Here is a 45,287-nt window from a genome sequence, read left to right as displayed (position 1 = left end):
CCTCCGGGTCGCCGCGGGTCGCCGGGCTGATCCGGGACGGGTGTCGGAACAGGCGTGCCCCGCGGGGCACCCGCCAGCGGCACGGTGGCACCGGCGACGACAGCGGTCGGCCCCGACGAGGGACCCGTGGAAGCCGCCACCGCGACCACCGTGACCGCGGTCATCACCCCGGCCGCGACCGGCCGCCAGCGCCCGCGCCCGCGCGCCGCGTCGCCGGACCGGACACCCTCGCTGCCGCTGCCGCTGCCGCCGGCCCGGCGGATCTCGCCGGCGGCGCCGGCACCGACCACCTCGCGGGCCTGGCGAACCGGGGACCGGGATCGTGATCCGGCGCGGCGGCGTCCGCGTACCGGCATGCCGGGTCGGTCGTCGAGACTGGCCCGCAACCTGTCCAGTCGGGCGAGCCCGGCGGCATCCCGCTCCGTGGCGATTCTTGCGCCCGAGCCACTTCCGCTGCTTCCGCCGGCGGTGCGGGCCGGCGTGGGTGCCGGGCGAGGGCTCGTGAGGGCGTCCCTCAGCACGGTGCGGACCTGGCCCCGCGGCATGGCGTTGAGCACCGCGACGGTGGCGGGGTCGTCCATCCCACCGCTGTTCGGCCAGCCAGGCGGGGGAAGGCAGCCGGTGCCGGCAAGCGCGACGACGCGGGCCCAGGCCGCGACCGCCGGGTCCGGCGGGCCGTCGTCGCCACCGGGTCGGGCGGTCGTGCCGAGGCCCAGGTTGACCAGCCGTGGGCCGGTGAGGGAGAGCACGATGTCGTCGGGGGTCGGGACGCACAGGTCCCGGGCCGGGCCGCCGGCCCGACGGGCGGCGCGTAGTCCGTCGAGCAGCGCCGATGCGAGGACGTGCAGTTCGGCGGGGGAGAGCGGCCCGCGTTCGGCGACCTCCCGGGCCAGTGTGGGTCCGTCGACGAACTCGGTGACCAGGTAGGGCAGCCCCGCGAACCGCGACGGTGCCGCTGGCTCGGCGCCGCCGTCGGCGCTTGCGCTGGCCGGGAGATGGACATCGGGGTCGGGGGCGACGACTCCGGAGTCCAGGACCGCGCAGCGGTGCGGGCCGGCGGCGGCCCGGGCGCTGTTGGCAGCGGCGGCGAAGCGTTCACACAGGTGCGCGTGCAGCCGCCGCGCCGCGTCCGGGCCCTGCCCGGTGGCTGTGGGCGGTGGCTCCGAGTCCCGTTCGCTGACAGTGGGAGGTGGTTCCGGAACGCGCAGCGCTACCTGGGCGCCGCCGACGGCGCGGCTCAGGAAGACCAGCCCGCCCGGGCCCTGGGCTATCCGGCCGAGGACGGCGTAGGGGCCGATCGTGGACGGGTCGCCGTCCAGCAGAGGCCGCACCCGCCTGGGCAGGGCTGTGGCCGGCCTGGACGCGGCCGCAGTCATTCCGGACGCGGCCGTGGTCATACGGACTCCCGCCTGGTGGCGGCGTGCTGACCGACGGTGCTCACCCGGTCGAAGGTAGCCGCTCGGGCCGTTTCCGTGAAGACCGGTCCGCGTTCTTCGCTGCTCTTCGCCCCGGTTCGCCCGCCTCGACCCGCGAGCCGCGGGTGGAGGCGAGGGCTTCAGGTTGTGGGGGAATCGGGCCGGTACGTCCGCTCGATGCCGTCGAGTAGCCAGGTCAGCGCCTGCTCGAACCGTTCCGAGGCGAAGGGGGCGTCCCCGGCGAGCATCCGGGCCAGGTGTGGGAACTCCCCGCTGTGGAGCAGCTCCCGCAGGGTGGGCTCGGCGTCGATGCGGCGCCGCAGCCCGCACAACGGGCGCGGGACGTCGGCCTCGATGGCCCGCGCCGCGAGCTCCCGCATCGCGCAGCCGACGACCAGGTCGTCGACCGCGTGCACGATCGTTCGCTGGGCCGCCGGGTCGGTGGTGAGCCCGGACGCGACGGCGAGGGACTGCTCGATGTGCCGCAGCTTGTTCGGCCCGAGAGCGGGGCGCAGGCCGAGCGCCAGCGCCCAGGGATGGCGCAGCAGGCTCTGGCGGGTGAGGCGGGCGATCCGGGTGAGGCCGGTGCGCCAGTCCGGGCCGGTGTCGGCGAGGAGGTGCTCGGCGGTCAGCGCATCGAGCATCAGCTCCAGCAGTGCTTCCTTGTCCTGGACGTGGGTGTAGAGGGTCATCGTGCCGACGCCGAGCATGGCGGCGACGCGCCGCATCGAGACCGCGTCGAGTCCTTCGGCGTCGGCGATCTCCAGGGCCACGGCCACTATCCGCTCACGGGACAGCCCGGCCCGGCTGGCGGCCGGTCGGTCACCGGCTCCGCGGGGCCTGGCCGGGTCGACGGATGTGGTGTTCATCGCACGTTGCTCCCCGGATACGGTTTGGATTCCGTACAGCGTACGACGTAGGGTCGGTCGGACGTCCGTACGGTGTACGGGGACCTGGTCGCGGGCCGGCGCGGCCGCCAGATCGACGACCGGTGCGGCTGTGGGAGGGCGCGATGGCGAAGAGCAGGGGCAAGCCGAGAGCGAGATCCGCGGGATCCAGGGGTGCCGGGGCGCAGGCGCGCAGGCGGACCGGCACGGCGACGCCGGCCGCGGCGAGCGAGGCGGTGACGCCCGAAGCCCCGGCGGATGCCGCCGCGGGCGCTGGCGACCTCGGACCCACCGGCGGCGACGGCGCCGCGGCTGAGGCTGCTGCCGGTGGGGCTGCCGCTGGTGAGGTCGTCGCTGGTGAGGCTGCCTCTGGCGAGAGTGCCGACGGCGAGAGTGCCGACGGCGAGGCTGTCGATGCGGCGGCCGCGGGCGCCGGGGTGGCGCGCGAAGGCGCTGACAGCGAAGCGGCTGACCGCGAACAGGCTGACGTGGTGGCCGGGGCCGGCGAGGCGCCTGCCGAAAAGGCCGAGGTGGCGGCCGGGACGGTGGCTACCGACGAACCGGCGGCTGAGAAGGCCGAGGTGACGGCCGAAGCGGTGGCCGCTGGCGCGGGCGTGGCCGAGGAGAAGGCTGAGGGGCAGAGCCCGCCAGCCGAGCCCGAGCCTGAGGCCAAGCCCGAAGTCGAGGCTGAGTCCGAGATCGCGGCCGAGGCTGCGGTTGTGGCCGAGCCGGCGGAGGCGGTCGAGGTCAAGTCCGAGGCTGCGACCGGGACCGAGGCCGGGGCCGAGACCGAGACCGGATCTGGGACCGAGGCCGGATCCGACGTCGAGGTGCAGGCCGCGGTCGCGGATGGGAGCGCGGTGGAGCCGGAGGCCGGTGCGGAGCCGGTCGAGATCGTCGTTCCTGAGCAGGCGACCGCTGCCACGGTCGCGGTGGTCGCGGTGGCCGCGGTGGCGGCGACCCCGGCCGCCCCGCCGGTCGCGGTGACGTCGGCGGATGCGGTGACGTCCGAGGGCCTGGACTCGCCGGAGGGCACGGCGTCTCCGGAGGGCACGGTCGCGCCGGCCGGAGCCGCGGAGAAGGAGGCGCTCGCGCCGGGCCAGGTCGCCGGGGAGAAGACGGCCGCCCCGGCAGGCCGGGGGCGGCGGGTGCCGGCCTGGGCGGTGCTGGCCGTGTGCTGCTTCGCCCAGTTCATGGTCGTCCTGGACGTCTCGATCGTGAACGTCGCGCTGCCGTCCATGCAGACCGAGCTGGATCTGAGCTCGTCTGGTCTGCAGTGGGTGGTCAACGCCTACACGCTGGCCTTCGCCGGGCTGCTGCTGTTCGGCGGGCGGGCGGCGGACCTGTTCGGGCGGCGCCGGGTGTTCATCTCCGGGCTGGTGCTGTTCACCGCGGCCAGCCTCGCCGGCGGCCTCGCCGAGAACCAGGTCATGCTGATCGTCGCTCGTGCGGTGCAGGGGCTTGGCGGTGCGGTGCTCGCGCCCGCGACGCTGAGCATCCTGATGACCTCGTTCCCGGATCCGCGGGAGCGCGCCCGGGCGCTCGGCATGTGGGGCGCGACCGCCGCCGGCGGCGGCGCGATGGGTGCGCTGGCCGGGGGCGTGCTGACCGAGATCGCCGACTGGCGGTGGGTGCTGTTCGTCAACGTGCCGATCGGGCTGGTGCTGCTTGTCGGAGCGCGGGCGGCGCTGGTCGAGTCCCGTGGTCAGGCTCGCGGAGTGCGCGACCTGGACATCCCCGGCACCGTGACCGTCACGGCCGGGCTCACGGCGCTGGTCTACGGCATCGTGCGGACGGAGTCCAGCAGCTGGGGCTCGCCGGTGACCGTCGGCTGGCTGGTTGCCGCGGCCGTGCTCCTCACGGCGTTCCTGATCATCGAGTCACGTACCGAGAACCCGCTGGTGCCACTGGGCATCTTCCGGCGCAGGGCGCTGCGGTACGCGAACACGATCGGCGTCGTGATGGGCTCGATCATGTTCGGACTGTTCTTCTTCCTGACCCTGTACCTGCAGCAGGTGAAGGGGCAGGGGCCCCTCGAGGCCGGCCTGGCGCTGGTTCCCATGCCGATCATGATCATTGTCGGGTCGCAGGTCAGTTCCCGGACGGTCGGCCGGTTCGGCCCCCGTCCGCTGATCATCGGCGCGTCCGTGATCGTGGCGTCGAGTGTCTGCTGGCTCAGTGCGCTGAGCGCGCACGGCTCGTACTGGAGCGAGGTGTTCGGACCGCTCACCCTGCTGGGATTCGGGATGGGCATCAACATGGTCGCGGTGACGACAGCCGCCACCGCGGGGGTGCCGCCGCAGCTCGCCGGGCTCGCGTCCGGGCTGCTCAACACCGCGCGGCAGATCGGCGCCGCCGTCGGCCTGGCCGTCCTGGCGATCGTCGCGGACACGCACACCGACAGCGAGCTGGCCGCGGGAGCCGACCGGGCCGACGCGCTGACGTCGGGGTATTCGCTGGGATTCCTGGTGTGCGCGGCGCTCATGTTCGGGGCCGCCGCGCTGGCGGTGTTCATGCCGCGCAAGGAGTCACCGGTCGTCCCGGCTGGTGCCGCCCAGGCCCGCCCGGAACCGGAGCGCGTGGAGGCCCTCGCCGAAGCCTGACCCGCCCATCTGCGCGTCCGCCGGTCCGCCGGTCCGCTGGTCCGCCGGTCCGCTGGTCCGCCGGTCCGCCGGTCAGCCGGTCCGCGGTCCGCGGTCCGCGCAGACGAACGCCGAGTTCCGCGCCCAGGCCCTCCGGACCCTCCAGGCGCCCGTCCCGGGCTCCGGGTACACCGGGCCCGGAGAATCGAACAGCCAGCGTTGGGGCCCGTCACCACTGGTGACGGGCCCCAACGCTTCTCTGCGGCATCGGATCGAACACAGAGTAGTTTCTCAAACTCCCAAAGTAGCCAAACATCGAGAACGGACCCCGCCTCGCCTGGCTGACCCGCGGCGACGGCGAAGCGTGGCGGGTGAGTGAGTCCATGGACTCACTCACCCGCCACACATTTCCTTGGACCTGTCTGGGGTGGTTTGGCAGGTGGGGCAGGGGTGGTAGGGGGTGGTCCAGCCGCGGGAGTGGAGGGCCTTGGCGATGGTTGCCGCCACTCTGCACGGGTCGTTCAGGACAATGAATCCGGGGAATCGGAGGACGAGGAGGCCCTGGGTCTGGAGGCTGTTGTCCCGATCCATGTCGTCCCACCACTGGCGGGCCTCGGTATGGCTGAGCCGTCCGTCCAGCTCGACCGCGACACCGTAGGATTCATAAAAGGCATCGAGACGAGCTGAACGATTCCCGCGGTCGTGGTGTGCCTGGCGCCGCGGGACCGGCAGGCCGTGCGCCCTCCCAAGCTCTTCGTGACGAATCTCCAGCAACGACTCCGCGCCCTGCTCCGCGAGCACCAGAGCCTCACGGACAAGTCGGCGATGACGCAGCCGGGGCCTACGCTCCAGGGCACGCCCCAACCGCGCCGGTGTCGTCCGCCCCCGCTGCATCGCCTTCGCCACAAGCGCCTGGACGTCGTCAGGCCGCGTCGCCAGCTCGACCAGGTCGAGGACGGTACGGTCAAACGAGGTGCGGGTCGGCGCCCGGGAACGAAACACATCCCCGCGGCGAAGCTCGCGTGTTCGGTGCACGGCCACGCCCGGTGTGGCCCTGGGATGACCGGCGCCGACCACAAGCACATGCACAATCGGGGTCGGCGCCTCGACGAGGCCCCAGGCATGTGCGGCGGTCTGCCGACACAACACCGCGCCGGAACCGGCGAACAGCACCGCCGCCCACAGCCGTGCCGCCCAGCTCAACGGACCGCTGTGCGCGGAGTACACCCGCGGGTGCACACGCCGCCAACGCCCCGACCGGACCTTCCACCGAAGCCGATAATAATCAAACCCATTTTCCGCGGCCTGCTCCACCGTGAAAACACCAGCCTGAGCCCGAAGCAGCGCCACCCACCCGCGTCCCGTGTCATCCATCGCCCCACATTGCCACTCCACTCCGCCTGTGGATGAAACCCATCCACAGGCACCCCACGAGATAAAATCCGCAGCTTCACGACCGCATTGCTCCAAACCCCATTCAGGGGAAATCCAAGGCGCCGGCAGCAAGTGTGGCGGGTGAGTGAGTCTATGGACTCACTCACCCGCCACGGTTCTGCGACGGCGTCGCGGGTCAGCCGCGGGCGGGCGGTCTGGCGTGGGGGTGGTGGCGGCTGGGCCCGGCTGGTGTGCCTTGTGGCCGGTGGCGGCTGAGACCGGCCGGTCTGCCTTGTGGCCGGTGGCTGTCCCCGCCTCGGGGTCCGCCTCGCGCCGGCACCCCGAGCCCTGGGAGGAGTCGGAGGCCGACCCGTCACCAAGATCTGTATACGGAGATGGATACAAGTCGGGATACATGTTCATCGCCGTGTTACGTGACAGGACGTGAGCTGAAACGACCGCGCTCGACCCTGACCTGCATGCAGCACACCGGGGGATGGTCTTCGGACGCCCGACCGCCGACGGGGCGCGGATCCGCCCGCCCGGCAGCGGATTCGCCCCTGGACCTGATCCTCCTGGCGGCCCTCGCACGGGCCCCGCGCCGGCCGGCCGGAGGGGATCTCCCATCCCTTCGCGCGAAAGACACGTCATGACACCCACAGCACCGCTCACCGTGAGTGCGCGTCCCTACGAGTACACGTTCGACCCGGCGACGACCGCGCTCGTCCTCATCGACATGCAGCGCGACTTCCTGGAGCCGGGTGGCTTCGGCGAGAGCCTGGGCAATGACGTCTCCCAGCTGCGGAGCACGATCGAGCCGCTCGCGGCCGTGCTCGCCGCGGCCCGGGCCGTCGGTCTCACCGTGATCCACACCCGGGAGGGGCACCTGCCGGACCTCTCCGACCTCCCGCCGGCCAAGCTCAACCGGGGCGGCGCCACTCTGAAGATCGGTGACGGGGGCCCCAAGGGACGCATCCTGATCCGCGGCGAGTACGGCCAGGACATCATCGACGAGCTCGCGCCGGCCGAGGGCGAGCCCGTCATCGACAAGCCCGGCAAGGGTGCGTTCTACGCCACCGAGTTCGGTGACGTCCTGAAAGCGCGTGGGATCACCAGCCTCGTCGTCACCGGGGTGACCACCGAGGTCTGCGTGCACACGACCGTGCGCGAGGCCAACGACCGCGGCTACGAGTGCCTCGTCCTCTCCGACTGCGTCGGCTCCTACTTTCCCGAGTTCCAGCGGGTCGCCCTGGAGATGATCGCCGCGCAGGGCGGGATCTTCGGCTGGGTCGCCTCCTCCGAGCAGTTCCTCGACGCCCTCGCGGTTCTGGGCGCCTCCGCCGTCGCCTCGTCCGCCGTCGCCGCGTCCTGAATCCCAGGGAGACCGTACCCGTCATGATCAAAATCGGAAGCCCGCCGGCCGAGCGGTCGGTCAACCTGCCCTACTGGACGAAGGGCGACACCAACGCGTTCTTCGGCCTGGGCATCAACGTCCTGGTCAACGTCATCGTCCTGACGTCGCTGTGCCTGTTCGTGGTGAACATCCCCAAGGGGGACGTGTTCGGCGCGATCCTGCCCGCGCTGGGCATCGCGATGCTGCTCGGCAACTTCTTCTACGCCTGGCTCGGCCGCCGGCTGGCCCTCAAGGAGGGCCGTGGCGACGTCACGGCCATGCCGTACGGGCCGAGCGTTCCGCACATGTTCATCGTCGTCTTCGTGATCATGTTGCCGATCTACCTGCAGACGAAGGACCCGGTGGCCGCCTGGCAGGCGGGCCTCGCCTGGGCGTTCATCATCGGGATCATCGTCATGATCGGCGCCTTCGTCGGCCCGACGATCCGCCGCTACGCCCCGCGCGCGGCCATGCTCGGCACGCTCGCCGGCATCTCCATCGCGTTCATCTCGATGCGGCCGGCCGCGCAGATGTGGGACGCCGCCTGGATCGCGCTGCCGGTCTTCGGCCTGCTGCTCATCGGGCTGCTCACCGACCTGAAGCTGCCGTGGAACCTGCCGATCGGCGCGGTCGCGCTGCTGCTGGGGACGGCGATCGGCTGGATCGGCGGCTTCATGGACGCCCCCGCGGTCGGCGACGCGGCGAAGGACATCGCTGTCTCGCTGCCGACGTTCCACTTCGACAAGCTGATCGACGGCCTGTCCGACATCTCGCCGCTGCTCGCCACGGCCATCCCGCTCGGGGTCTACAACTTCACCGAGGGCATGACCAACGTGGAGAGTGCCGCGTCCGCCGGGGACAGCTACAACCTGCGGCCGATCCTGCTCGCCGACGGCCTCGGCGCGGTCGTCGGCGCGGCGCTGGGCTCCCCGTTCCCGCCCGCGGTCTACATCGGCCATCCCGGCTGGAAGGCGGCCGGTGGCCGGACGGGGTACTCGCTGGCGACCGGCGCCGTCATCGCGCTGCTGTGCTTCCTGGGGATGTTCAGCCTGCTCAACGCGGTGCTCCCGCTGCCGGCGATCGTGCCGATCCTGCTCTACATCGGGCTGCTGATCGGTGCGCAGGCATTCCAGGTGTCACCGAAGGCGCACGGCGCCGCGGTGGTGGCGGCGATCATCCCGAACATCGCGTCCTGGGCGGCGGGGCTCATCGACAACACGGTGACCACCGCGGTCGGCGTGGCGTCCAACCTCAACCCGTCGGTCCAGCTCACCGTCACCGACGACGATCTCGAGGCGAACAGCGTGCTGCTGCACGGGCTGCACGTCCTCGGCGACGGGGCCGTCCTCGCCGGTCTGGTCCTGGGCACGATCGTGGCGTTCATCATCGACAAGCGGTTCGTCCACGCGACGATCGCGTCCGTGGCCGGCGCGGTGCTGGCGTTCGTCGGCCTGATCCACGGCGAGAAGGTGGAGTGGAACGCCAGCGGCCAGGTCGCGCTGGGCTATCTGTTCCTCGCGGTGGTCTGCGCGATCTGGGCCCTGACGAAGCCCGCGCCGCGGGTGCCCGACGCCGAGGAGATCGAGCTGGAACGGGTGCACGGCGTGCCCCCGCAGCGCTCCCGCGGCGACGCCGCGCCGGCAGCCGTGCCGGAACCCGCGCCGGCAGCCGTGCCGGCAGCCGTGCCGGAACCCGCGCCGACGGCGGTGCCGGCGGCCGTGAACGGCGGGCGACCGGGCGCGGACGAGCCGTCCTCGGCTGAGCCCGCCACGGCTCAGCCCGCGACCGGGAAGCCGGCGGCAGCGACGTCCTGACTGCCGGGCGCCCCCGGCCGCCTGGCCCGGCCGGCCAGCGTGGCCGGGGGTGTCAGCAGCCGGGGGTGTCAGCAGCCGGATCGCCCGGCGGGCGTGCTGAGGAGCTACTCGGTCGGCTCGCCGCGCACGAACTTCAGCGAGACCTCCATGATCCCGTGGTCCTCGGTTGAGATACCCGGGATGCTCGGGTTCGGGATGCCGTAGTCGGCGAAGGTCACCGGGATCTGGCCGACGATCTGGATCTGGTCGCCGGCGCGGCGGGCCTGCAGGTTCATGGTCACCTCGCGGGCGGTGCCGTGCATGGTCAGCGTTCCGGTGGCCGGGTAGGTGCGCGTCTCGTCGGCGGCCGGCACCGAACCCAGGTCGATCGGCTCGGTGAGCGTGAACTGGGACGTCGGATAGGTGTCGACGTCCATGATCCGGCCGCGGAACTGGTTGTCGCGACGATCCTCGTCGCTGCGCACCGACGCCATCTGCACCTCGAACTGCGCCTCGGTGACGCCGTCGTCGGCGATGGTCATCGACCCGGACACCTCCGAGGTGCGGCCCGCGGCGGTCGTCTTCTGGCCGAAGAGGACCTCCTCGACCCGGTAGCCGGCCTCGGACCCGTCGGTGATCCGCCACACGCCGTCGACCGAATCGCCGGCCGTGGAACCGGCGGACGAGGTGCTGGGCCCGGGGTCGTCGAGTGCGAACTCCTCCGGGGCGTCCTCCTTGATCACGTTGATGTAGAACGCGGTGCCGCCCACGACCAGGACCGCCACGGCCACGACGGCGCCGACCAGGATCAGCGGCCAGCGCCGCTTTTTACGAGGCGTGCTGTCTGCCACCAGGTACCTACCTTCTTGAAGGTTCAATCATCCTGGGGGCAATGTTGCACAGGCAACCTGAGCTAAACCTGATGGCACGGCGACGGGCGCGTGTCGGCCCACGCCGCCCGATCACCGTCGGGGCGTGCTCGGCCCAGCTTCGGCATCGGGTCTGTCGGCCGTTCGGGGCCGGGATTTCTTCGTTGCGCCAGGCGATTCCTCCGGGCACGGTTCACGCGGTTCGCGGCCGGCGGCCCGGTCCGGCGGCGCGGTCGAGAGCCGGGCGAGCATCGCCTCGGTGCCGCCGGTCGCGCCGGCCAGGTGCACGGTGGTGCCACGCTCGGCGAACTTCTGCAGGACGTCGTCCAACGCGGCCACCCCGGCGGAGTCCAGGATCTGGGCGTCGGCGAGGTCGATGACGACCCGGGGCGGGTCGTGGGCGTAGTCGAAGGCGTTCACCAGGTCGTTGCTGGAGCCGAAGAAGACCGGGCCGCCCACGGCGTAGAGGCGCTCGCCCCCCTCCGGGTCGAGCACGCTGGTGACCTCGGTGAGGTGCGCGACCCGGCGGGTGAACAGCAGCGCGGAGAGCACGACACCCACCAGCACCCCGTACGCCAGGTTGTGGGTGGGCACGACCACCGCGACGGTCGCGACCATCACCAGGGTCTCCGAGCGCGGCATCCGCCGCAGCGTGGACGGCGCCACGCTGCGCCACTCGAAGGTCATCACCGAGACCAGGATCATGACCGCCACCAGGGCGGACATCGGGATCACGCCGACGATCCCCCGCAGCGGGACCACGAGAAGGAGCAGGAAGGCGCCGGCGGCGAAGGTGGACAGGCGCGTCCGGCCGCCGGAGGAGACGTTGACCATCGTCTGGCCGATCATGGCGCAGCCGGCCATGCCGCCGAGGAAGCCGTTGACGACGTTGGCGAGGCCCAGTCCCCACGCCTCCCGGTTGGCGTCGTGCGTGGTGTCGGTCATCCGGTCGACGATCTGCGCGGTGAGCAGGGTCTCCAGCAGGCCGACCGCGGTGAGCGTGACAACGTACGGCGCGATGATCCGCAGCGTCTCCCAGGTCATCGGGACGGACGGGAGCCCCGGGACGGGCAGCGAGCCGGGCAGGGCGCCCTCGTCGCCGACGGTCGGCACCGACAGGTCGAACGCGACGGTCGTCAGGGTCAGCAGGCCGACCGCGACCAGCGGCGGCGGCACGGCCCGGGTGAGCCGCGGGACGATGAGCAGGATGGCCAGGCCGGCCCCGACCAGCAGGTAGACCGGCAGCGACTCGCCGATGACGTGCGGCATCTGCGCCATGAAGATCAGGATGGCCAGTGCGTTGACGAAACCGATCATCACCGTGCGCGGCACGAAGCGCATCAGCCGCGCGACCCCGAGCCGGCCGAGCGCGAACATCGTCACGCCGACGCCGACCGTGGTCGCGAGCAGGTAGTCCAGGCCGTGGTCGCGGACCAGCGGTGCCGCGACGAGCGCCATCGAGCCCGCCGCCGCCGAGATCATCGCCGGGCGGCCGCCGGTGAAGGCGATGACGACGGAGATCGTGAACGACGCGAACAGGCCGACCTTGGGATCCACCCCGGCGACGACCGAGAACGAGATGGTCTCCGGGATGAGCGCCAGCGCGGTGACCAGGCCGGCCAGCAGCTCGACGCGGACCACGCGCAGCCCCGGCCACCGGACGCCCCACCGGACGCCGGCCAGCGCCGCCCAGCGGGCACCGGCCAGCCGTGGCCGGGCCCGGGGAAGGCGGGCACGGCGAACGGCGGGCTGGGGCAAGGGCTGGCCCCGGGACATCTCAGGCACGCGGAACTCTCACAGGCGCGAGGCGGTGACGTCGCGGCGTCGAGACGTCACCTCGGTGAACCGGTCGGCACGCCGGGGCGTCCCGCCAGGGCGGGCACACGCCACCGGAGTCGGGACACCCTCGCCTCTCCCGCCCGGACGGGTGGCATGCCATCCCGGCCCGGCGGCGGGGACGTCCCCCAACTCTTCCGGTAGGTCAGATATGACGATACAAAGCCCTCGAAACCGGATCTACGGGCCCTCCGGGTCAGGCCCGCGGCGCGCCCAACTGCTCGAGGTACCGCTGCATCTGGTCGATCTCCCAGGCCTGGTTGACCACCATCGCCCGGGCCAGCGCCCGCACCCGGTCGTCGTCGGCGTGCATCGAGGCGTACTGCGCCATGGCCACGCCGCCGCGGTGGTGGTGGATCATCAGGGTCAGGAACTGGACGTCCAGGTCGCGCCCGCTCGCCGCCGCGAGCGCGCCGAGCTCGGACTCGGTCGCCATGCCCGGCATCCGCACGGTCTCCCCGGTCCTACCGGTCATGCCGCCGCCGGGCATGGTTCCGTCGGTCATCGCGCCGGTCCCCGCGGTGCCGTGGTCGCCGTGGCCGCCGGCGCTGTCATCGGCCATCCAGGCCATGGGCGCGTTGGCGGACGTCGAGGTACGGCCCCAGCCGGACAGCCACGCGTCCATGACGCCGATCTCCCGCTGCTGGCTGAGCGCGATGTCCTGGGCCATGTTGCGGACGTCCGCATTGCCTCCGTGGTTGAACTCGACCATCGCCATCTGGACGGCCTGGGAGTGGTGCTCGGACATGTCCCGGGCGAAGCCCACGTCGACCGAGTTGTCGGCGGGCGGACGGTCCAGCAGCACGCGCAGGCCGGCGCCGCCGGCGAGCAGCCCGAGGACGGCGAACAGGACGAGCGGCGTCCACCAGAGCCGGACCCAGGCCGGCGCGCGGTCGGCCCGTGCCCCCGCCGGCCCGCTTCCGGCCGCGCCGACGAGGACGTCCTCGTCGCTTCCGGGGCTCGTCCGCTCGGCCTCCGCTGCGTCGGGCAACCCGGCGGCCTCGGTCACGGTGGGGGTCATACCGGAAGGCTTGGTCGCGGTGGAGGCCGCGGTGGAGGCCCTGGGCGCCGCCGCGTCGGTCTCGGCGCGTGTGCCGTCTGCGGTTCTGCTGTCACGTGGCATGGCGCTCACGCCCCGGTCTTCGTCGGCTCGGCTCATCACCGTCCAGTGTGGCCCACGGACGGCGCCCGGTCAGGGGCGAACCGCCCGCGCGGCCAGGTCACCCGGCCCCCGGTGAGTATCCGGCCGGCAGGGGGCCGGCCGTCCCGGGACGCTTCCCGGGGCGCTCAGACCTGCAGGTGTGAGTTGAAGACGAAGGTCCGCTTGCCGACCTGGACGCGGGTCCCGGGGACGAGCGGGGCGGGCTGGTGCGGGTTCAGCGGGGTCCACACCGTCGCCTCCGGCGGGGCGATGTAGGTGCCGTTCGCCGACCCGCGGTCGGTGATGACCGCGTCCCACCCGGTCAGGGTGATCACCGCGTGGACCCGGGACACGGCGCTCTCGCCGTCCTCGACGGGCAGCGGGCGCGCGTTGCCGGCGCGGACGGCCTCGTCGCGGTCCGGCTGACGCCCGATCACCAGGTCCATGTCGACGTTGACGGTCTGGCCGTCGTCGAACACCAGGACGCCCACCGCCGGCCGGGGGCCGAGCACCGTCCGGTTCGTCTGCTGGGCCAGCGAGAGGCCGCACTCGGCGCAGTAGGGCGCCTGCGGGTGGTTGAAGTGGCCGTGGGCGCACAGGACGCCCTCGACCTGGGGCTGCGACGGGTTCGGCAGGATCGTCTGCGCCTCGTCGTCCTCGATGAGGTCGGAGACGGTGAAGGTCTGCCCCGGCAGCTGCGTCATGGCGTCGTGGTCGTCGTCGAGGTCGTCGCCGAGATCGTCGTGCAGGCCGGGGGGGCCGCCCGGGGTGTGGCCCATCGAGCCCATCGAGCTGTGCCCGCCCCCGTGCTGGTGCCCGGACGAGTGCCCGGAGGGCGCCGGCTCCCGACCGGCGAGCTCCGTGGGCGGGTCCTCCTCGAGCTCGTCGAAGTCGGCGGCCTGCGTCGGCTCGGCGGCCGCGCGCATCCGGTGCGCCTCCTCCTCCTTGCTCAGCAGCGGGGTGAGCGCCGGCGGAGCTGTGGAGAGCGGGTCGGGCATGCGGGCGCCCGAGGTGGGGATCGGCGCCGCCCCCGTCATCGGCTCGCGCGGCGACTCGAAGCCGGCCAGCAGCGCGTCGGTCGAGGCCTTCGGGGCGGGCAGCGCCGGGGAGTCGTCGGCCACCAGGCTCACCGCGGTGCCCGGCACCGCGCCGATCCGCAGGTCCAGCGGGAAGCCCAGGTCGTCGATGCCGCCGGTGGGGGCGCCGTCGCCGATCGTGCCGGTCGGCCCGACCTCCAGCCGGGTGATCTCGGCGGGCAGCAGGCGGTCGACCCAGGTAGCCGAATCCACCCCGGACAGCGAGACGGGGGACGGGCCGGTCGCGACGACGTCCATCGCGCCGTGGACGAGCGCGGCGACGCGGTCGTTGACCGTCGTGAGGAGGCTGAAGTCGGGGACGCGGTCCGGATCGGCGTCGGCCAGCAGTCCGGCGACGCGGCGGACGAGGCGGCGGCCCATCGTCGCCGCCGTGCCGGCCTCGCCGGCCACCTCGGCGCACAGGGCAAGCAGCCGCTTGGTGGTCTCGGTGGTCTCGGGCCGGCCCACGTGGGCGACGACCAGCACCCCGGGCAGTCTGACGACCACGCCCGTGTGCCCGCCGTGCCCCGTGCCGACCACGACCCGGAAACGGTCTAGTCCCGCCATTGCCTCGCCCTTCGCCGCCCACCCGCGCCGTGCAAACGGTACCGATCTTCAGACTAGCGGCACCCGCGCACGGCGTACCGCACTTATCCTGCCGCGAGAGCGGTGGTTGGAACCTCCGGTGTCGCTGTGCGGACCCCACCGGCGGGGCAGCGGCGCGGCGGCCGCGGCGAACGTGGTAAAGGCCCCGGGAAGGCGGCGGCACCGCCGTCAGAGTAGTCGGCCACCGTGGAAACGCCACCGCAGGAACGGGACGCGCATCGGGCCGTTCGCGCAGAGCCACACCGCCAGCCAGACGAGCCCGAAATGGACGAGGAAGGCCTTTCCTTCGACGCCGTCCGCACCCGGAACGGCGCCCGCCCGCGCTGCCAGCCACACCAGCAGGCCCTCGTTCACCGCGGTGAGCAGGCCGAACATCGTCGGCCAGTCCTTTTCCCAGCGGAACTGCTGCAGCCCGTGGTAGACGAGCTCCCAGCCCAGCCCGAGAAGGGCGACCGCGCACAGCACGCCGAAACTCGCCCGCCACGCGGCCCCGGCAGATGCCTCGGTGGGCAGCAGCGGGGCGATCAGCGCCGTCAGAACGACCCCGACGGTGGCGAGTAGGAACAGGCGGGTCTGAAGCCGTCCGGCCAGGGTCGGCACCATGAGGCGATTTTCTCCGATCGTGTGCGGCGTCAGACCGGTTGGTTGCGCATCCAACGCACCCACTGCGACACCGAACGTGCCACCCCTATCCGGGGCACGAATCCCTCCGCGGCCAGGTCGTCACAGATTTCCTGGGCGGCGATCTGCAGACCGAGGAAGGTGTCGACGCCCGGGAAGTAGCCGCCGAGGGTCGCCGCGCCCGAGGCGTAGAGCCGCCCCGGCCCGTTGCGGGTCCCGCGGACCTCGAAGGTCCGCTCCACGTCCAGCCGGCCGAGCGGGTTGTGCCCGGCTCCGGAGTGGTCGAGCAGGTCTGCCAGCACCCGGTGCTCGCGGATGTCCGCCACCAGGCCGGTGGCGTCGATGACGTACGCCGCCGGCACCTCCAGCATCCCGTCGGCGGTGCGGACCCGGGTGACCACCGTCCCGTCCGTTCCGGGGGTGAGCCGCTCCACCTCGCCCACCCGGGTCACATACCAGCCCTCGTGCCGGCCGCGGGCGAGCTGAGCCTGCCACCGGCGCCGGCGGGGGGTGTTCGTCCCGCCGATCGTGTCGTAGAGCGCCTTACGCTCGTCGCCCTCCAGCATGCGCATGCGTGCCTTCAGCTGGCCGCCCCAGACCGACTTCGGGTAGTTGAACCCCTGGTAGGCCCAGCCGTCGCCGCCCCGGCGGCGCATGAACACGCTGGGGCCGTGCGAGCCGCGCACATACGTGCGGAACAGGTGCACGATGTGCGTCCTCGCCCCGTGCCGGTCGCGGTCGGTGATCAGCCGGTCGAGGATGCGGGAGGCCACGATGCCCGCCCCGCGCACCACGACGGTCGCCGGGTGCCGGATCAGCTCGTCGTAGACGTGCTCGTGCGGCTCGTAGGCGTTGACGACCCGCCGCACGTCCCCGTACCGGGAGCGGTACTCCTGCAGGTCCGGGAGGAACTTCAGCCCCGGGTAGCCGACGCCCAGGTGGACGTACCGGCTGCGGTAGGCGATCCGCTTCGTCGCGGACCGTCCGGCCGGGGGGGTGAGGACGGTCAGGTACCCCCCGCCCGCGCGGCGGCGGACCATCCGCACCTGCCCGGAGACCAACATCTCGGGGTACGAGATCCGGGCGGCCTCCCGGGCCATGCCGTCGAAGACCATCCTGATGCGGGGGGTGAAGTAGTCCGACAGCAGTGGCTCGGTCGCGACCCGCCACAGCGGTTCGACGAACCCGCGCAGGCCTCGGGCCGCGAACGCCTCCCGTACCGCGTAGGACGGGAAGGCCCAGATGTTGTCCGGGGTCGAGCTCGAGTCCGAGCGGATGCGCTCGTGGTCGGGGATCTGCGAGACCCGGGTCAGGTACCGGTAGGTCTGCCAGGGGGTGTCGATGTTGGACAGCACCCGGATCGCCGAGGTCGGCGCGCCCGCGATGCGCAGGTAGTCGACCAGGACGAACGAGCCGATCCCACCGCCCACCGTGACCAGGGGTGCGTCGTGGACGGGGATGCCGGCGTCGGCGAGCATGCGGTCCGTCCAGACCGACGTCTCGATCAGCCGTCGGGTGAGGTCGCCATGGGTCTCGCCCCCGCCCACCCGGGCTGGTGCGGGTGGTGCTGTGACGGGTGGCGCCTGCGGGGCCGCGGAGTTGCCGAGCACGGTGGTGGGGCCGTGGAGCGGGTCGTCCGGGCCGCCGGGCGGGTGTGGGCCGACCAACGCCTCCACCTCCTCGCCGGGCGCGCTCACCCGGGCCTGCCGCCGCGCGCCGGTGCGACCGGCGGCGCCGCGACCGGACTACCGGGACCGGACCGCCGCCAGGGCTGGACCGCCAGAACCGGGCCACCAGGGACCGGATTGCCAGGATAGGTGGCCCGGTGACCCTTCCGGGCGGGGTGTCCGAGGCAAGACACCGCCCGGTCGGCTCAGCCCAGGGCGCGGTCCAGGTGGATCGCCGCGCTGATCAGGGCCAGGTGGGTGAAGGCCTGTGGGAAGTTGCCCAGGGCCTCGCCGGAGGGGCCGATCTCCTCGGCGTAGAGCCCCACGTGGTTGGCGTAGGTGAGCATCTTCTCGAAGACCAGCCGGGCCTCGGTCGTGCGGCCGGCACGGGTCAGCGCCTCCACGTACCAGAACGAGCACAGGTTGAACGTGCCCTCGTCCCCGGTCAGGCCGTCGCTGCCGTCCGCGGCGTACCTGCGCACCAGGCTGTCGCTCACCAGCTCCGAGCCGACCCGGTCCAGCGTCGACAGGAAGCGGGGGTCGGTCGGGCCGGAGAACTTCACGAGCGGCATGCACAGCAGCGAGGCGTCCAGCCGCGGCGAGCCCGGGAACTCCATGTAGGCCCCCTTCCGGGGATCCCAGGCCTCGTTCTGGACGAACCGGTAGGCCCGCCCGGCGTGGTCCTTCCAGTCGTTGGTGGGCCCGGGCAGACCGCGCTGCCGGGAGATCCGGCAGGCACGCTCGAACGCCACCCAGGTCATGACCGCCGAGTAGGTGAAGCGCTGCCGTCCGCCCCGGGTCTCCCAGATGCCCTCGTCGGGCTGTTCCCAGTGCCTGGCCAGCCAGTCGAGCTGACGGCCGAGCGCCTCCCACAGCCCGAAGGAGATCGGGACCTGCTTGTTGTACAGGTACACCGAGTCCATCAGCTCGCCGTAGATGTCGATCTGGAGCTGGCCGGCGGCGCCGTTGCCGATGCGCACCGGCCTCGAGCCCCGGTAGCCCTCGAGATGGTCGAGGACGATCTCGTCCAGGTCGGCGTTGCCGTCGACGCTGTACAGCACGCCCAGGCCGAGCTCGGGCGGCGCCTCCTTGCAGCGCTGCTCGAGCCAGTCCATGAACGCGGCGGCCTCCTCGGTGAACCCGAGGGCCATCAGCGCGTAGGTGGTGAACGCCGCGTCGCGGATCCAGGTGTAGCGGTAGTCCCAGTTGCGCACCCCGCCCAGCTCCTCCGGCAGGGAGGTGGTCGGCGCCGCGATGAGTGCTCCGGTCGGGCGGTAGACCAGCAGCTTGAGCACCAGCGCCGAGCGCAGCACCATTTCCCGCCAACGGCCGTGGTACCGGCCCCGGCGCACCCACGTCTGCCAGTACTCCAGCGTCCGGGTGAACAGGTTGTCGGCCTCGCCGGGCTGCAGCGGGCGGATGCGGGAGTCCCACTCGAGGACGATGTCGGCCGTCTCGCCCATCGTCAGCTCGAAGTCGCAGGCGACCGCGGTGCCCTCGATCCGCAGCGGCAGCGCCGTGCGCAGCACGAGGGTGCCGGTGGCCGACTCGAAGACCGCGCCGGCGCCGGGCACCAGCGTCACCGTGTGGGAGGCCCGCCCGTAGTCGAACCGGGGGTCGCAGCGCAGCCGGAACCCGGCGGTGCCGCGCACGGCGCGGGCCTGGCGGACGACCACGTGCGGCGTCTCGGTCAGGTCGTTGTCGACCGGGACCATGAAGTCGACGACCTCGCCCACCGAGTGCGGCGTGAGGAAGCGGGTCATCAGGACGTTCGAGTCGGGCAGGTAGAGCTGCTTGGCCTTCGACTGCGAGCAGTGGATGCGGAAGGAGCCGCCGCGGTCGGCGTCGAGCAGGCTCGCGAAGACCGACGGGCCGTCGAAGCGCTGCGGGCAGTACCAGTCGATCGTGCCGTCCGTGGCGACCAGGGCCACGGTGCGCAGGTCGCCGATGACCGCGTGCTCCTCGATCGGCGGGTAGTCGGATGCGGGCATGCGGACCTCCGCGGGTGGGGATGTCCGGGCGCGGCCGGAGGACGGGCCTTGCGGGAAGCCCCCGGGCGGGCGGTGCGTCGCCTCGGGGAGTGGTCACTGCAGCCCACTTCGGCGTGGTCAGCCGAAGGTATCCCAGCGGGCAGGCCATCCCGCCCGTCCCGCCAGGCCGGCGGCCACCGCCGAAAGTGCCCCCCACTACCCGATCGGGGTAGGCCGGGAGTAGCCCGGCGCGGGGGGCTCCGGGCAGGTGGCCCGGGGCGGAAGTCCCTGTTCTGACGGTGAAGTCGCCGCTGCGGCGACCGTCGCGGGACGGGGGTGCGGCGGAGGGCCCGGCGGGCTGTGGAGGGTCTCGGGTGCCCGGTGCCTGGGCGGGCGCCCTACGATCGCGCCATGACCGAGCAGCTGCCGACCATCGCGGACGGTCGAGCCAGCCTTGTCATGTTCGCCCGTGGCGACCGGGTTTTCCCGGTGGACGATCTTGGCGGCGGGGTGTGGTCTCGTCGTGGCACGGTGCTGTCCGTGCATCCGGCGTCACACGAGGAGGCGCAGCCGGTCGGGGGCGGCGTCCGGGTCGATGCGGTGCCCTCGGCCGCGCCGTCGACCGCCCGGGCGACGGTGCTGTGGGACGACGGCTCCGCGGAGGTCCTCGCCGAGGACAAGCTCTGCCTGGTCTACGACCAGGAGGCCCCGGTGGGCATCCGGGTGGTCACGATGGAGATGAGCCAGCCCTTCGACGTCGTCGACCACGGGGGCCACGTCGTCCTGGTGCTGCGGGAGGGGCTGCTGGCCGCGGCGGACGTCGGCGCGCTGCGTGCCCGGCTTGGCCGGGTGCGCGCGGCGCTGGCCCCGGGCCACGGCGACGCCGCGTCGGCGGCGGAGATCCGCCGCCGCGACCTGAGCCTGCTGAACGCGCTGATAGCCGAGCTCACCGGCCCGCCGCCGGACGACGTCCCGCACCTGGACTCCGCGCGCCTGGATCCCGCGGGCCCGGACGCCGCGCGCCGCGATGCCGCCGCCCGTCTGGACGCCGCCCGCCGGGACATCGCGCGCCTCGACGCGGCCCGGCTGGACGCCGCCCGTGCCGATGCCGGGGGCGCGCGCGGCGCTGGGCGTACCGACATGGCCGGGGGGCGTTCCGAGGTCGCTGTCGGGCGGGCCGATGTGGCTGTGGGGCGGCCCGAGGCTCCCGCGGGCGTTCCCGGCGGCGCGGCCGGGCTGCCCGCCGGTGGACGTCCGCCGACGGCGCGGCGCCCCGACGTGCTCGTGGCGGGCTCCGGGCCGGGGCATCCCGTGGCGGTGGGGAACCAGGACGTGACGGTCGGGAGCCCTGGTGGGGACCGGCCGGTCGCCGAGGTGGGACGCCAGGCGGACCCGGCTCGGCGCGAGGCGCCGCGGCCCGATGTCTTCGTCGGACGCGTCGATCCGGCACGGTCCGACGTCGGCCGGTCTGGCCCTGGGCGTTCGGACCTCGACCGCTCGGATCCTGACCGCTCGGACCTCGGCCGATCGGAGGCGGCGCGCCTGGAGATGGCGAGGGCCGAAACGCTGCGGGCAGAGATACTGCGAGCCGAAATACAGCGGGCCGAAGCGATGCGGGCTGAAGCGGCCCGCGGTGAAGCGGCCCGCGGCGACGCCGTGCGGGCTGATCGGGTACGTCCCGACGTGGTGGTGGGAACCCCCGGCCGGCGCCGCCCAAGGTTTCGCCGGGACGCTGCCCGGTGGGGACTCAGGAGGTCGAGTACGGCCCCGGACGCACACCTGGGCCGTAGGCGTTGCTGCCGTTCATGCCGGCCCGCGGCTGTTCGGTCATGGCCTGGCTGACCTTGGACGCGATCGCCTCGGTGAGACGGATCGCCTGGGTGAGCGAGAGGTTCAGAACGATCTCGCTGTCATCGGTCATCGCGAAGCGCACCGACACATCCGCCATGCTCTTTCCTCTCAGTCCTGGTCCCCCGGACACCCGTGGCCGGTGACCGATCGTGTCGAGGAGACCTGTCAGGGCCTCCCCGTCTCCGCGGCCAAGGGACGTGGTGACCGATCCACGATCCCCGATCGGGTTGTCGGGGCGTGCGTGACCCCCCTCGTTCGGCGGTGGTGTGCTGCTGCTAGCTACCGTCGGTGTGGACTTTCGGTGACTGGCCATGTCGAAATGTCTCCCCCGTACCGGCCTTACTCTGCCAAGACCTTCTCTCAGTGATGGTGCCACTTCATGATGTGGCCGCCGGTAGGGGGACTTTCCGGCAAAGGTGACATGAGACACGGCTGTGGTCTGTTTGTCGTGGCTGGCGCCCGCCGTCACGCCGATCGGCGGGCCCCGGGCGGCTCTCTCCGGGCGCTCCCGCCCTGGGTGGAGGCCCTGTCCGGGGCTGATTCCGTCAGATCCACCCGGGAAACCACATACGTATTCGCCAAGATGAATAAGGAATCACCTCGGCGGCCAGGATCGGGTAGAAGTAGGCGAACAACAGGACCACGATCACCGTGTACACGCCGACGGACAGCGCGCCGGCGAGCCGCCTGGTCTCGGACGCGTCGCGCGGCCCGAGGGCCAGCCCTGCCATCGCCGTCAGCCCCAGCACCAGGAACGGCAGCGAGGGCAGCGCGTAGAAGAAGAACATCGTCCGGCTGGGGAACAGCAGCCAGGGCAGGAACGCCGAGCCGAAGCCGACGAGCACCAGTGCCGCCCGCCAGTCACGGGCGCGCACCCACAGCGCCAGCGAGCCGACCAGCGCCGCCGTCCCGCCCCACCACACGGCGGGGTTGCCCAGCGCGATGACCTCCCGCGAGCAGCCGTTGACCGCCGTGCAGCCCTCGGCGCCATACGCGGGGGAGCTGTAGAAGTAGGCGATCGGCCGGCCGAGTACCAGCCAGCTCATCGGGGTCGACCGGAACGGGTGCGAGTCGGACAGGCCCTCGTGGAAGTGCAGCACCTCCATCTGGTAGTCCCACCAGCCGTGCCAGGCGGCGAGGAAACCGTGCCCGTGCCGGTCGCGGTACCAGCCGCCGTCGGTGACGAACCAGCCCGTCCAGGTCGCCAGGAAGGTCACGACGGGCACCGCGACGCAGCCCGTCAGCCATCCGGGCAGGTCCCGGCGCAGTGCGCCCAGCACGGGGGAGTGGGCGCCGGCAGTGCGGCGGGCACCGACGTCCCAGGCCAGCGCGAGCGCGGCGAAGCCGACGATCGTGTACAGCGCGCTCCACTTGACCCCCATGGACGCGCCGAGGGCCACGCCCATCGCGAGCCGCCACGGGCGCAGGCCGAGCCGGGGGCCGAACCGCGTGTCGGCCGGCGTCGGGCCGGCGCCGGCCGCGGCCTGGTCGAGGCGGTCGGCGAGCCGGCGCCGGCCGTCGTCACGGTCGTGCACCAGGCAGGCCAGGGCGATGACGATGCCCGTCATCAGGAAGATGTCGAGGATGCCGATCCGGCTCTGCACGAACTCCAGCCCGTCCATGGAGAGCAGAAGGCCGGCGAAGCAGCCGAGCACCGTCGAACGGAACATCCGGCGGGCCGCGCGGGCGAGCACGAGCACCGCCAGCGTGCCCGCGAGCGCGGACGAGAAGCGCCAGCCCAGCTCGGGGCTGCCGTGCGGGGTGCCCGCGCAGTCGACGTAGCCGAACAGCCACTGCGACGCGGCCATGAGCCACTTGCCGAACGGCGGGTGGACGACGTAGGCGGGCCCGTCACAGGTCTTCGAGTTGATCTCGTACCCGGCGGTCATGAGGCCCCAGGCGTCCTTGACGTAATAGACCTCGTCGAAGTACAGCCCGCGGGGCTCGGTGATCCGCCAGAACCGCAGGATCCCGGCGGTCACCGCGACGAACAGGGGCGCCAGCCATCCGACGGCGCGGTCGCCGGGCATCGGCGGGCACAGCCGCTCGCGCGGCGTACGGCCGGTTCTGGCGGCAGTGGCCGGTTCCGGGCGGCTGGGCTCCGATGCGCCAGTCTCGGAACGGGGTAGGTGCGCCGTCGTCGCCGTCACACCGATCAGGGTAGGTCCTGCCCCCTGGCAGACTGGTCGGGTGTCCGGGACCCTCGTGCTGTGCGGTGCCCCGATCGGTGACGTGCGCGACGCGAGCCCGCGGCTGGGCGAGGTGCTCGCGACCGCCGACGTGATCGCCGCCGAGGACACCCGCCGGGTGCGCCGGCTCGCGCACGCGCTCGGGATCACGATCACGGGGCGGGTCGTCTCCTGTTACGACGCCGTCGAGGGCGCCCGGGCGGAGATGCTCACCGAGCAGTTGCTCGCCGGCCGCACCGTCGCGCTCGTCACGGACGCGGGCATGCCCGCGGTCTCCGACCCCGGCTACCGGGTCGTCGCGGCGGCGGCCGCGGCCGGGGTGGCGATCACCGTGGTCCCCGGGCCGTCGGCGGTCACGGCGGCGCTGGCCGTCAGCGGGCTGCCCTCGGACCGCTGGACCTTCGAGGGGTTTCTGCCCCGCAAGGCGGGCGAACGCCGGTCACGGCTGCGCGGGCTCGCCGCGGAGAGCCGGACGATGGTCTTCCTGGAGTCGCCGCACCGGCTGGGCGCGTCGCTGCGTGACCTGGCGGAGGCCTTCGGCGGGCCGCGCCGGGCGACGCTGTGCCGGGAGCTCACGAAGACCTGGGAGGAGATCGTCCGCACCGACCTGGCCGGCCTGGTCGACTGGGCCGGCGACGGGCGCACCGTCCGGGGCGAGTTCACCCTGGTGATCGCCGGCGACGCGAGCGCCGGGACGGCCAGGCCCGCCCGGGAGGCCGGAGCGAGCGCACCAGTTGGCGCGCTCTGGGCAGAGACGGGGCCGCACAAGGCCGGTGCCGCGGCCGGGCCGGGGGCTGGTCCCGCGGCGCCCACTCAGGCCGGGCCGGAGGTGCTCGCCGCGGCGGTGGCCCGCCTGACGGCGGGCGGCATGCCGGCGCGGGACGCGCGTAAGGCGGTGGCCGCCGAGTACTCCCTGTCACCCCGGGAGGTGTACGCGGCGGTGATCGCCGCCCGCGACCTGGAACGGACAGAGACCCCGGGAACAGACGAGGGGTGAGCCGCCCCGGCCCGCCCGGGTGACCGGGGGCGCCAGGGCGCCGGTGCGGAACTCGCACTTCGGGGCGGTGATTCCTGGCGATGTCGTGCCGTGCAGTGCCGCTCGCACAGACCATCGCACGGACCATGAGGGCCTGGAGCCACGTCGTGCCGCGGCGGTTTGCGAGGCCACGGCAGGTCCTTTCTCATATGTGGTCTCGGTGTGGAATTCCTTCCGCTTGGCCGTACCGGGGTGCCGGCGGTCTCGTACGGTTACCGCGCCCCCCAGACGTTCAGCAACCGTTCCGGCATCCGCCCGACAGCGCCTGCCCGACAGCACTTGCCCGACAGCGCCTGCCCGACCACGTCCATCCGATGGCGTCCATCAGACCGGACGTCACGCTCTCCCCACGAGTATCCATTGGCGAGGCGGAGTGGTCGGGGTAGGATAAGCCACCCTGCCAGGCATGGATTATCGGCTGTGTGTCAAATTCCGAGGCCCTGGCTGTTGGCGACCCTGGCTGTCGACGGGCGGTGGCTGTCGACCGGCCGCCGATGCTTGCTTTATGTCAAGAAAGACCGGCGGAATCAGAGGAATCAGTTTGAAAGCATCCTGATGAATGCATCCCGCCTGCGCCCGCTGAACCGGGCTGCCCCGGTGGGAGTGCTCTCAACGGGGGGGTGCACATTCTGTCAACGGGTTCCAAGCCGCTGGCCGCCAGCAGGCGGCAGCTCCCGTGAACCCGGCCATCCATCTTCTGGAGCTGGCTGCAGATGCATCAGAGCATCATCGAGGACGAGGCAAGGCCGGACGGCCCCGCACAGAATTCGCGTGGCGCGGGCCGCCGGGTGGGGCGGCGTGACCGGCGCAGGCGTGACCGCGTGGTTCGAACCGCCAGACGCAAGATCCTGCTATCCGCCCTCTGTCTCCTTGTCGTGGTCGGCGGGACGACCGGCGTGATCCTGCACTCCGCGCTCGGGGGCGACGACGCGGGTGGGAAGCCCATCCAGCTGGCCGACACCGAGCCGCGATACCAGACCGGTGTGAACTTCCTCCCGAACCCTGGCTTCGAGAACACGGTGGCGGGCTGGTCGGCCGGGCCGTCCGAGAGCGCTCGCCTGTCCCCGACGGTGCCCGGCCGCAGTGGGTCCGGCGCGGCGGTCGTCACGGCCAGGGCCCGGGTACCCGCCATCACCCTGACCGACACTCCGGACGCCGTGACCTGGACCGGCGGCAGGCTGACCTATCTCGGCGCCGTCTGGGTGCGCACGACCGCCCCGGGCACCCGCGTCCAGCTGAAGCTGACCGAGCTCGACGGTGCCCGCACGGCCGCGCGCGCCCTGACCAACGTCACCCTGAACGATGCCACCTGGCGAAAGGTCGAGGTCTCCCTGCGGGCGACCGCCACGGGCCACCGGCTGGACTTCGCGGTCGTCGCCGACCGGCTTCCCGCCGGCCAGTTCCTCTACGCGGACGATGCGTCCCTTCTCATCGGGAGGCCGTCATCGCCGGCCCCGACGGGGCCGGCGGCGACCACAGGCGGCCAGCCGAGCGCGTCCCCGCCGGTGAGCGGCAGCCCGCGGCCTGGCACGAGCGCGACTCCCAGCGCGCCGACGAGTGAGCAACCGCGCCCGAGCACGGCACCGCCCGCACCGGGTGGGTCGGGTATCACGCCGATCCCGGCCGGCATGCCCAACGCGAGCACCACTGGCGTCCGGGCGGGGACGTCGCTGACCCTCCTCTCCGGTGACCAGCGCATCACCCGCGCGGGAACGGTGATCGAGAACAGGGATGTGCGCGGGTGCATCCGAGTGGAGGCCGACAACGTCGTCATCCGGAACTCCCGGGTCTCCTGCCGGTCGTCGGGTTCCGCGGTGATCAAGAACCTCGGCCAGAACCTGCTGGTCGAGGACGTCACCATCGACGGGCAGGGCGCCTCGAACTCCGGTATGTCGACCGCCGACTTCACCGCCCGCCGGGTGAACATCTCGAACACGATCGACGGCTTTTTCATTAACGACAACATCCTCATCGAGAACTCGTACGTTCATCACCTCGCCCAGACCCCGTCCAGCCACAACGACGCGGTACAGACCACCGGCGGCAGCAACATCGTGCTGCGCCACAACACCCTGATTCCCATCAACGAGACGACCGGCGAGTCGAGTAACGCCGGCTACATGTTCGGGCAGAACATCGGGCCGATCTCGCGGGTTGTCTTCGACGGAAACTTCATCAACGGCGGCGGCTTCACCCTCAACGGTGCCGGTGACGTGACCTTCGTGAACAACCGGTTCGGCCGCAACTGCCTGTACGGGATCAAGTCGTTCAAGGGCAGCCAGGTGAAGTTCGACCAGTCCAACATCTGGGCCGACACCGGCCGTCCGGTGAACGACGACCCCAAATGCTGAGGTGATCAGGGGGCCGTCGGGCGCTCCGAGCCCGACGGCCCCCTGATCCACCACTCGTACGGATCCGTGGGTCCCGGTCGCGACCAGGACCCACGGACAGCTGCGTCTGGCCGCCGCTTGGCGCGGAGACTCGCCTCAGCGAATCTCAGAGAACGAGGAGCGTTCGGTCGCCTTCGACCAGGGCCGCGACCAGTGACTTCACGTCCGCGAACTCGTGGTGCGGGAAGACGTGGGACAGGTATCGGGTGGGGCTGTCCCGATGGATCTGCACGTGGTTCAGCTGCCGCCCGTCGACGGTGACGACGAGATCATTGGAGCTCTCGGCGATCCGTACTGCTCGCCCGCCGATCCTGAGGTCCTTGATCTGGCCCGACCGGAAGGACCGGAGGGAATCCGCGGTGGCGGCCTCCACCTCGGTCGGCCGTGTGGCGACGAACCCGGTGGCAGCCAGCACACCCGCGACTCCGGCGCTGCTCAGTATCCGCCGGCGCGACATCTCGGTCATGTCTTTCCCCTACTCGTAGCTGTAGCCGAGTGCGGTGATGTCCAGCAACGAGGCGGGCGTGACTCCCGACGTGGCAAGACCCAGCAGCGCGTCGTTCAGGTTGTGGCCCGTCGGCCCGCCGGTGACCGGGAGGTAGTCGGTGGCGTGCCCGGACGCCTGCCACACCGACCAGATCCGGTCGACGTTCGAGTGATGCAGCCAGAAGATCGGGTCGTTCGGGGACGTGCTGACGCCCATGTCGCCGCCGACCCACCGATGCACCCGGCCGTGCATTCTCGCCTGGGTGGACGACTCGCCGGCGTGTCGGAGGAAGCCCTCTATCCGGTTACGGAAACTCGGACTCGTGCTCTGGGAGTCGATCCAGGGGGAGCGGTCGTACTGTGACTCGGTGAGGCAGTCGGTGACGTCCGCCTGTGTCGGCAGGGTTGTCGCGCCGGTGTCCACCGCGAACTTCCGGATGAGTCCAGCCCTTGAACGGGGGACGAGCTGACCCGTCGAGCTGTTCAGGATGATCGCCTGCCAGCTGACGAACGGCCCGTCCTGTACATACCAGCCGTTGCTCTGCAGACCGTTCCCGCCGAAGTAGTCCGCCGTCCAGATCAGCGCCTGTTTCGGGTCAGGTAACGCGGCGTCGGCCTCCCACGGCCAGTAAGGGATTCCGAAATCGGGCAGGACCGCACCGAGCGCGGATTCGAACTCGAGGAGTGACTGGCGGTGCCAGGGCAGGAACGACGGTCCCTTGTGTGCGGCGTTCCGTACGGTCTGTGACGTCGGTGTGAAAGTCATCATTGCGGTGTGATGCCGTGTCACGAACTGGTCGTAGACACCTGACTGCTTCAGGGTGTTCAGTGCGTCGGTGAACGCTTGGACCTCGGCCAGACTGAGTGCGTAGATACTTCGACGAACAGGCATGTAACCTTCCCCCCTCGCCGACGCGCCCGGTAGGCGCGTCGACGCATTCCTGTGAACGACTCGACGCTGCGACCTGCGATGGCCCCTCGGGGCCGGGCCGGTCGATGTCGGATATCCGACGCCGGCCGATTGGTTCCTGGAAGCCGCTGCCGCTGTCCGCGCCACCGACCCGGCGGCGGTGTTCCTGGCGTGGACTTCCCCTGCGCCCACACGCATCCCTGGCTGCCGTCCACCTTCCTGATCCCCCGCCGGTCCGTGGCGGCCGGGGGCAGGGCAACTCTCTGCCGGTCGACCGGATGTAACGGACCGGCATCGGATTGTTGAATGATGGAGATGTTGCGACCTTCATGCTTTGAACCCTGTCTGCGCGAGAGCCCCACCAGTTTAAGCACACACCGGAGGGCGTAGCTGCAAATCGGCTTGAATTCTTGCCGGAAACCGTCCAGGCGCTCTCCGTGTTCACGCCGCTACATGATGGTGGGGGCTGGCGAATGGGTGCCGCGGCCGATCTTCTTTCGTGGCAGTCGATTCGGCTCGGCGGGCGCCGGGCCAGCTGCTGGAGATGCGGCCGTGGCGCCACTTTCGGATTCCTGGCGTCTAGCAAACAAATTCTGACGACAAGCAAACAATCGGCATCCGATGATGCTCTCGGGCCGTCGGAGCCGGCGCGGCCGCGCCGGCTCCCCTCGGTGGCCGCGTAGCCGCTCCGGGCGGATCTTCCGCCGAGGTAGTACCGTTCGACGAGATGGGGCGAGGACATCCAAGAATTCCCGTATCTCGGTGTCCCCATCCCGTTATGCTCGACCCTGCTCACTATCAGGGCTATAATTGGGGGAAAGCCATGAAGGTGGAGGTTTCGTCCGTGCCGGGCGATCTGGTCTCCATCGGTGTGCGTGGCCTGAGGGGAGTGGAAGAGGCGTACTTCCGTTCCTCGGACGTCGAGCTTGCCGAGACGGCGAACGCCGGCCTGACCACTGCGCTGACAATCGCCATGCGGCGCGGCGTGACTCTGGAGTGCGCGGGGCCGATCAGCGAGGTGCTGGCCGCCAGGGTGGACGACTACCAGGCACTGATGTCGCGGTGGTATCCCACCCTCGAGCCGGTACAGGTGCTGACCGGGACCGCCCGCTCGGCCCGGCCGGCGGCGGCCGAGACCTTCTGCTTCTTCTCCGGCGGGGTCGACAGCTTCTACACGCTCCTACGCAACATCGACAGGGTCGACGCGGTCGTCTACGTGCACGGATTCGACGTCGGTCTGGAGGACGTCGAACTGCGACGAGTCGTCTCCGACAGCCTGCGTCGGACGGTGGAGAGCCTCGGCAAGGAGCTGATCGAGCTCGAGACCGACCTGCGCGCGCTGTCGGATCCGCACGTCAGCTGGCCCGCCTACGTCTCGTCCGGGCTCGCCACCGTCGCGCACCTGCTGTCCCGGCGGTTCGGTCGTGCGCTGGTCGCCGGGACTCTCGCCTACCACGAGCTGCAGCCGCTCGCCTCACACCCGCTCACCGATCCGTTGCTGTCCAGCGACCAGATCGCGATCGAGCACGACGGATGTGACGCCACCCGCCAGGAGAAGGTCGCCTTCATCGCGAGGCACCCGGTCGTCCGGCAGAACCTGAGGGTCTGCTGGGAGAACCCGGGCGGCGACTTCAACTGCGGCAGGTGCGAGAAGTGCCTGCGCACGATGCTCGCCCTGGAGTCCCTCGGCGTGCTCGGCGAGTTCACCTGCTTCCCGTCCGGTCTTGATCCGGATGTCGTGCGGCGGGTTGACCTCCCCGGCCGAGGCCCCCGGCACTGGGCGGTCGTGAACCTGCGTGAACTTCGCCGGGCGAACCGTGACCCCGTGCTCGTCAGGGCGCTTGCCGAGGCGATCGCGAGGTCCGACGCACGGCGGGTGCACCGGCTTGTGCGGCGGCGGGCCCTGCGCGGCCGGGCCGCGACGACCTGACGCGGTGCTGTACCGACCGGACCATCCGAGGATTACGGGACGCTGGGGGACGCGAGTAATGACGGAGGCCGCGACAGGGGTTTCGTACGCCTCGACGGCAGCGGTCGCATCCACTGCCCGCCTGATCGAGAGCCTGTCGACGCGGGCCACGGCCGCCGTCGCCGACCTGCTGCCGCCGGGGACGACCGACGTGGCGCTCCTCGACTTCCCGTACCACCGCAACAGTGGTGACTCGGCCATCTGGCTCGGCGTACGCCAGATTCTCCGACAGCTGGGAGTAAGGGTCGCCTACGTCGCGGACACCGCGCGCTACCGGCCGGACCGGTTACGGGAGGCACTGCCGGAGGGGCCTGTCCTGTTACTCGGCGGGGGGAATTTCGGTGACCTCTGGCCGGGGCATCAGGAGCTCCGGGTCCGGGTCCTGCGTGACTTCCCGGACCGTACCGTGATCCAACTTCCGCAGAGTATTTCCTTCCGTAGCCGGACGGCGCTTTCCGAGGCCCAGCGCGTGACCGCGGCCCACCCACATTTCACTCTCATGGTCCGTGAACGGCGCAGTCTTTCGTTCGCCACCGAGAACTTCGATGTGCCGCTCGTGTTCGCGCCGGACTCGGCCCTGGCCAACGGCCCGCTGAGACCGCCGCGGCCGGTACGTCCCGACGGCGTGCTGTGTCTTGCCCGCGATGACGTTGAGGGCACCGGAGCCATCGCGGGCGTGGCCGGCCCCGGCATACGTCGGGCCGACTGGGGAATGCGTGGCCTGCCCGCGGCGCGGTGGAGGGCGGCGAAGGCGCTGCCGAAACTCGAGCGGCATGCCCTGGGCCGGCATCCAGATGCGCACCGGGCGGCCCGCCCCGCGCTGCACGCGGCCTATGAAACAATGGCGAAGATAAGCGTGGGAACGGCGACGAGCCTCCTGTGCACCGCACGTTACGTGGTGACCGACCGGTTGCACGCGCACATTCTCTGCCTGCTTCTCGGCATCCCCCACTCGGTGTTTGACAACAGCTACGGAAAGGTCAGTGGGACCTTCGAGGCGTGGACCTCGGACAGCGACCTCGTGCACTGGGCGACCAGCGCGGACGAGGCCCTGGAGAGGTGCCGGGAGTTCGCGCCGTGACCGCCCCACCGCGACACGGCGTCGGTGCTCGTGCCGACACCGCCGCTCGTGCCGAGATGGCCGCTCGTGCCGACACCGCCGACACGAACCGTGAGCCACGGCCGGTCGTGGATGTGCTCCTGAGTCGGGGCCTCGACCCCTACGACTGGGAACGTCGACATGCCCGGGGCGAGGTCCCGGACGTCTGGCCGTACGGGCTGAACAGGCTTGCCGACCACGGGTTTCGGACCAGCGGGTCGCTGCCGGCCGTGAGCCACCGGGCGCCGGGCGCGAGAGCCACCCGCGCGCTGGGGGGCTTCGAGTGGCGGGAGGTCGCCGCGCGTCGGATCGACGCGGCGGCGGAGGCGGTGCTGTGCTGGGACGAACGGGCCGGGGTACCGGCTGCCTCGATGGAGCGGTGGCGGGGCGGCAGACCGGTCGCCACCGGCGTCATCTGGCTGACCGACCCGGTGGGCCGGCCGCGGGGGGCACTGGCGCTGGCGCCCCGCGCGCTGCGTTCGGCCCAGCTGGTCTGGGCGCTGTCGAGCGCCCAGCTCCCGGTGCTCCGGGACGTCCTGAAGGTCGCCGAACGCAGACTCGCCCATCTGCCCTTCGGCATCGACGCGGACTTCTTCCGGCCGGCCGAAACCGATCCGGTACCCGGCCTGGTGGTCAGCGTCGGAAACGACCGGCACCGGGACCACGATACGCTTCTCGCCGCCATCGCGGACGCGGCTGGAAAAGTCACCGGGCTGCGCCTGGAACTGGTTACCGGCCGAGAGGTGACGATTCCCGCAAGGCTCGGGAAGCGGCATCCAAGAATGAGCCACATCGATCTTGTTGATCTCTACGCTCGCGCCTCCGCGGTGGTGGTTACACTGCGGCCGAACCTACATGTCAGCGGCGTCAGTGTCGTTCTCGAGGCCATGGCCTCGGGCCGCCCGGTCGTGGTCACCGAAACCCCGGGAATGTCCGACTACGTCGATCACGGGCGGACAGGACTGCTTGTTCCGCCGGGTGATTCCGGCGCCCTCGCCGCGGAGCTGGCGGGGCTCCTGCTCGACCCCGACCGGGCCGCGGCAATGGGGCGGGCCGGCCGCCAGGCGGTCGAGACGACGTTCAACACCGGCGCGCAGGCGGGCCGGTTGGCCGGTCTGTTGCGAGGGATGTGATCTGCCGCGGGCCGGGCGAGAAGGCGCCGGTGGCGCGTGACGGCGCTGTCCAGGCGAAGTACGGGAGGAACAAGGACCCGCTGGGTCTGACGACGTGCCGAAAAGGCGATCAGAGTATCTGCCGTCGGTGAGCGCCGGCGGCGTGGGAGGGGAGGGAATGCTCAGATGGATATATGGCAGATCGTGCGCATCACCATTCGGCGCTGGTATGTGTTCCTGGCGGTTGTGGCAGTGGGGATCGCAACCGCCCTGGTCACCACTTCGGGAGTGAAGCCGCAGTACTCCGCGGCCATGGACGCCTTCGTCAACGCCCCGCCGAGCCGCGCGAGTGCGCCGACCGGCAGCGTGGAGAACTCCGGCGGCGTCGGCTTCGCCGGCTCGCTCGAGGAACGCGCCATGGACGCCGACGCGTCCCGCGCGCAGATCCACAAGATGGGCCTTCTCCCCACCTACAAGGTCAGCTGGACCAGGGCGAAGCTGGTGCTGTCGGTGAGCGTGACGGGCCCGACGCCCGACCTGGCCCGTCGCACCGTCGAGGAGGTCGTCGCGATGGCGAACCGACACCTCGTCGCGCACCAGGCCAGCACCGGTGTCACCGCTCCGGGCGCGCAGTACTCGATCATGCCGGCGGCCGAGGGAGCCAACCTCTCACCCGCCCAGTACCCGGGTCGTTCCCGCCAGCGGATCGTCATCGGCGTCGTCGCGCTCGCGGCGGCGGTGGGCCTCGCGGTGGCGCTGGACGGCTTCGTCGCCGCCCGCCGTCGCGCCGCGGCCGGTGGAACCGGCCGGCCCGACAGCTTGCCGGACGCCGGATCACCGCGGAGCCCGCTGACTCGGGAGCCGGATCCGCTGGGAGATCCACTGGCCTCGCCGCGCCGAGGCGGGGACACACCGGGCAGGGACACACCGGAGTACGAGACCGCGGCGGTCAATGAGGACACGGTGACCATTCGGACGGGCAACCGACTCGGGGCGGGGCCCGTCCCGCCGGACCTCGACCGAAGCGGCCGCCCGCGGTGACGATGCCCGGACGGGCGGCGCTCCGGACGGTGGCGGCGCTCCCGATCGCCAGGTGGCGGCCGGACGCGGTGAGCGTGCTGACACTCCTCGGCGTGCTGCTGTTCGTCATCCCGGCGCGCAACACCCTGCAGTCGCTCGGCGCGGCGGGCCGGCCGATGTTCCTGCTCGGCCTGGTGCTGGCCGGCGCCTGGCTGTGCACCTGGCTGCATCCCGGCCTGGTCCGCCGTGGCCGCCAGCCGGTCCGGGGCCTGTTGCTCATCTATCTGGGTGCGCTGCTCGCCGCCTATGTGGCCGGTCAGCGCCGCGGGCTCGACGGCGTGGAGGCCCGTGCCTCGGACCGGTCGATCCTGGCCGTCCTGGCGCTCGTCGGCATCGCGCTCGCGGCAGCCGACGGAATTCCCTCGCGGGCCCGGCTCGAGGTCCTGATCTCGCGCATCATGTGCTTCGGGGCCGTGATGGCGCTGTTCGGAATCGTCCAGTACCTGACGCACGAGGACTACAGCAGGTACCTGCGGCTTCCCGGGTTCGTGATGTGGTCCCCGGCGCTCGAGTCCGTCTCACGAGGGGGCGGCACCTCCCGGGTCGCCGGCACGGCGTCGCACTACATCGAGTTCGGTGTGGTCGTCGCCATGGTCGTCCCGCTGGCGCTGTACCGGACTTCTCACGCTGTCACCAAGGGTGCCCGGCAGCGTGCCGCCGGGGCGCTGGTGCTGACCGCGGCGGCCGCCCCCCTCTCCGTCTCCCGGACGGCGATCATCGGGCTTGGCTGCGTGCTGCTGGTCCAGAGCGTCGTGTGGAGCTGGCGGCGGCGCTTCAACGTGTTCGTCTGGCTGGTGATCGGGGTCGGCGCGTTCGGTGCCGCCGTGCCCGGCGTGCTCGGCACGCTGCGCAGTCTGTTCCTGAACTACAAGACTGATCCCAGCTATCAGGGACGGATCGCGGACTACGCGGTCGCGCAGGCCTACATCAGCGAGCGGCCGTGGTTCGGGCGCGGGCCGGGCACCTTCATCCCGGCGAAGTACTTCTTCCTCGACAACCAGTACCTCGGGACCATCCTCACCTCCGGATACGTGGGTCTGGCCGCGCTCGTCATCGTCATGCTCGGCGGGATCACGATGGCGTTCGGGGTGGCCCGGCGCGCCGCCGACGCGGCGACCCGAGAACTGGCCCAGGCCCTCGCCGCGATGCTCGTCGCCGTCGCGGCGGCCTCGTACAGCTTCGACTCACTGTCGTTCCCGGCCTTCGCCGGCCTGTTCTACCTGACGCTGGGTGTCACCGGCGCGTTGTGGCGACTCGAACAGCGGCCCGTGCCCACACCGGCCGGCCCTGCCGCGGCGGCACCCGTCCAGTGGCGGGACCCGCGCGGTGACCAGCCAAGCGTGGCGGAGCTCGTCCCGGCGGCCCGGCAGCCCGCCGGTATCGCGTGAACCAGCGCCGCGAGGGCCGGCCGCGGGTACGCCGGCCCTCGCGGGTGCCGGTCTCACGTCGCTTCGCCGGCCCTCGCTGACGTCGCCCTAGCGTGGCCTTCGATCGGCGGGGCCGGCCGGGCCGCGGGCCGCTGCTGCCGCTCCGGATCGCCGCCAAGAGCGAAGTCCAGCAGCTCCACATGACGGGCTGACCAGCTGTTCGCCGCGACGAACCGGTGGCGTTCCGCTTCGGTCACCTCCGGCCAGCCGCGGACCTCCCTGAACGCGGCCACCGGATCGTCGCCCGGCGCCAGCAGCCTGACCCGCGGTCCCATGCCCCGGACCGGTGTCAGGTCGCTCGCCAGGACGGGCCGCCCCGCCGCCAGGTACTCGTACAGCTTGATCGGATCCATCGCCTCCGTCAGTGAGGTCACCCGGTGCGGTAGCAGGCACACGTCCGCCGCGGCGATCAGCCCGGTGACGGCCGGCCGGGGGAGATGGCCTGGCAGGACCACCGAGGGCAACGCCCGCAGCGGGGCGGCGTGTCGCTCGTCCTTGACGGGCCCGGCGAGTATCACCGTGCTCTCCGTCGCCAGCCGGGCGACCATGTCGACGTCGAGCCGGTCGTCGACGGTGCCCGCGTAGACGCACCACGGCCGGGGCAGGCCCGTGGTCAGCGCGGGCGCCGGCGGCAGCCGCTCCCACTCGGCGGGATCGACGCCGTTGTGGACGACCAGTGAGCCTCCGGTGGGAGCGAGCCGTCGGCGCAGCGACTCCGACACCGCGACCACCGGCCGCCGCCGGCGGCGGATCTCGGCGTAGGCATCCTGGAACGCCGGGTGCCAGCGTTCCAGCGGGGGGTAGGTCGCCCAGTCGTCACGGGCGAAGTAGACGACCGAGTCGGCCCATTCCAGCTCGGCGAGCCCGGCCAGCAGCGGGTACGTCGTGACGACCACGGGCCGCTCGCAGCGGGCCTGCTCCGCGGCCCGTCGCAGCACCCGGTCGTAGCGCCGGTAGGTGTGGCGCAGCATCGCGGGCGAGACCGGGTCCTCGCGACGCCAGCGGCGCGCGGACACGACGTAGCGGTCCGGCCTGCTCGTCGGTGGAATGGCCACCACCGGGTCGCCCTTCGCCAACGCTGTCACCCGGCTGCGGAACGGCTCGGCGACGAGCAGCCGTCGCACCCGCGGCGACTGCATCAGGGTGAGCAGGACGCGGTCCGGCGGCCGCATGTAGGAGCGGATCGCCATGTCCCGCAGCGTCTCCCTGGACAGGGTGAACACGACGTCGCGCGCGGGGGCGGAGCGGGGTTCGGGCTCGGGCATGGGTCGGTTCCTCCGTCGAGATCAACGAGACCGCCGGTGTGACCGTCGGCGTCGGGCGCCGTGCTCGGCCGCCGCCGCGAGCGGCCACTGATCCTGGGGCGGGACGGATCCGGGAGCCGGGCTGTCGGACGGCCCCCGACCCGGCGCCGTCCCGCGCTTTCCGCGCAGCACGCCGCGCAGTTGGCGCCGGCAGGTCGGCATGGCCGACACGACAGCCACATACGCCGCCACGCCGGCCGTCCCGGCGGTGACGAGCTCGGCGATCGGGGGCAGGTCCACCACCGCCCGCACCCCGGCGGTCACCGCGGCGAGCACCGCGCTGGCGAGGACGGCCGGCGCGATCGAGGTCGCGACATCCGACAGCCTGACCGGGGTGTCGCGGGTGGCGCTGGCAAGCATCGGGATGGCGGTCACCACCGAGGCGATGCTGACGGCCCAGGCGACGCCCACCGGCCCCCAGGGCAACCCCAGGAAGAACGAGGCCACGGTGAGCGGACGGGTCACCGCGGCGACCTTGAGCATCTTGTCGGCCCGGTTCCGCGAGACCCACAGCCAGGTCGCCGTCGAGCTGATCGCCTGGGCGAATCCGGCGATCGCCAGCACTCTGAAGATCGGCACGACCCCGCTCCACGGCGCGCCCAGCAGGCCGGTGACGAACACGTCTGCGAGCAGCGCCATCAGCACGACCAGCGGAAGAGCGAGCAGTGCCACGGTGAACACGGCGGCGCGGTAGTAGTCGCGGAACCGGTCCGGCTGGTCGTGGAGCCTGGACAGGGTGGGGATCGCGACCATGTTGACCGGCTGGTTGACCTGCTGCAGCGGGAGCAGGAGCAGCGCGTACGCACGGGAGTAGAGGCCGAGGGCCGCCGGCCCGGCGAACCGGCCCACCAGGACGTTGTCGGCGTTGCGGCTGACGTACCCGAGCAGGCCGGAGCCGGCGACGCTGCCGCCGAAGCGCAGCATCGGCGCGAGGCCGTCCGCGCGGGCCGGTCGGCTCGGCCGCCAGTCGCAGGCCGTCCAGACGAGAACCGCCCGGGCGAGGGCCGCCGAGGTCGGCATGAGCGCCAGCGACCAGTAGCCGGCCCCCAGCGACGCGAGAGTGATGGCCACGACGATGCTGGTGGTCCGGCCGATCATGTCGCGGGCCGCGACGGAGCCGAACTTCATCTGCCGTTGGAGCAGCGCCTGGTGCTGTACGAGGGCGCCGGTGATCAGGTATGACGGCGCGACGACGAGGGTGATTCCGACGAGCTCGTCGTGCCCGTAGAACAGGGCGATCAGCGGGCTGGCCGCGGCCAGCGCCACCGCGAGGCTGAGCCCGACCACGACGTTGACCCAGAACAGCGCGCTGACCTGACTGTGAGTGATCGTCTTGCGCTGGATGACGGCCTGGGAGAGCCCGAGGTCCGTCAGCTGGTCGGCGAGAGCCGAGATCGCCAGCACCATCCCGACGAGGCCGTAGGCGTCCGGCGACAGCAGCCGGGCCAGAATAATCGTTGAGCCGAATTGGGTGAACAATCGCCAGAGTTGGGCGCCGGCCGTCGCCGCCACACCTCTCCGGGACCGCCCGGCAAGGCCCTGGTTCAGTTCCGAGGTGTCGAACCAGCGCCCTTGCTTTCCGTCTAAGAATGCTTGTCGGCGAGCAGATCGCGAGGCCGGCTCGGTGCGGGATTTCACCACAAACGATCAAGCTTTCCGCTAAAACGCATGGTCAGGGCACTGTACCCTGATGCGTTGACCGGCCTGACCGCCCGGTTCATCTCGAGTTCCCCAAAGGGCCGGACGGATCGAACAACATCTGTTCTAGTATGTCGTCAGTGGGTGACCTGTCCAGCAGCGGCGCTCACCGCGGGTTCACTTGGTCAATCTGGGGGAGCGGTGACGTTGAGTAATCGCGTGCTGATCATAGTGCAGAACCTGCCGGTACCGCTCGACCGACGGGTCTGGCTGGAATGTCAGGCCCTGGTGAGTGCCGGTTACGAGGTGCGGGTCATATGCCCCAAGGGGCCGGGTGACCCGGACTGTGAGCTGCTCGACGACGTGTACCTCTACAAGTACGAGCCGTACGTCGCAACGTCCGGCGTATTCTCATATATGAAAGAGTTTTTTGTCTGCTGGATGCGCACCGCCCGGCTGGCGCGCCGGGTCTACCGGGAACGCGGCTTCGACGTTATCCAGGTGTGCAATCCGCCGGACACCTACGCGTTGCTCGCGTTATTCTATCGGCGGCGCGGTGTGCGCCTCGTGTACGACCAGCACGACCTCTGCCCGGAGGTCTACCAGTCCCGTTTCGAGCGCCCGTCGCGGATTCTGCTCGCCTTCCTTTTCGCGCTCGAGCGCATCACCTACGGGCTGTCGCACCACGTCATCTCCACCAATGACTCCTACCGTGAGATCGCGATCCGCCGTGGCGGCCGGACCAGGCAGGACACGACGGTCGTGCGCAGCGGCCCGGACACCGATCGGATGCGGCCCGGCGCAGTCCACCCGGAACTGCGGAAAGGCCGCGAGTTCCTGCTCTGCTATCTCGGGGTGATGGGCCCGCAGGACGGAGTGGACAACGCGCTGCGTGCCCTCGACATCCTCGTCCACCAGCGCGGCCGCACCGACGTCCACATGGCCCTGCTCGGTTTCGGCGACTGCTATGACGATCTGTGCGCGCTCGCCACGGAGCTGGATCTTGACGACCACGTGACCTTCACCGGTCGCGCGGACCACGAGATGATCGACAAATACCTCTCGACCGCCGACCTGGCGGTCGGACCGGACCCGATGAACCCGCTCAACAACGTGTCGACCATGAACAAGACCATGGAATACATGGCCTACGGCCTGCCCGTGGTCACGTTCGATCTCGTCGAGACCAGGGTCACCGCCGCGGACATCGCGGAATACGTCGAACCCGGCGACATCGACGGGTTCGCCGCCGCGATCGAGCGGCTGCTCGATGACCCGGAGCGGCGGGCCGACCTGTCCAAGCGGGGCCGGCAGCGCGCGGTAGAGGTACTGGACTGGAGCCTGCAGGTCCCCGGCTACGTGGATGTCTTCGACCGCATCACCGGGCGGGAGCGCCCGGCCGGCGAGCGGGTCCGCCCGAGGCCGGTTGACTGCGCCGTCCCGGCGCCACGCCGCCGCGAGCAGGCCGGCTCCCACACACCGGCGGCGGCACCTGGCGGCGACCACGAGGGCGACGAGCTCAGATCGGCGACGGGGTGACGGCACCGCTCTCCGCGGGCTCCGCCCCGGCGCCGCACGGCGTCGGTGATGTCCCAGCCAGCGTCGTCCTGGCCAGCGTCGTCGTGCCGGCGCACAACGAGGAGTCCGTCATCGGACGGTGCCTCGCGGCGCTCAGCGTCGGGCTGCCCACCGGAGCACTCGACGTGATCGTGGTGTGCAACGGATGCACGGACGGCACAGCCGCGGCCGCCCGTGCCCGTGGCGTCCGGGTGATCGAGACGGATCGGGCGAACAAGGCGGCCGCCCTGAACACCGGGGACGCGGCGGCCATGGCCTTCCCGCGCTTCTACGTCGACGCCGACGTGGAGGTCGCCGGAGCGGCGCTGCTCGAGGTCGCCGACGTCCTGCGCACGGGTGCGGCGCTCGCCGCGGCGCCCGCGCTGCGTCCGTGCATGACCGGGGTGGCCCGGCCCGTCCGCGACTACTACCGGATCTGGACGCGCCTGCCCTATGTCGCCGACGGGCACGTGGGCTCCGGGGTCGTCGGTGTCAGCGATGTCGGGCGGAAGCGTTTCACCCGCTTTCCCGAGGCCATCGCCGACGATCTGTACCTCTACCACCAGTTCAGCGCGGAGGAACGGACCACGGTGGACTCCGTCCACTTCACCGTCTATCCCGCGAGGACGGTGCGGGATTTCGTCCGGAGGAAGATCCGGGTGTACGCCGGGAACATCGAACTCCGCGGCCGTGGGCTGGTGCCCGCGGAGAACCGGAACACCGGCAGCGCGTCCTGGCTGTCCGTCGTCGCCGCCGATCGCCGGCTGCTCACCGCCGCCCCCGCCTACCTCACCATCTCGGCGGTGGCGAAGCTGCTGGCCATCCGGAAGGTCCGCCACGGCGACCTCGGTGCCTGGGAGCGTGACGACAGCAGCAGGCGCCTTCTTGAGGAGACGACGTGACCAGGGTTCTCGGCTTTCTTCGTTCCCTGCTCGACGCCCGCGCCCTGCTGCACTCACTGCGGATCCTCCACTTCTACAACTACTCGCATGTCCAGCAGGTTCGCCGGATGACGATCGAACGGGGTGTCCGCCTGGCGCCGAACGTCTCCGTCCGGAACGGGGAGCGGGTGGAGATACGGGCGTTCGCCCACATCGGTGAGCGGGTTTCGCTGTGGGCCGGTGACCGCACTGGCCGGATCGAGATCGGCGAGCACTCCCTGATCGGCCCGGGCACGTTTCTCACGGCCGCGAACTACGAGACGCTGCCGGACATCGTCATCGACAGCCAGCCGAAGCGGGAGGCGGACATCGTCATCGGCAACGACGTGTGGGTCGGCGCCAACTCGGTGGTTCTTCCGGGCGTGACGATAGGCGACAGCACGATTGTCGGCGCCGGTTCTGTCGTCACGAAGTCGTTGCCCGCCGGAGCGTTGGCCGCGGGTGTTCCGGCGAAGGTCATCGGGAAGCGCGGGGAGTCGACCCGTTCCGGTCGTGCAGCCCAGGCGGACCGGCCTGAGCAGAACGGCCGTGCCGGTGTGGACGGCACCGGGCGGCGCCCCGGCTCCCACCCGGCGGGTGAGCAGTGACCGTCGAGGTGTCCGTGCTGGTCGTGTCCTACAACACCGCCGAGCTGACGGTCCGGTGCCTGGAGTCCGTCCTGGCTGAGCCGGCCGGGGTCGAGATTGAGATCATCGTCGTCGACAACGCCTCGACGGACGGCTCCCCGGACGCCATTCGGGACGCGTTCCCGGCGGTGCGGCTGATCGAGTCGGCGACGAACCTCGGGTTCGGCCGCGCGGTCAACCTGGCGGCCTCCCACGCCGACGGGGACTATCTGCTCCTGCTGAACCCCGACGCCGTCGTCCTCGATCGGGCGGTCGCCGAGATCCTCACCTTCGCCCGCCGGAACCCGGCCTGCGGGCTCTACGGCGGGCGGACGCTGCGGCCGGACGGATCGGTCGACCCGAGCTCCTGCTGGGGGGCACCCAGCCTGTGGAGCCTGGCGTGCTTCGGGGTCGGCCTGTCGACGATGTTCCACGGATCGAGGATCTTCGATCCGGAGTCGCTCGGGCGCTGGCAGCGCGACAGCGTCCGCGAGGTCGGTGTCGTCACCGGATGCCTGCTGCTGGTCAGCCGCGGCCTCTTCGAACGGCTGGGCGGGTTCGACCCCCGGTTCTTCATGTACGGGGAGGACACCGACCTGTCGATGCGGGCGCGGGCCGCCGGCTACCGCCCCACGATCGTCCCGACCGCGGCGATCGTGCACCACGTCGGGGCCTCGTCCTCGAACTGGGCGGCCAAGCACGTGCTCGTCCTCCGCGGGAAGACCACGCTGGCGAGGAAGCACTGGACGGGGTGGCGGCAGCGGCTCTGCCTGGCGATGATCGTTCTTGGGGTGGCGCTGCGGGCCCTGGCCGATCTGGGGTCGGGGCTGGCCCGTGGGCGGCCGCGGGCGCGTGCGAGCGACTGGCGCGCGCTCTGGCGTCGGCGGCGGGACTGGTGGCCCGGCTACCCCCCGTACACCGAGCCCACGGGCGGCGTCCCCAGCCAGTCGCGCGTCCCGCCCGAGCCCGCATCCGGCACGTGTCACCCGTCCCGACATCTGACGAGGCCATGAGCAGTTCGCTACCCGAGCGGTCCCTCGACCTGTGGCGCAGGGCCCGCAGCCGGGCCTTCACCCGGTTCCTGGCCGGGTCGTTCGGGGCGCTCGGCCCGCGTACCGACATCGAGCCGCCGTTCCGGCTCTACGGCGCCCGCTGGATGTCGATCGGCGCCGGCGTCCATGTGGGCCCCGGCTCGTGGTTCCAGGTGATCGATGGGGACGGCGAGCCGGCGGCGCCGGTGATTCGAATCGGCGCGGGCTCGTCGTTCGTCGGGTGGTGCACGTTGTCGGCCGTCCGCGGCATCACGATCGGGGACAGAGCGATGTTCGCGCGTGGCGTCTACGTGGCCGATCATGACCACGCCTACCGGGCGGCCGGCGTCGCGATCCGGGACCAGGGCCACACCGGCGTCGCCCCGGTGGCGATCGGCGACGGCGCCTGGCTGGGCCAGAACTGTGTGGTCACAGCGGGCTCGACGATCGGCCGCGGCGCCGTCGTCGGCGCGAACAGCGTCGTGAAGGGGGTCGTGCCCGACTTCAGTCTCGCGGTAGGGGCGCCCGCCCGGGTCGTCCGGAGCTGGGCGCCGCACGGCGTCCCGAGCCGGCCGTGAGGCTGGGTCGCCGGTCAGCCCGGCGGCCCGGCGGCCCGGCCAGTCTGTGCTCGGTCAGCTCGGGTCCGTGTCCCCGCGGCCGGCGACCTCGGCCGGCGCGATCTCCACCGGGCTCACGTCGGCCAGCGCCGGGTGGTGCTGGTCCCGATCGGATATCACGGCCTCACGCAACGGGACGGGCCACTGCACACCGAGGACCGGGTCGGCAAGATTCACGAAGACGTAGCTGTCGTACCGGTCGGCACTCCAGTGCTCGTTGACGCTGTACAGATAGTAGGTGTCGTCCTCGATCGTCTGATAGGAGTTCGCGACCCCCTGAGGCAGGAAGACGGCTCGGTTCCGGTCGAGTTCGACGGTGACGACGGTTCCGAAGCTCTTCCCTGCTCGCAGGTCGACATAGGCGCAGAAGACGCGGCCCTTCACCACCGATATGTACTTGTCCCAGGGCTCGGCATGAAAGCCCCGTGTCACGCCTAGCTTTTTGTTGTAGGAAAGGCTGTTCTGGACGACCCGGAAGCTCGCGGGAATCCCTGCGTCAACGAGCTTGGCGTGGTGGAACTTCTCCTGGAACCAGCCGCGCTCATCCTCGATGGACGTAACATCGAACACAAAAAGGCCCGGAATCTCGGTCTCGGAGCCGGTGAACTGCGTGGTAGTCAGGACGGCCACGGAAGATCTCCCTCTTGCGCCCGGTACCCGGGCAGCCGGAGAACCTGATGGGTTTTCTCGGCGGCCGAGCACTCCGATACACGGAAGTGTGGACGGCATGAATCGGCGGTCGATGTCGGACCGGCGCCGGCGGTGGCCCGGCCGCCGGTGCCGGCGGTGCCCGGCTCGGCCTGATGGACGGCGCGGCGGGCGGCGGGAGCTGGGCGGCAAGGGATGGGATGAGGAGGCACCGCGCCACTGCGCATGACCGCGGACCCGGTAGTCGCCGAGGTCGGTTGAGCGAAACCTCGGCGGCCGACATCCGCGTGCTGAACTATATCAGCACCTTACTCACTCCGTCGTGGTCCTTCGGTGCGTGTGGCAGGTGGCTTAGATCTCTTCTGGGGTGCGATGTCGACCATGGGATGAAGTGTCGGCTGCTCACGGGTAAACCCGGTTCACTCGGCCCCTCCACCCGAAGGGGGTGGTGCTCTGAGAATGTCTGCCGTGGCCGCCTGGGCGAGGGTGCGGTGATGTCTGGTCAGGCCGGTCACCGAACCGCCCGACAGCGTTCGCCGCCGGCCGGCGGGCCGGCTTGGAGCCCGGCCGCCCGCATGGCCCTGGCGAGCCGGGTGCGGGGTGCGAAGCCGGCTCTCATAGGCCCACCAGAATGCGGGATGGACGCCCGCGGTATTTGCGTGCGCCGCGCCCGGCTGATTTCCGGGGCACCGTCACGCGACGTCGGCTGACTTCTTCCGGCCGGCCGCGTCGGCCGCGCCGGGCGATTCACCGCGGGGGGTGGTCGGGGAACGTGAAGCAGAGCACGTCTCGACCGGTCCGCGGCCACAGGTACGCCGTCTACAGTCACGAGTGTGATCACAGACGCACAGCAGGCGCGGCCGCGGTGGCGGCGTGCGCTGCGCTCCGGGGTGCTCGGTGCGGCGCTTCTGATCGCCGTGCTGAACGTGCGAATGATCGTCTTCCCGAGGATCGACAAGCCGCGTCCCGTGGACGCGATCTTCATGCTCGGGGGTCCGGGCGAACGGCGGGACAAGGCCGTCGAGCTGGCCAGGTCCGGCATCGCCCCGGTTCTGGTGGTCTCGATGCCCGGCACCTGGCGGTGCCCCGACGCGGCCGAGGTCGGCCGGGACATCCAGGTCATCTGCTTCTGGCCGGACCCGGTGACCACCCAGGGCGAGGCTCGCGAGGCCGGCCGCCTGGCCAGGATCCACGGCTGGCGCTCGATCCTGTTCGTCACGGACCGCTCCCAGGACAGCCGGGCCAGGCTGCGCATCGAGCGCTGCTACGACGGTGAGGTCCTGGTGGACGCCGTCGGGACCCCCCGACGGCAGTGGCCGTACCTGATCGCCTACCAGACCGCGGCGACCGTCAAGGCGCTGGTCTGGCAGCGCGGCTGCTGATCGACAGGCGGGCCGGCAGCGGTCAGCCGAGATCAGCGGCCAGGTCGGCAGCGGTCAGCAGTCCCGCTGGACGATCAGCGCCTTGCCCATCGCGGCCCACTCGTAGGCGATCATGTACGGCCACATGCTCTTTGCCGGCGCGACCGGGCTCATGAGCACCTGCCCCGAGTAGCAGCGCCCCAGCCGCAGCCGCGCGCGGGTCGTCTGGCTGGTCGAGGTGATCACGAGCACCGACTTCCAGTCGTACCGGGCGGCCGCGGCGGCCACCCAGCGTGACTCGCCCTGGGTGGTCACCGGATCCGGGGCGAAGCAGATCACCTCGACGTTCGGGATGGCCGGGGGGCACGGGTCGTCCGCCGTGGGCACCGAGACTGCCAGCGTCGGCGCGTACCCGGCCACGGCCAGGCTCACCGCGTGCTCGAGGCGGCCCGGGCTGCCGGCGAACATCACGATGGCGTCGACCGGGGCGGGGGAGTCCCGCCGGGGATGGACGAACAGCCGGAAGGTCGCGCCGAGGAACATGACGCTCACGACCCCGAGGACCCCGAGCACAGTGATGCGCCGCCGCCCGCGGTCCCGGGCGCGGCCCGCCGGCGGCTGCCCGGGACCTGCCGGTGGTCGCTCGCGGCCCGCCGATGGCCGTCCGCGGGCCCCCCAGGGGTCCTCGCCCGTCCACGGGGGACGTGCTGGTGGTGCCGACATCGCCGCGCCCCGGAGGGGCCTTCCGGCGGGCTGTCGGGCCCGGATGCCGACGCCGGCCGTCCGGCCGGCTGGCCGGGCTGAGG

At 71.6% G+C, this 45,287-nt stretch carries 35 protein-coding genes; 17 read left to right on the top strand and 18 right to left on the bottom strand.

What is annotated here, in order from left to right; genetic code table 11:
- Window positions 1-1,397: hypothetical protein (locus tag FMEAI12_RS18290; RefSeq protein ID WP_112106974.1), on the bottom strand; the 1,397-nt coding region annotated here is incomplete at its 3' end.
- Window positions 1,398-1,555: 158 nt separating this feature from the next.
- Window positions 1,556-2,284, bottom strand: a complete 729-nt coding sequence (locus tag FMEAI12_RS18285) for a TetR/AcrR family transcriptional regulator (protein WP_112106971.1) — start codon at window positions 2,282-2,284, stop codon at window positions 1,556-1,558.
- Between the two features lie 143 nt (window positions 2,285-2,427).
- On the opposite strand from FMEAI12_RS18285, the gene FMEAI12_RS18280 reads away from it, so the two are divergent.
- Window positions 2,428-4,905, top strand: coding sequence for an MFS transporter (locus FMEAI12_RS18280; protein ID WP_112106973.1), 2,478 nt, complete (start codon window positions 2,428-2,430; stop codon window positions 4,903-4,905).
- 372 nt (window positions 4,906-5,277) lie between these two features.
- Here the strand turns inward: FMEAI12_RS18280 and FMEAI12_RS18275 are convergent, their stop codons facing one another.
- Window positions 5,278-6,234: a type IV toxin-antitoxin system AbiEi family antitoxin domain-containing protein gene (locus FMEAI12_RS18275; RefSeq protein WP_235014160.1), complete on the bottom strand. Its 957-nt coding sequence runs from the start codon at window positions 6,232-6,234 to the stop codon at window positions 5,278-5,280.
- Window positions 6,235-6,907: 673 nt separating this feature from the next.
- Between FMEAI12_RS18275 and FMEAI12_RS18270 the strand changes: the two genes are divergently transcribed.
- Both FMEAI12_RS18270 and FMEAI12_RS18265 read left to right on the top strand, forming a co-directional pair.
- Complete coding sequence (locus FMEAI12_RS18270; RefSeq protein ID WP_071059106.1) at window positions 6,908-7,630, top strand: cysteine hydrolase family protein; 723 nt, start codon at window positions 6,908-6,910, stop codon at window positions 7,628-7,630.
- A gap of 23 nt (window positions 7,631-7,653) precedes the next feature.
- Window positions 7,654-9,465 carry a regulator gene (locus FMEAI12_RS18265; RefSeq protein ID WP_112106969.1) on the top strand — a complete coding sequence of 604 codons (1,812 nt, stop codon included), beginning with the start codon at window positions 7,654-7,656 and terminating at the stop codon, window positions 9,463-9,465.
- A 104-nt stretch (window positions 9,466-9,569) separates the two neighbouring features.
- Here the strand turns inward: FMEAI12_RS18265 and FMEAI12_RS18260 are convergent, their stop codons facing one another.
- From FMEAI12_RS18260 to FMEAI12_RS18230, 7 genes are all read right to left on the bottom strand, one after another.
- On the bottom strand, window positions 9,570-10,295 hold the full coding sequence (locus tag FMEAI12_RS18260; RefSeq protein ID WP_112106968.1) for a YceI family protein: 726 nt from the start codon (window positions 10,293-10,295) through the stop codon (window positions 9,570-9,572).
- Window positions 10,296-10,406: 111 nt separating this feature from the next.
- Entirely contained in the window at window positions 10,407-12,089 is a 1,683-nt protein-coding gene (locus FMEAI12_RS18255) for a SulP family inorganic anion transporter (protein ID WP_235014164.1), read from the bottom strand.
- Between the two features lie 256 nt (window positions 12,090-12,345).
- A complete protein-coding gene (locus tag FMEAI12_RS18250; RefSeq protein ID WP_235014162.1) occupies window positions 12,346-13,272 on the bottom strand; it encodes a DUF305 domain-containing protein in 927 nt (308 codons plus the stop codon).
- Window positions 13,273-13,436: 164 nt separating this feature from the next.
- Complete coding sequence (locus FMEAI12_RS18245) at window positions 13,437-14,933, bottom strand: FHA domain-containing protein (RefSeq protein WP_112106965.1); 1,497 nt, start codon at window positions 14,931-14,933, stop codon at window positions 13,437-13,439.
- 207 nt (window positions 14,934-15,140) lie between these two features.
- Window positions 15,141-15,575 carry a hypothetical protein gene (locus FMEAI12_RS18240; protein ID WP_071059118.1) on the bottom strand — a complete coding sequence of 145 codons (435 nt, stop codon included), beginning with the start codon at window positions 15,573-15,575 and terminating at the stop codon, window positions 15,141-15,143.
- 29 nt (window positions 15,576-15,604) lie between these two features.
- The gene (locus FMEAI12_RS18235) at window positions 15,605-17,260 is read right to left on the bottom strand and encodes a hypothetical protein (protein WP_112106972.1); all 1,656 of its coding nucleotides are present in this window, start codon (window positions 17,258-17,260) and stop codon (window positions 15,605-15,607) included.
- Between the two features lie 206 nt (window positions 17,261-17,466).
- A complete protein-coding gene (locus FMEAI12_RS18230; protein WP_071059120.1) occupies window positions 17,467-19,251 on the bottom strand; it encodes a glycoside hydrolase family 15 protein in 1,785 nt (594 codons plus the stop codon).
- 390 nt (window positions 19,252-19,641) lie between these two features.
- Here FMEAI12_RS18230 and FMEAI12_RS38325 point away from each other — a divergent pair, with 390 nt between their 5' ends.
- The gene (locus FMEAI12_RS38325) at window positions 19,642-21,072 is read left to right on the top strand and encodes a hypothetical protein (protein WP_235014158.1); all 1,431 of its coding nucleotides are present in this window, start codon (window positions 19,642-19,644) and stop codon (window positions 21,070-21,072) included.
- On the opposite strand, the gene FMEAI12_RS38320 is transcribed toward FMEAI12_RS38325, so the two are convergent.
- Together FMEAI12_RS38320 and FMEAI12_RS18215 are read right to left on the bottom strand one after the other, a co-directional pair.
- On the bottom strand, window positions 20,978-21,178 hold the full coding sequence (locus tag FMEAI12_RS38320) for a hypothetical protein (protein WP_018502051.1): 201 nt from the start codon (window positions 21,176-21,178) through the stop codon (window positions 20,978-20,980). The genes FMEAI12_RS38325 and FMEAI12_RS38320 overlap by 95 nt on opposite strands.
- Before the next feature lie 448 nt (window positions 21,179-21,626).
- A complete protein-coding gene (locus FMEAI12_RS18215; RefSeq protein WP_112106964.1) occupies window positions 21,627-23,231 on the bottom strand; it encodes a dolichyl-phosphate-mannose--protein mannosyltransferase in 1,605 nt (534 codons plus the stop codon).
- A gap of 40 nt (window positions 23,232-23,271) precedes the next feature.
- Between FMEAI12_RS18215 and rsmI the strand changes: the two genes are divergently transcribed.
- Window positions 23,272-24,267 carry a 16S rRNA (cytidine(1402)-2'-O)-methyltransferase gene (rsmI, locus tag FMEAI12_RS18210; protein WP_112106963.1) on the top strand — a complete coding sequence of 332 codons (996 nt, stop codon included), beginning with the start codon at window positions 23,272-23,274 and terminating at the stop codon, window positions 24,265-24,267.
- Window positions 24,268-25,127: 860 nt separating this feature from the next.
- Window positions 25,128-26,657, top strand: a complete 1,530-nt coding sequence (locus FMEAI12_RS18205; protein ID WP_235014157.1) for a carbohydrate-binding protein — start codon at window positions 25,128-25,130, stop codon at window positions 26,655-26,657.
- Between the two features lie 145 nt (window positions 26,658-26,802).
- Here the strand turns inward: FMEAI12_RS18205 and FMEAI12_RS18200 are convergent, their stop codons facing one another.
- Together FMEAI12_RS18200 and FMEAI12_RS18195 are read right to left on the bottom strand one after the other, a co-directional pair.
- Window positions 26,803-27,162 carry a hypothetical protein gene (locus FMEAI12_RS18200; protein WP_071059130.1) on the bottom strand — a complete coding sequence of 120 codons (360 nt, stop codon included), beginning with the start codon at window positions 27,160-27,162 and terminating at the stop codon, window positions 26,803-26,805.
- 9 nt (window positions 27,163-27,171) lie between these two features.
- Complete coding sequence (locus FMEAI12_RS18195) at window positions 27,172-28,074, bottom strand: tyrosinase family protein (RefSeq protein WP_112106961.1); 903 nt, start codon at window positions 28,072-28,074, stop codon at window positions 27,172-27,174.
- A gap of 862 nt (window positions 28,075-28,936) precedes the next feature.
- Between FMEAI12_RS18195 and FMEAI12_RS18190 the strand changes: the two genes are divergently transcribed.
- The 5 genes from FMEAI12_RS18190 to FMEAI12_RS18170 all read left to right on the top strand — a co-directional run bounded on the left by FMEAI12_RS18190 (window position 28,937) and on the right by FMEAI12_RS18170 (window position 34,740).
- On the top strand, window positions 28,937-30,022 hold the full coding sequence (locus FMEAI12_RS18190; RefSeq protein ID WP_235014156.1) for a hypothetical protein: 1,086 nt from the start codon (window positions 28,937-28,939) through the stop codon (window positions 30,020-30,022).
- Window positions 30,023-30,080: 58 nt separating this feature from the next.
- Window positions 30,081-31,142: a polysaccharide pyruvyl transferase family protein gene (locus FMEAI12_RS18185; RefSeq protein ID WP_071059136.1), complete on the top strand. Its 1,062-nt coding sequence runs from the start codon at window positions 30,081-30,083 to the stop codon at window positions 31,140-31,142.
- A complete protein-coding gene (locus tag FMEAI12_RS18180) occupies window positions 31,139-32,293 on the top strand; it encodes a glycosyltransferase family 4 protein (RefSeq protein ID WP_112106959.1) in 1,155 nt (384 codons plus the stop codon). The genes FMEAI12_RS18185 and FMEAI12_RS18180 overlap by 4 nt, the downstream gene beginning before the upstream one ends.
- A 183-nt stretch (window positions 32,294-32,476) precedes the next feature.
- Window positions 32,477-33,313, top strand: coding sequence for a hypothetical protein (locus FMEAI12_RS18175; protein WP_235014155.1), 837 nt, complete (start codon window positions 32,477-32,479; stop codon window positions 33,311-33,313).
- Window positions 33,314-33,315: 2 nt separating this feature from the next.
- On the top strand, window positions 33,316-34,740 hold the full coding sequence (locus FMEAI12_RS18170; protein ID WP_235014154.1) for an O-antigen ligase family protein: 1,425 nt from the start codon (window positions 33,316-33,318) through the stop codon (window positions 34,738-34,740).
- A gap of 53 nt (window positions 34,741-34,793) precedes the next feature.
- Here FMEAI12_RS18170 and FMEAI12_RS18165 read toward each other — a convergent pair whose 3' ends face one another.
- Entirely contained in the window at window positions 34,794-36,044 is a 1,251-nt protein-coding gene (locus FMEAI12_RS18165) for a glycosyltransferase (protein WP_112106956.1), read from the bottom strand.
- 21 nt (window positions 36,045-36,065) lie between these two features.
- On the bottom strand, window positions 36,066-37,595 hold the full coding sequence (locus FMEAI12_RS18160) for a lipopolysaccharide biosynthesis protein (RefSeq protein WP_112106955.1): 1,530 nt from the start codon (window positions 37,593-37,595) through the stop codon (window positions 36,066-36,068).
- 345 nt (window positions 37,596-37,940) lie between these two features.
- On the opposite strand from FMEAI12_RS18160, the gene FMEAI12_RS18155 reads away from it, so the two are divergent.
- Genes FMEAI12_RS18155 through FMEAI12_RS18135 form a run of 5 tightly spaced genes read left to right on the top strand, consistent with a single transcriptional unit; the run spans window position 37,941 to window position 42,433 of the window.
- Entirely contained in the window at window positions 37,941-39,260 is a 1,320-nt protein-coding gene (locus FMEAI12_RS18155; protein WP_235014153.1) for a glycosyltransferase family 4 protein, read from the top strand.
- Entirely contained in the window at window positions 39,257-40,180 is a 924-nt protein-coding gene (locus tag FMEAI12_RS18150) for a glycosyltransferase (protein ID WP_112106954.1), read from the top strand. The genes FMEAI12_RS18155 and FMEAI12_RS18150 overlap by 4 nt, the downstream gene beginning before the upstream one ends.
- Window positions 40,177-40,806 (top strand): DapH/DapD/GlmU-related protein, encoded by a 630-nt coding sequence (locus FMEAI12_RS18145; protein ID WP_112106953.1) that lies wholly within the window; start codon window positions 40,177-40,179, stop codon window positions 40,804-40,806. The genes FMEAI12_RS18150 and FMEAI12_RS18145 overlap by 4 nt, the downstream gene beginning before the upstream one ends.
- A complete protein-coding gene (locus FMEAI12_RS18140; RefSeq protein ID WP_071059155.1) occupies window positions 40,803-41,837 on the top strand; it encodes a glycosyltransferase family 2 protein in 1,035 nt (344 codons plus the stop codon). Before FMEAI12_RS18145 ends, FMEAI12_RS18140 begins: the two co-directional genes overlap by 4 nt.
- Window positions 41,834-42,433, top strand: a complete 600-nt coding sequence (locus FMEAI12_RS18135) for a DapH/DapD/GlmU-related protein (RefSeq protein ID WP_071059157.1) — start codon at window positions 41,834-41,836, stop codon at window positions 42,431-42,433. The genes FMEAI12_RS18140 and FMEAI12_RS18135 overlap by 4 nt, the downstream gene beginning before the upstream one ends.
- 54 nt (window positions 42,434-42,487) lie before the next feature.
- Here the strand turns inward: FMEAI12_RS18135 and FMEAI12_RS18130 are convergent, their stop codons facing one another.
- Window positions 42,488-43,102 (bottom strand): dTDP-4-dehydrorhamnose 3,5-epimerase family protein, encoded by a 615-nt coding sequence (locus tag FMEAI12_RS18130; protein WP_112106952.1) that lies wholly within the window; start codon window positions 43,100-43,102, stop codon window positions 42,488-42,490.
- An 851-nt stretch (window positions 43,103-43,953) separates the two neighbouring features.
- On the opposite strand from FMEAI12_RS18130, the gene FMEAI12_RS18125 reads away from it, so the two are divergent.
- A complete protein-coding gene (locus FMEAI12_RS18125; protein ID WP_112106951.1) occupies window positions 43,954-44,502 on the top strand; it encodes a YdcF family protein in 549 nt (182 codons plus the stop codon).
- Window positions 44,503-44,556: 54 nt separating this feature from the next.
- Here FMEAI12_RS18125 and FMEAI12_RS18120 read toward each other — a convergent pair whose 3' ends face one another.
- Window positions 44,557-45,204 carry a YdcF family protein gene (locus FMEAI12_RS18120; protein WP_112106950.1) on the bottom strand — a complete coding sequence of 216 codons (648 nt, stop codon included), beginning with the start codon at window positions 45,202-45,204 and terminating at the stop codon, window positions 44,557-44,559.
- Window positions 45,205-45,287: the final 83 nt, after the last annotated feature.

Origin of the sequence: Parafrankia sp. Ea1.12 (assembly GCF_900465275.1) — a bacterium.
GTDB lineage: Bacteria > Actinomycetota > Actinomycetes > Frankiales > Frankiaceae > Parafrankia > Parafrankia soli.
Note: the sequence above shows the minus strand (reverse complement) of the source record. Positions and strands in the feature narration are given on the sequence as shown.

Coding starts and splice junctions, on each gene's coding strand:
- FMEAI12_RS18245 (WP_112106965.1), bottom strand. CDS start 14,933: ATGGCGGGACTAGACCGTTTCCGGGTCGTGGTCGGCACGGGGCACGGC.
- FMEAI12_RS18170 (WP_235014154.1), top strand. CDS start 33,316: ATGCCCGGACGGGCGGCGCTCCGGACGGTGGCGGCGCTCCCGATCGCC.
- FMEAI12_RS18165 (WP_112106956.1), bottom strand. CDS start 36,044: ATGCCCGAGCCCGAACCCCGCTCCGCCCCCGCGCGCGACGTCGTGTTC.
- FMEAI12_RS18120 (WP_112106950.1), bottom strand. CDS start 45,204: ATGTCGGCACCACCAGCACGTCCCCCGTGGACGGGCGAGGACCCCTGG.
- FMEAI12_RS18280 (WP_112106973.1), top strand. CDS start 2,428: ATGGCGAAGAGCAGGGGCAAGCCGAGAGCGAGATCCGCGGGATCCAGG.
- FMEAI12_RS18265 (WP_112106969.1), top strand. CDS start 7,654: ATGATCAAAATCGGAAGCCCGCCGGCCGAGCGGTCGGTCAACCTGCCC.
- FMEAI12_RS18200 (WP_071059130.1), bottom strand. CDS start 27,162: ATGACCGAGATGTCGCGCCGGCGGATACTGAGCAGCGCCGGAGTCGCG.
- FMEAI12_RS18240 (WP_071059118.1), bottom strand. CDS start 15,575: ATGGTGCCGACCCTGGCCGGACGGCTTCAGACCCGCCTGTTCCTACTC.
- FMEAI12_RS18255 (WP_235014164.1), bottom strand. CDS start 12,089: ATGTCCCGGGGCCAGCCCTTGCCCCAGCCCGCCGTTCGCCGTGCCCGC.
- FMEAI12_RS38320 (WP_018502051.1), bottom strand. CDS start 21,178: ATGGCGGATGTGTCGGTGCGCTTCGCGATGACCGATGACAGCGAGATC.
- FMEAI12_RS18230 (WP_071059120.1), bottom strand. CDS start 19,251: ATGCCCGCATCCGACTACCCGCCGATCGAGGAGCACGCGGTCATCGGC.
- FMEAI12_RS18270 (WP_071059106.1), top strand. CDS start 6,908: ATGACACCCACAGCACCGCTCACCGTGAGTGCGCGTCCCTACGAGTAC.
- FMEAI12_RS18185 (WP_071059136.1), top strand. CDS start 30,081: ATGACGGAGGCCGCGACAGGGGTTTCGTACGCCTCGACGGCAGCGGTC.
- FMEAI12_RS18285 (WP_112106971.1), bottom strand. CDS start 2,284: ATGAACACCACATCCGTCGACCCGGCCAGGCCCCGCGGAGCCGGTGAC.
- FMEAI12_RS38325 (WP_235014158.1), top strand. CDS start 19,642: ATGACCGAGCAGCTGCCGACCATCGCGGACGGTCGAGCCAGCCTTGTC.
- FMEAI12_RS18135 (WP_071059157.1), top strand. CDS start 41,834: ATGAGCAGTTCGCTACCCGAGCGGTCCCTCGACCTGTGGCGCAGGGCC.
- FMEAI12_RS18195 (WP_112106961.1), bottom strand. CDS start 28,074: ATGCCTGTTCGTCGAAGTATCTACGCACTCAGTCTGGCCGAGGTCCAA.
- FMEAI12_RS18250 (WP_235014162.1), bottom strand. CDS start 13,272: ATGCCACGTGACAGCAGAACCGCAGACGGCACACGCGCCGAGACCGAC.